The following is a 56,297-nucleotide window of genomic DNA, read 5'->3' as shown; positions in this document are numbered from 1 at the left end:
CGGCCCGTCCGCCTACGCCATCAGACCGGGACCACGCGGTGGTGGGTGGTGACCCGGCCGTCGTCCAGCACGTGGAAGACGAGCCCCGGCGGGAGTTCGTAGTCGGCGCACTCGGCCAGCGTCGTCGCGCCCTCCCAGGGCAGCCGCAGCGTGGACACCACGCCCGGCGCGGCCAGCAGCGGGCGTCCGGCGAAGGTGGTGGCCGCCGATGTGTGGGCGTGGCCGACCAGCACGGCGGCCACGTGCGGATGCCCGGCCAGCAGGTCCGCGAGGCGGTCCGGGGCCTGGAGCATGATCGTGTCGATCGGCGAGTGCAGCGTGGTGGGCGGGTGGTGGAAGGCCACGAACACCGGCAGGTCACGTTCCGCGCCGAGCACGCCGTCGAGCCAGGTCAGCGTCTCGTCGTCCAGGTGGCCCTCGGGCCGGCCCGGGACGGAGGAGTCGCACAACACGTAGACGGCCCCGCCGGTCCGGTGGACCCGGTTGACCGGCCCGGACGCGGCCGGCTCGCCGAGCAGCACCCGCCGGAACTCCTCCCGGACGTCGTGGTTGCCGGGGCACACGAGGACCGGGTGGCGCGAGGTCAGCAGCTTGCGCGCCTGCTCGTACTCCTCGGCCAGCCCGTGGTCGGCGATGTCGCCGGAGACGAGCACCGCGTCGAGGTCGTACGGGAGGGCGTCCAGGTAGCGCATGACGGCGTCGGCGCGCTCGACGGACCGGTCCGAGCCGCCGACGTGGATGTCGCTGAGATGGGCGATCACGAGCATGGGCAGAACTTCCTTTCGAGGTACGCCCTCGACGGTAGCCGCCCACCGGACCACCCGTAAGATCCGGTTTTGTGGCGAAACATTGGGCCAGTTCCGGAGTGGACCTGCATCTGGAGCTCGATCCCGCACTCGGGCGGCGGCGGGCCGTCGAGGACGCGCTGCGCGCCGCCGTACGCGACGGGCGGCTGCCGCCCGGCACCCGCCTGCCCTCGACCAGGGCGCTCGCGTCAGGGCTCGGCCTCGCGCGCGGCACGGTGAGCGCCGCCTACGACCAGCTCGCCGAGGAGGGCTACCTCACCACCCGCCCGGGTTCGGGCACCGAGGTCGCCGACGCCTTCCCACCGGCCCCCGCGCTGATCCGCTCTCCTTTCGTCGCCGGGCCGCCGCAGCCGGTGCACGATCTCCGTCCCGGGCAGCCGGACGTGTCGGCCTTCCCCGCGCGCGCCTGGCTGCGGGCCACCCGCCACGTGCTCGCCACGTCCTCCGCCGAGGTCTTCGGCCCCTGCGACCCCATGGGCCGGATCGAACTGCGCACCGCGCTGGCCGGCTACCTCGGCAGGACCCGCGGCGTGCGCACCACCCCCGACCGGATCGTCGTCACCACGGGCTTCGTCCAGTCGCTCAACCTGCTGGCGGACGTGCTCGGCGCGGGCCCGATCGCCATGGAGGACCCGGGCCACGACTTCTACCGCGAGGTCCTGCGCCGCGCCGGCCGCACGATCGTCCCCCTCCCGGTGGACGAGCAGGGCGCCCGTACCGGCGATCTCACGTCCGGGGTGGCCGCCGCCGTGCTGACCCCGGCGCACCAGTACCCGACCGGCGTCCCCCTGGCCCCGGCGCGCCGCCGCCTGCTGCGCGAGTGGGGCGGCCCGGTCATCGAGGACGACTACGACGGCGAGTTCCGCTACGACCGCCGTCCCGTGGGCGCCCTCCAGGGCACGGCCCCCGACCAGGTCGTCTACTGCGGCACCACCTCCGAGTCGCTCTCCCCGGCGCTGCGCCTGGGCTGGATGGCGCTCCCGCCCGCCCTGGTGGGCCCGGTCGCCGAGGCCAAGCTGTACGCGGACGCCCACACCGGGGTGCTGGGCCAGCTCGTACTGGCCCGGCTGATCGACGACCACGACTACGACCGGCACGTCCGCGCCGCGCGCCTGCGCTACCGCCGCCGCCGCGACCTGCTGCTGTCGCGGCTCGGCCCCGGGCCGGCCGCCCCGCTGCCCGGCGCGCGCCTGCCCGGCGTGGCCGCCGGCCTGCGGGCCCTGCTGCTGCTCCCGCCGGCCGGGCCGGCCGAGTCCGCCGTGCTGGCGGCCTGCGAACGGCGCGGCGTCGTCCTGCGCGGCCTGACCCCGCTGCGCCAGACGCCCGGCCCCGGCGGCCTGCTGATCGGGTACGCCGCCCCCTCCGAACGCGCCTACCCGGCCGCCCTGGAAGCCCTCGCCGATGCCCTGACCTGGGCGTCCGCCGACGGAAGCAGTGCCAACGCCGAAAACCCCGATATTTCCGGCGTTCCCGGGTAGTTGACCGGCTCTCACCGACCTCGACGGAGGAGTCCGATGAGCTGGAGCTACCGCAAGACGATCAAGCTGGGCCCGGTCCGGCTGAACCTGTCCCGCGGCGGCGTTGGGCACAGCTGGGGCAACCGGCTGTTCAGGGTGACGCGTACCGCCGACGGCCGCCGTACGCTGTCGGTCAATCTGCCCGGCGGCTTCCACTGGCGCAAGACACTCAGCGGGCGCTGACCCCCGCCGGAACGACGGGCCGGAGGCGCGCGGCCTCCGGCCCGTTCCCGTCTTCCCGGGACGCCGCCCGGATGATGATCTGTAGGCATGAACGCCCACATGAGCCCGGAGGAGTTCCGCCGCCACGGCAGGCAGGTCGTCGACTGGATCGCGGACTACATGGCGGGCATCGAGTCCCGTCCGGTGATGTCACGGGCCGAGCCCGGAGACGTCCGCCGCGCGTTGCCCGCGGAGCCGCCCGAGCACGGCGAACCGTTCGAGGCCGTCCTGGACGACCTGAACACCATCCTGCTGCCCGGCATCACCCACTGGCAGCACCCCGCCTTCTTCGCCTACTACCCCTCCAACGCCAGCGGCCCCGCCATCCTCGGCGACCTGCTCTCCAGCGGCCTCGGCGTGCAGGGCATGTTGTGGGTCACCAGTCCCGCCTGCACCGAGCTGGAGACCGTGGTGGTGGACTGGCTGGCGAGCCTGCTCGGCCTGCCCGCGCACTTCAGGACCGACGCGCGCGGCGGCGGCGTGATCCAGGACTCCGCGTCGAGCGCCTGCCTGGTCGCGCTGCTCGCCGCCCTGCACCGGGCGAGCGGCGGCCGGGTCACGCGTACGGGCGTCGCCGAGCGGTACACGATCTACGTCTCGTCACAGACGCACTCCTCGCTGGAGAAGGCCGCCCGCGTCGCCGGTCTCGGCTCCGACGGCGTACGGGTGGTGGACGTGCACCCCCGTACGCTGGCCATGGACCCGGGACGGCTGCGCGAGCTGATCGCGGCCGACAAGGCCGGCGGCGCGGTCCCCGCGATGGTCTGCGCCACCGTCGGCACCACCTCCTCGGCCGCCGTCGACCCGGTGCCGGAGATCGGCGAGGTGTGCCGCGAGCACGACGTGTGGCTGCACGTGGACGCCGCCTACGCCGGGGTCGCCGCGGTCTGCCCCGAGTTCCGCGGGCTCAACGACGGCGTGGCGGAGTACGCCGACACCTACTCCACCAACCCGCACAAATGGCTGCTGACCAACTTCGACTGCACCGTCCTGTGGACGGCCGACCGCGCCCCCTTGCTCGGCGCGCTGTCGATCCTGCCGGAGTACCTGCGCAACGCCGCGACCTCGGCCGGCTCGGTGGTCGACTACCGCGACTGGCAGATCCCGCTGGGCCGCCGGTTCAGAGCGCTGAAACTGTGGTCGGTGATCCGCTGGTACGGCGCCGAGGGCCTGCGCGCCCACATCCGCAAGGGCGTCTCCCTGGCCCAGCACCTGGCCGCCCGGATCGCCGCCGACCCCGCCTTCGAGCTGCACGAGCCGCACCCGCTCGGCCTGGTCTGCTTCCGCCCCCGCTGGCCCGGCCTGCCGCCCGCCGACGCCGACGCGGCCACGCTGCGCCTGATGGAGACCCTGAACGCAGGCGGCTCCCTCTACCTCACGCACACCAGGATCGGCGGCCGGATCGTGCTCCGCATGGCCTTCGGCGCCCCCGCCACCGAACGCCGTCACGTCGACCGGGCCTGGGCCGACATCCGGCAGGGACACGCCACGCTGGCCGGGGAGACCGCCCGCGACGACTAGACCGGCAGCCCCGCCTGGGCGGCCAGCGTGCCGAGGACCCTGGCGAGCACGGCCCGGTCCCGCGGGCCGAGCCCGGCGGTCAGCTCGGCGTCGAGCTGCACCGTCACCTCCAGGCACCGGCCCAGCAGCGCGCGCCCGTCGCCGGTGAGGTCGAGGAGCTGACGCCGCCGGTCGCCGGGGTCGCGCACCCGGGAGATCGCGCCGAGCCGTTCGAGGTGGTCGGCCAGCGTCACCACCAGGCTCGGCGCGACGCCCATCGTCTTGGCGACGTCGAGCTGCGAGGCCGCGCCGCGCGCCTCCAGCAGGATCATCAGCCCGACGTGCTTGGGCTTGAGGTCGAGCGGCACGAGGGCGGCCGTGAACCGCTCGGTCAGGATCGCCCCGAGCGTCCCGAGCCTGAAGGCCATCGTCCCCGCCACCGACACCGGCTTGACTTCGTCCACGTCCCCAATGGTACCGTCGATACATCATTCAGAGTATGAACGATTCGAGTGGAGAAGTATTATGTCCAAGCCGCTGATCGTCCTCAACTGCGTGGCCGCCGCCGGCGCCATGGTCTCCGGCGTGCTCGCCCTTGCCGACCCCGGGATCATCCTGCCTGCCGGCGCCGATGTCTCCGGCGGGGTCTCCCTGTACGCCCAGGCCTACGCCGCCCGCGCCCTCCCCCTGGGCGCCGCCCTGCTGTGGTCGATGACGGCGAAGGGCAGGCCCGCGCTGGTGCCGCTGCTCGTCGCGTCCGGGGCGGTGCAGGCCGCCGACGTCGCGATCGGGCTCGCGCAGGGCCTGCCCGGCATGGCGGTGGGCGGGGCGATCGGCGCCGCCGTCCATCTGCTGTCGGCCTGGGCGCTGACCCGCCGTTCCCGCAGCGCCCCGGCCGCGGTCTGACGGCCCGCTCAGGGGCGGCGGTTCAGGCCGTGCTCGTAGGCCCAGACGACCGCCTGGACCCGGTCGCGCAGCCCGAGTTTGGCCAGGATGCGGCCGACGTGGGTCTTGACGGTGCCCTCCGACAGGAACAGGGAGCCCGCGATCTCGGCGTTCGTCTCGCCCAGGGCGATGTGCCGCAACACCTCCCGCTCCCGGTCGGTCAGCGGGTCGGGCCCGGCGTCCGGCAGCTGCGGCGCGACGTGGTCGAGCAGGCGGCGGGTGGTCGAGGGGGCGATCACCGCGTCCCCCCGGTGGACGGTCCGCACCGCGGCCAGCAGCTCCTCGGCGGGTGCGTCCTTGAGCAGGAACCCCGACGCACCGGCCCGCAGCGCGGCGAAGGCGTACTCGTCCAGGTCGAAGGTGGTCAGGACGATCACCTTGGGCGCGCCGGGGGCCGCCAGCAGCCGCCGGGCCGCCTCGACGCCGTCCATGCGCGGCATGCGGACGTCCATGAGCACCACGTCCGCCGTCACCGCGCGCAGCCCGGCCAGCGCCTCCACCCCGTCGCCCGCCTCCCCGACCACGCGCATGTCGTCCTGGGCGTCGATCACCATCACCGTGCCGGTACGCACCAGCCGCTGGTCGTCGACGACGTACACGCCGATGGTCATGCCGGGTACGGAAGGCGGGCCTCGACGACGAACCCGCCTTCCTCCTCCGTCCGGACGTCCAGGGTCCCGCCCAGTGCGGTCACCCGCTCGCGCATGCCCGCCAGCCCGTTCCCCGGCCCGTCACCGCGCGTTCCAGCAGCGGCGGTGCCGCCCGCGTCGCCGGCGGTGATGCGCAGGGCGTCGTCCGTCCACTCCAGATGGAGGGTGCTGCGCGCGCCCGCACCCGCGTGCCTGAGTGTGTTCGTCAGCGCCTCCTGCACCACGCGGTACGCGACGAGGTCGGCCCCCGGCCCGAGGGGACGCGGCGTGCCGCGCACGATCTCCTCGACGGGCAGCCCGGCGTCCCTGGTCCGCGCCACCAGGTCCGGCAGGCCGGTCAGTCCGGGCGGCGGCCCGTCCCCTGGCGAGGCGCGCAGCACGCCGACGGCGGCCCGCATGTCCGTGAGAGCCGCGCGGCCCGTCTCCTCGATCGCGGCCAGGATCTCGGCCGCCCGCGCGGGCGCGAACCGGCCGCCCCTGGCCTGGGCGACGATGACGGCCAGCGCGTGGGCGACCACGTCGTGCATCTCCCTGGCGATCCGCGCCCGTTCCTCGGCGGTGGCCCGCGCCGCGGCCTCGCGGGCCCGCTCCCGCAGTAGGTCGAGGTGGGCCAGCTGGGTCCGCCGGTACAGGCCGAGCCCCCACGCCGCGACCACCACCGCGGCCAGCAGCCCGAGCAGCAGCCACGGGTCCGGCCCGAGCCCGGCCGCCGCGACGCTGGAGTCGGTCGCGAACCTGGCCGCCGCCGCCCCCGCCCCCGCCAGGCCGACCAGCAGCGGCGGGTTGCGCCGGGCGTGGGCCGCGCAGGAGTAGACCGCGAGCGGGAACAGCGCCGACGACGGCAGCACGAGGAACAACCCGGTCACCGCGACCTGGACGGCGAAGGCCGCGGCGACCACGAGGAAGGCCCACGTCCGCCGCCGGTAGGCCACGGCCGCGTGCGCCACCAGGCAGGCACCCGCCAGCAGGACCGCCCGCACGCCGGGCGCCGACAACACCGCCACCGTCAGGGAGAGCGGAAACAGTGTCACCCCGGCGACCAGGGCCAGGACCACGTCGGCGCGGCGGGGCGTCATCGCGCCGTCGTGCGCTGGTAGGAGAGGGTGGCCCCGGCGACCGCCAGCCCGAACAGCAGCCAGCTCCCGTACACGACCGCGACCGCCGCCACCGCGGCCGCATCGGACAGCGGCACGGGCCCCTGGGTGAGGCCGAGGAGCTGGGAGAGCGTGCCGAGAACGGACATGGCTCCCATAGTGGTCAACATGGCGGCGCCCGTCCAACCGCCGGCCAGCACCAGCCGCCGCGGCAGCGACCGTCCCCACCTCTGCACGAGGGCCAGCGAGCCCACCGCCCCGATGACCAGCATGATCGTCTCGCCGTACGGGAAGCCCTCGCCGTAGTCCGCGGGGCGCAGCAGGGTGCCGCCCGCCGACCAGTAGAGCTTGGCCAGGGGGTAGACGAACCCGATGGCGAACGCGGCGTACCCGAGCCAGGGCCCGCCGGGCACCCTGACGCGCGGCAGCAGCAGCGCGCCCAGCAGCGCGCAGCCCGCCAGGCTGAGCCCGCGCAGCGCCATCCCGGGCCAGTCGACCTGCGCGAACTCCCCGGCGGGGATCCCGGTGAGCGCGAAGAAGGCGCGGAAGACGTCGAGCACGAGCCCGCCCGCCGACCACAGCAGCAGCAGGACGGGCAGCAGCCCCGCCGGATGCGGCCGCACCACGAAGACCGCCCCCAGCACGGCGGCCAGGACGGTCACCCAGTGCGGCGCGAACCCCATGGTGTACGGCAACCCGGGCAGCGGCGCGAGCGCGAGCGCCACGACGAGCGCGAGGACGGACAGCGCCGAGATCTGCAGTCGTTGAAGTCGCATGCCCCCGACGATCCCGGCTCCGGCCGGCCGCCCGCGTCTCCCCCAGGTCCGGACAAGAGGTGACCTGAGAGGTATTGACACGGCCTGACGCAGGCACGAAAAAAGGTGGCGCCCTTGTGGACGCCACCTTCTCTTCTGTGGAGCTATGGGGATTCGAACCCCAGACCTCCTCCATGCCATGGAGGCGCGCTACCAACTGCGCCATAGCCCCTTGCGATCACCAAGTGTATCGGACTTCCGGACCCCTCGCGTCACGCCGGATCCCGCACCCCGGCGGGCCGGAGGAGCTCTCCGGCCCGCCCTGAACGGCGTGCCGTCAGGCGGCGCGGCGGGACGGGATGCCCGCCTCCCTGACCAGCGCGGCCACGTCGACCCCGGCCTCGTCGAGCAGCCGGCCGGCGCCGTTCGCGCCGTCGGCGAGCAGGCCCCACAGCAGCCGTTCGCCGGTGACCGGCCCCGGCTTCCACATCGCCACCTCGATCACCTTCCTGGCGTGCATGGCCAGCGGGATCCGGCCCAGCGGCCCGTCCAGGGTCACGCGCAGCGGGCGCAGCCGGGATCGGCGCAGCACCCACTGGTCAGGCGCGTCCGTCCCGGCTCTGGTACGGCGGTGCACCTCGTCGAGGTCGATGCCGAGGGTGGCCAGCAGCGCACGCGCGTCGCCCAGGTCGATGCGGGCGCGCAGGCCGGCGCCGGAGGCGGTGAACGACGACAGCGAGAACGGCCGCACCTCGGCCACGCCCAGCAGCAGGAGGTCGGCGTCGAGCGTGGTGCGGTGGGCGTCGAGCGCGAGGATCCCGGCCCGGACCACCGCCCGGCGGGCGCCTTCTGTGAACCTGTCGAACACCTGCTACCTCCCCGTTCTGCGGGCGTGCTTGCGATGGGCGGACTGCCGCCGGACCCCGAGCGCGCCGGCGATCTGCTCCCACGACCAGCCGGCCGCGCGGGCGTTGCTGACGTGGACGGCTTCCAGCTCCTCCAGCAGGGCCCTGAGCGCGGCCACCGCCGCGAGGCCCGTTCCGGGGTCGCGGTCGGATGCCGCCCCGGCCAGTTCGGTGACGTCCATGGTGTCAGCATGTGCTGACAGAGGGGAGCTTGTCAACACATGCTGACGCCTCAGAGCCGTTCGGCCAGGTCGGCGAGGACGGGCAGGGCCGCGGCGAGGCGTTCGCGTTCGTCGGGGGCGAGGGAGTCGACGGCCGCGGCCAGGCGTTCGGTGATCACCTGTTCGCGGCTGACCAGCGCGGCGCGGCCGGAGCCGGTGATGGCGGTGATCACCCGCCGCCGGTCGCCCGGGTCGGGCTCGCGGGCCACCATGCCGCGCTGGTGGAGGCCGCCCAGGACGGTGCCGATCGCCTGGGCGGTGATGCGTTCCAGGTGCGCGAGCTGAGCCGAGGTGTGCGGCCCGTCCCGGTCGAGGCGGGAGAGCACGGCGAGCTCGGTGAACGACACGTCGTCGCCCGAGGCGTTGGTGTAAAGCTGCCGGATGCGGCGGGCGAGCCGCCCGACCGAGATCCGCAGTTCCTTGGCGAGCACAAAACCAAGTCTAGCTTTATCAATCCAGCTTTGGTAGTTTCCCGGCACTATGTGCTACGACAACGACGCCGCACCACCGCGCCCGCAACCGCCGATCACCGGCACCCGCTCCGCCGACCTGCGCCTGACCTCCTCCGACGGCACGTCGTTCGCCGCCTACGAGTCCCGTCCCGACCAGGTGAGCGGGCCCGGCGTCGTGATCCTGCCCGACGTCCGCGGCCTGCACGGCTTCTACAAGCAGCTCACCGTACGGCTGGCCGAACAGGGTCATCCGGCGCTCGCCCTCGACTACTACGGCAGGACCGCCACCGACGCCGACCGGGGCGAGTCGTTCCAGGTCATGGCCCACATCCCCAAGCTGACCAGGGAGAACATCCAGACCGACATCCGGGCCGCCACCGAGCACCTGGGACGGCCGGCGGTGGCGCTCGGCTTCTGCATGGGCGGCAGGAACGCGTTCTTCGCCTCGGCGTCCAGGTTCGGGTTCGCCGGCGTGATCGGGTTCTACGGCGCGCCGGGGATCGCCGGCCCGTACGGCCCCGGCCCCACCCAGCACGCCGCCGAGCTGGGCGCGCCGATCCTCGGCCTGTTCGGCGGGGCCGACGAGGGCATCCCGGCCGAGCAGGTGGCGGAGTTCGGGGCCGCGCTGGCCGGGGCCGGGGTGGAGCACGAGATCGTCGTCTACCCGGGCGCCCCGCACGGCTTCTTCGACGAGGCCCACGGCGAGCACGAGGCGATCTGCGCGGACGCGTGGCGCCGGGTGCTCGCCTTCCTGGCCGCCAGAGCCTGAGGGGCCCCGGAGTCAGGGCCCGCTAGCCGCAGGTGGTGCGCATGGTGAGGGCGGCCTCCTCCAGGGTGAACGCGACCTCGACCGTGCCCAGCTCCGCCGTGTCGCGCACGTGCGTGCCGCCGCACGGGATCGACGCCTCCCCCTCGGGCAGCGAGCAGTGCCAGGTGCGCAACGCGGTCAGACCGGGCCCCGGCACGTCGAGCCGGACCGGCGCGCGGGCCGCCACCCACGTCCCGAGCTGCTCGTTCACCCGCTGGGCCAGCTCGGTCAGATCCAGGTCGTCGGCGGAGAAGCCCTTCTTGCGCAGCGACTTGCCGAGGCGGTATTCGTCCACGCTGCCGTGCGGCACGATGCGCGAGGAGGTGATCGCCGTCTGGTCGAAGTCGGGGTGGCCCAGCCGGTCCAGCCGCACCTCCTTGCGCCACCGGTCCGCCAGCGCCGCGTTGAGCGCCAGCGCGGCCAGGTGGCAGGCGGTGTGGCCGGCCGAGAGCGCCGCCCGGTATCCGGCGTCCACCTCCAGGGCCACCTCGGCGCCGACGGGCAGCGGGGTGTCGGTGACGTGGACGACCAGCCACTCCCAGCCCTCGGCGCCCCGCCGGACCGGGACGGACTCGCCGACGAAGATCTCACCGTCGTTCGACTGGGCCCCTGTCACGCAGTCGAGGACCGGCAGCTCGCCGATCGTCCCCCGGTCTGCGGGCTGGTCGGGCCAGGTGTGGTCGAGGGGGTGGAACGGCGTCTCGGCGGTGACGAGGCCGTGCCGGTCCCCCACCGGCACGGCCCCGACAATCGGGGAACGGCCGCTGACCTGGCCGTTGGGGAAGGTGACGACAGTGGATCTCACCTGGTCATTGTGGCAGGGCGGCGCTCGTCCTCCAGATAGCGGTCGCGGCCGGCGTACAGGCCGGTGGCGAGCTGGACGGCGATCACGCCGAAGATCAGCACGTACGTCAGCGCCCAGCCGCCGGTCATCTGGTAGATCACCCCGACCAGCAGCGGGCCGGCGCCGGCGATGAGATATCCGGCGCTCTGCCCGAAGGCCGACAGCGCGGCCGTGCTCTCCGGCGTACGGGTGCGCAGCCCCAGCATCACCAGCGCCAGCGGGAACGACCCCATGCCGACCGCCACGAACACCACCCAGACCATGGCGGTCGAGGAGGGCGCGAACCACAGCCCGAGGAAGCCGATCGTGTAGAACACGACCAGCCCCACGACGACCGGCCGCTGGTCACGGAAGCGCGCGGCGATCGTCGGCACCAGGATCGAGACCGGGATGTTCAGTGCGGTGAACACGCCGAGCATGATCCCGGCCTGCGAGGAGGTGTAGCCCCCGTCGGTGAGGATCGTGGCCAGCCACCCGAACATGATGTAGGCGATCATCGACTGGGTGCCGAAGTAGATCGCCACCATCCAGGCGAGCCTGCTCCTGAGCAGGGTCGAGATGCCCGCGTCCCGGCTGCCCGTGTCCCGCTCCGGCTCACTGCGCAGCAGCGCAAGCCACGGAATGGCGGCCACGGCGGCCAGGGCCGCCCACACGCCGAGCGCGATGTGCCAGTCCCCCGACGCGCGCTCGATCGGCACGGTCGCGGCGGCGGCCAGCATGGTGCCCGCCGCCAGGGCCGTGGTGTAGACGGTGGTCATGATCCCGGTACGCCCGGGGAAGTGACGCTTGATCAGCGTCGGGATGAGCACGTTGCCGACGGCGCCGCCGGACAGCGCGACCGCGCTGCTCAGCAGGAACACCGGGGCCGTCCCGACCAGCGACCTGACCAGCATGCCCGAGCCGAGGGTGACCAGCGCGAGCAGCAGCAACCGGTGCTCGCCGATCCGGCGGGCCAGCGTGGGGGTGATCGCGCCGACGCCGGCGAAGGCCAGCACGGGCAGCGTGGTGAGCAGGCCGGTGCCGACGCTGCTCATGCCGAGCGCTCCCGCGAGCTGGTCCAGCAGCGGCCCGACGCTGGTGACGGCCGTGCGCAGGTTCAACGCCGCCAGAACGATGCCCAGCACGAGAAGCCAGGCCAGGGGGGCGGTTCTGCCTGTTCTGCCACGGGCCTCTTGGGCTAGCACGCTCATGCTGGTCAGGTCCTCCACTCATCAAATCATGGGACGAATCACCACCTTAACAGGACCGAAATGTCCCTTTATTCCTGGACATGAGAAAGCCCCCGGGGCGGGGGCTGAGATTCTCAGGGGAGAGCCCGTCCTACAGGACCGGGCTCGGGCCCTCCGGGGGCTGGTTGCGCGGGGGAACCGGGCCGGGGGGCGGCAGGGTGCCGCTCGGCGGGTAGTCACCGCCGCCGACGGTCCCGGGCGGGACCGGCGCGCCGCTGTCGCCGTAGGTGGAGCCGTGCTCGTGCTGGTGCTGGTGGGCGCCGGGGACGTCGCCGCGCCAGCCGCCCGTCTCGCCGCCGCGCGACTCGATGAACGACTTGAACCGCTCCATGTCGTTCCTGATGCGCAGCCGGACGATCTGCAGCGCGTCGCCGACGGTCTCGACGACGCCCTCGGGGTCGTACTCCATCTGGAGGGTGACCTTGGTGGTGTCGGCGTCGATGCGGTGGAAGGTGACGACACCCGCGTGGTGCGGCGAGTCCGTGCCGCGCCAGGCGACGCGCTCGTCGGGGTGCTGCTCGGTGATCTCGGCCTGGAACTCGCGGCGGACCCCGGCGATCTCGACCACCCACTCGGTGAGCGTGTCGGAGATCTGCTTGACGGACTCCACGCCCTCCATGAACTCGGGGAAGCTCTCGAACTGGGTCCACTGGTTGTAGGCCACGCGGATCGGGACGTTGACGTCTACTGAGTGCTCGATCGTGCTCATGGGGTCTGTCCCTGCCCGCGCACGCCCGGCGTTAACGCCTGCGCAGCAGCCAGTAGAGACCCACGAAGGGCAGCACGAGGGGGATGAACAGGTAACCCTTGCCGTACGAGGACCACACCGTGGCGTCGGGGAAGGCCGCCGGGTCGACCACGCTCGCGGTGCCGATCAGCAGCACGCCGGCCAGCTCGATGGCGAGCGCGCCGAGCGCGAGACGGCGGGCGCCGCGCACGAGGGCGACGGTGAGCACGACGTAGACCAGCGCGGCGAAGGCCGACAGCGCGTAGGCCAGCGGCGCCTCGTCGAACCTGGTGGCGATCTGCACCGCCGCCCGCGCCCCGGCCGCCAGCGAGAACAGCCCGTAGACGGCGACCAGCGCGCGCCCGGGGCCGCTGCCGATAGGGGCGCTCACGCCACGCCCTGCCAGATCTGCAGCAGCCGCGCGTTCATCACCGCGATCGCGAACCCGGCCACGACCAGGATCGCCGTGCCCCACCGGCTGCGCTCGGCCAGCGCGAGGAACACCCCGGCGGGCGGGATGAGCACCTGACCGCCGATGTACCCGAACAGCGTGACCTTCTCCGGCGGCCCCGCGCCGCCGCTCACCGCCGCGATCACGAACCCGGCCTGCACCAGGATCGCGACTTCCAGCACGGCGAAGCCGACCAGCAGGACCATGCCCATGGGCCGATTGCGGACGGCGACGACCAGGCTCGCCAGCATGAGCAGCAGTGAGCCGGCGATGACGATCGTGGCGACGGTGGTGTTCATCGGGACACAGGTTAGCGCCCGTGCAGGTCGCCCTCGATTCCGTCCAGCACCCACGACAGGCCGCGCTCGAAATTGCCGTCGGCCGGCTGCGCGGGCGTCCTGGCCGTCGTCTCGCTGGTGCCGATCGCGCTCATAGGATCGGGGACGTGCAGAGAATCCTCGTCAGCGCCTGCCTGATGGGCCGCCGGGTCCGCTACGACGGCGGCGCGAAGACCAGCGCCGACGCCCTGCTCGCGGGCTGGCGGGCGGAGGGCCGGCTGGTGGTCTTCTGCCCCGAGGTGACGGGCGGGCTGCCCGTTCCGCGCCCGGCGGCCGAGATCGAGGGCGGCGCGGGCGGGGCGGCGGTGCTCTCCGGCGACGCGCGCGTGCTGGCGAGCGACGGCTCCGACGTGACGGCCGAGTTCGTGGCCGGGGCGCGGGCCGCGCTGGCGGCCGCCCGCGCGGCCGGGATCCGGCTGGCCGTGCTCAAGGAGGGCAGCCCCTCGTGCGGCGCGCTGGCGGTCTACGACGGCACGTTCGGCGGACGGCGGGTGCCCGGCCAGGGGGTGACCACCGCACTGCTCGAGGCGCACGGCGTCCGCGTGTTCACCGAGGACCAGCTGCCCGAGGCGGCCGATCACCTGCGCGATCTGGAGGCGTAGAAGGCCCCGGCCAGACCGGCGGCCAGCAGCACCGCCATCGTGTCGTGGAACCAGGTGCTCAGGGCCGTGGCCGACGACGGGTCCAGGGCCAGCGCCAAAATGCCGATCAGCACGCCGCCCAGGGCCCCCGCGTGGGTGTAGACCAGGCCGTCCCAGGCCCACCGGCGGCGGGCCAGCGCGCCGTGGCCGCCGGTGAACAGGCCCAGGGCGCACAACGTCTCCACCACCACCGCGGGCGGCACGACCGGCTGGGACAGCGGGCCGACCGTGATGCCCGAGTGCAGCAGCGCGGCCCCGGCGAAGATCAACGCGTAGGTCAGTGAGAGCGCGCCGAGGGCTTTGCGCAGTGCGTCCATGGGTTACACGCTCGCATCGCGGGCGTGCGGCGGAATCGTCCTCAGGGAGAAGGCCGCGGTACGCCGCCCGTCGTAGCCAGCATGCGGCGGACGATCCGGATCACCTCGTCGATGGTCACCTGGGCGTCCTCGTCGGACTCGCAGGCCGCCACCTCGCGCCCGGCCTCGCCCATCACCGTGGTCAGCAGCACCACCAGCACGTTGCCCTCCGGCGTGTCCGCCAGGCCGAGCAGCCGCTTGTTGCCGCCGATCCACTCCCAGCCGCGCTGCCTGCGCAGGGTGGTGAACTCGGCCGGGCCGTCGTTCTCCAGGAACAGCCTGGCCACGTCGCGCTGCTCCCACGAGCCCTCCAGATAGGCGCGGGCGCCGGCCAGGAACCGTTCCTCGCCGGCGCCCGCGGTGGCCTTGGCCGCGCGGGAGGTGCGTTCCTCCTGGCCGCGCATGAACTGCTCCCACAGGGCGAGGAACAGGCCCGGCTTGCCGCCGAAATGGTGGTACAGGCTGCCGACGCTGATGCCCGACGTCTCGACGATGTCGGCGACGGTGGCCTCGGCGTACCCCTTGGCCAGGAAGACCTCGCGGGCCGCGCGCAGCAGCGTGTCGCGGGTGCCGCTGGAACGTCCCCAGCCCCGGTTCTTCATCCGGTCATTATGTACGGTCCGCCAGGTTTGATCAGGAAATCGAACTGACCTGATCAACGGAAACTTTCTCGCATTCCCGGGAGTCGTACAGATGCAGGGGGCCCGATTCATTTCGAAACGGGGAAGGGATTCGGCGACAATGACTGTCGACCTGAACAACGCACAACCTCTGGCCTGGGATTCGGCCAAGCTCGACGCGGACACCAAGGAGATGCTGGACAATCTCCAGCCCAACATTCTCCGCGCGCACGTGCGCGAGCACCTGTCCGTGCTGTTCGTCAGGTTCAACGACGTCGCCGCGGGAAAGGCGTTCCTGCGGCACATCGCCGTCACCAAGATGAAGTCGGCGCGCCGGCACCTCGAGGAGGTGCGCGAGTTCGGCGCGAACGGCCGGCGCGGCACACCGTACGTCGGCATCGGCATCAGCAAGGCCGGCTACCGCGACCTCGGCCACTCGGTCGAGGACGTGCGCAAGTTCGGCGACAAGGCGTTCCGCGACGGCATGAAGCGGCGCGGCGCCGAGCTGGACGACCCGCCGGTGACGGAGTGGGAGCCCGCCTACCAGCGGGAGATCCACGCCGTCATCCTCATCGGCGACGCCCGCCAGGACCGGGTCGAGGAGCTGCGCGAGGAGATCCTGGGCGAGCTGCCCGCCAGCGCGCGGCTGCTCGGCGAGGAGACCGGCCAGGGCATGCGCAACCCCGCCGGCGACGGCATCGAGCACTTCGGGTACGTGGACGGCCGCAGCCAGCCGCTGTTCGTGCAGGACGAGGTGGACAAGGAGCCGAAGGAGCACTGGGACCCCGCCTTCCCGCTCTCCAACATCCTGGTCGCCGACCCCTTCGCGCCGCACCCGAAGCGGCATTTCGGCAGCTACCTGGTCTTCAGGAAGCTGGAGCAGAACGTACGGGCGTTCAAGGAGATCGAGCAGGACCTGGCCGACGCCCTCGGCCTGCTCGGCGCCGACCGCGACCGCGCGGGCGCCATGCTCGTCGGCCGCTTCAAGGACGGCACCCCCGTCACGCTCAAGCAGAAGCCGGGCGGGGGCCCGGTGGCCAACGACTTCACCTTCGACGACGACTCGGGCTCGAAGTGCCCCTTCAGCGGGCACATCAGGAAGACGAACCCGCGATCGTTCGGCCGCGAGGTCCTCATGGCCCGCCGGGGCCAGACCTACGGCGACCGCACCGACGACCCCTGGGACGACTCCCCGCCCGGCACCCGCCCGAGCGGTGAGGTCGGCCTGCTGTTCATGGCGTTCAACAGCAGCCTGCTCGCCCAGTTCGAGTTCACGCAGCAGAGCTGGGCGAACAACGAGGACTTCCAGAACCCGGCGACCGGGCACGACCCGCTCATCGGGCAGGGAGCCCGCGACGTCAAGGTGAGCTGGCCGAAGGTGTGGGGCCGGGACGAGGCGTCGGCCCCGCAGTCCCAGGTCGCCCAGACGATCACGATGAAGGGCGGCGAGTACTTCTTCGCGCCGTCCCTGGCCTATCTCCGCAACCTGTGACATCCGGGCCCGGCGGGAACACCCCCGCCGGGCCCGGCCGCCGCCGGGGCGGGTTCTAAGATCGGATCTCCGGGGGGAGATCTGACGATGTTGCGGGCGTTCTTCAAGACCGAGGCGGGCAGCACGAGCGTGCTGCTCGTGGCCACCGCCCTGGCCATGGTCTGGGCCAACTCGCCGTGGGCCGAGACCTACGAGTCGTTCTGGCACCTGCCCATGGGCATCTCGTTCGGCGACGCGGTGTTCTCCCTCGACCTGCGCCACTGGGTCAACGACGGCCTCATGAGCGTGTTCTTCTTCCTGATCGGCCTGGAGGTCTCCTACGAGGTGCGCCTCGGGCAGCTCAGGGACCGGCGGCTGATCGCCGTCCCGGCCGTGGCCGCCCTCGGCGGCATGCTCGTGCCCGCCGCCGTCTACCTCGCGCTCAACCTCGGCGGCCCCGGCGCGGGTGGGTGGGGCGTGCCGATCGCCACCGACACCGCGTTCGTGCTGGGCGTGCTGGCCGTGGTCGGCGCGCGCTGTCCCGACCCGCTGCGGGCGTTCCTGCTGACGCTGGCCATCGTGGACGACGTGCTGGCCATCATGATCATCGCGATCTTCTACACGGCCAGCCTCCAGCTCACCGCGCTCGTCGTGGCCGTCGTGCTGCTGGCGGCGATCGTGCTGCTGCGCTGGCTGAAGATCTGGCGGGCGCCGGCCTACATCGCGCTCGGGTTCGGGTTGTGGGTCGCGACGCTGGAGAGCGGCATCCATCCGACGCTCGTGGGCATCGCGCTGGGCGTCCTCGTGTTCGTCTACGCCCCCAGCGACCAGAAGCTGCTGCTGGCGGGCGAGGCCGTCCAGGAGTTCACCACCGAGCCGAGCGCGCGGGCGGCCAGGGAGGCCTCGCGGCGCGTGCAGCGTGCCGTCTCGGTCAACGAACGGCTCCAGCTCCGCCTGCATCCCTGGAGCAGCTACGTGATCGTGCCGGTGTTCGCGCTGGCCAACGCCGGGGTGCGGCTCGACGGCGAGACCCTGCGGGCGGCGCTGACCTCGCCGATCTCACTCGGCATCGCGCTGGGGCTGCTGCTCGGGAAGTTCGCCGGGATCTCGCTCGGCACGTGGCTGCCGCTGCGGTTCGGCTGGGGCATCCTGCCGGGGAACCTGGTGTGGGGGCAGTTGCTGGGCGGCGCGGCGGTGTCCGGCATCGGTTTCACGGTGGCGCTGTTCATCGTCGACCTGGCCTTCGACGACCCGGCGATCCAGAGCCAGGCCAAGATCGGCATCCTGGCCGGGTCGTTGTTGTCCGCCGCGCTGGGCTGGGTGGTCTTCCGGCTGGCCTGGGACCGGGGGGGCGTCTGCGCGCCGCCCGAGGCCGAGCCCGACGAGGAGCTGCCCGACGTGCTGTCCGTGCCGGTCGGCCCCGACGATCACGTACGGGGTCCGGCGACCGCGAAGGTGACCATCGTCGAGTACGGCGACTTCGAGTGCCCCTACTGCGGCCGTCTCCACCCGGTGCTGGAGGAGATCCTGCGCCGGAACCCCGACGTCCGGCTGGTCTTCCGGCACTTCCCGATCCGGACGCTGCATCCACGGGCCGCGTCCGCCGCCATCGTCTCCGAGGCCGCCGCCGACCACGGCCGGTTCTGGGAGATGCACGACATCCTCTACGACAACCAGCGTTTCCTCACCGACGCCGACCTCGAGCACTACGCCGCCGAACTCGACGTCGACCCCTGGGCGGACGTGGCCGGGCAGGCCTCCCGCATCGCGCTCGACGAGGCGTCGGGCAGGGAGAGCGGCGTACGCGGCACCCCCACCCTGTTCCTGAACGGCCGCCGGCACAAGGGCGGTCTCGACCTGCAGTCGATCAGCCGTGCGGTGGAAGAACTGCGCGGATCCCCGTAACGTCGCCCGAGTCCCCCTTCTGGCTGGAGTCGCCCCATGAGTTTCCTCAACATACTCACGAACCTGCTCCCCACCCTCGTGACCGCCCTGCTGCTGGTCGTGGGCATCGTCCTGATCGGGATGAACAGACGGCACGTGGGCCGCGCGGCCACCCTCGGCATGTCGGGCTGCGGGCTGCTGCTGATCGGCACCCTGATCAACCTCGTGCTGGCGATCCTGACCCAGACGCTGATCGAGTCGTACGGCTCCAGCATGCTGGCCGCCCTGCCGTTCGCGTACCTCATCTCCTCGCTCTTCCACCTGGCCGGCATCGGGCTGCTGATCTGGGCCGTCGTCGCGCGCCGCGCCGCCCCCCGGCAGGAGCGGCCGCAGGGCCCCGGCTGGCAGCAGCCCCCGCAGCCGTACCACCAGCCCTACCAGCAGCCCTACCAGCAGCCCGGCCCCCAGCCCGGCCCCCAGGGTGGCCCTCAGCCCGGCCCCCAGGGTGGTTGGCAGCCGCCGCAGCCGCCGCACGGGGGCGATCAGAGCGGTTACTGAGCCTTCCGACGTCTGGACCGCGTTTCACCGGCAAGTATGACAATGTCGATGAAACCCACCTCCAGAGCCGTGTCTGAGGGGATCATGAAGCGAGAGCCGCAGGAGCCGGACCCGAACCGGACCGTCCGACATCGCGTCCCGCATCCGGAACACCCCCCGCAGGGTCCGCCGGAGGCGCCGTACACGCAGAGTCTGCCCTACACCCCCGACATGCTCCCCGACGTCCCCTTGTACGAGACCACGCCGCCCCCGAAGTCCGCCTGGCGGTGGGTGGTCCTGGTGGGCGGGCTCCTGCTGCTGGTCGCGGTGCTGGCCGTGGCCACGGTCCTGTGGGTGCGCGGCCAGGCGTCCTGAGGCCCGGACGAAGCCCCTCGCTCAGGACGCCCGGGTGAAGTCCATCGTCCAGTTGGTCTCCCAGGTCTGGCCGTCGTCCGCCGAGAAGGCCTGCTCCCACCTGGCCCGCTGCTCGTCGACGACGGTCCAGACGAACCGGCAGCGCACCGGCCGGCCCTCGTGGGTCTCCTCGCCGTGGAACTCGCCCCGGTTCCCGGTGAATCCGCCCACCATGGGCCGGGTGTCCAGCGTGCCGCTCGCGCTGCTGCCCCAGTAGATCGACCACAGCCGCGTCCCGGGGTTGTAGACGCGTACGGTCAGCCCGTGCCGGCCCTTGGTGGGGAAGGCGATCTCGTCGAAGCTGGCCGCGCCGTCGAAGTGCCGGGTCGCGACCGAACGGCCGGGGAACTCGTCCCATTCGTCGCTGCCGGTCAGCGGCTTGAGGAGCCGGCGGTTCACGACGTCCCAGGTGCCGGCGAGGAAATCGAAGTCGTTCATGCGGGCGAACGTACGGCCGGGTCACTGACATGTAGTGTCAGTGTCCGTGCGCGCCTCCCGCCTGGTCTCGATCCTGCTGCTGTTGCAGACACGGGGCCGTATGACGGCCCACGACCTCGCCGAGCGCCTGGAGGTCTCCGTCCGCACCATCTACCGCGACATGGAGTCCCTGCACGCCGCCGGCATCCCGCTCTACGGCGACGCCGGGCCCAACGGCGGCTATCAGCTCCTGGCCGGCTACCGCACCCGGCTCACCGGGTTGACCACCGACGAGGCCGAGTCGTTGTTCCTGGCCGGGCTGCCGGGGCCGGCGGCCGAGCTGGGCCTCGGCGCGGTGGTGACCGCCGCCCAGCTCAAGCTGATGGCCGCGCTCCCCGTCGAGCTGCGCGACCGCGCGGGCCGCATCCAGGAGCGGTTCCATCTCGACGCGCCCTCCTGGTACCGGGACGCCGAGCCGGTCACGTACCTGCCCGCCGTGGCCGACGCCGTGTGGAACGAGCGGCCTGTTCAGGTCACCTACCGGCGGTGGAAGGCGCCGCAGGAGGTGGAACGGCGGCTGGAGCCGTACGGGCTGGTGGTCAAGGCGGGCCGCTGGTACCTGGTGGCGCGCTGCGGCGAGCACGTCCGCACCTACCGCGTCTCCCAGATCCTCGACCTGCACGCGCTCCCGGAGACGTTCACCAGGCCGGAGGGCTTCTCCCTGACGGCGTACTGGCAGGGTTACCTGGCCGAGTTCGAGGCCAGGCTGCGGCGCGGCGAGGCGGTGGTCCGGCTGTCGCCGCGCGGCCTGGAGCGCCTGCCCGACCTCATGACGCCCGGCGTCGCGGCGGCGGCTCGGGAGACCGCCGAGCCGCCGGACGCCGAGGGCTGGACGCGGGTCACCCTGCCGATCGAGTCGCACGACCACGCGCTCGGCGAGTTCCTGCGGCTCGGGACCGACGTCGAGGTGTTGTCGCCGCCCGCGCTGCGCGAGGCTCTGGGCGCGGCGGCGGCGGAGCTGGCCCGGCGCTACGCCTGACCCGAAAGTTTCACGGTTGTTCTCCGACCTGGCCCAGGTCAAAGCGCGGCAGGCAGTCAGGCCATTGCCGTCCCGAAAGTTTCTCTTCATACTCGCAATATTTCAGGCGAACGAGAGGAACCCGATGAACCTGAGAGCTCGACTGGCGGGCGCCGTGATCGCCGTCGCCGCGCTCGTCGTCGCGGGCCTGGTCACCGCTCCCCCGGCCGCCTCGGCCCAGCTCACCGAGGTGACCGGATTCGGCGCCAACCCGACAGGTCTGCGCATGCACCTGTACGTCCCGGACGGCGTCGGAACCCGTCCGCCGCTGCTGGTCGCCGTGCACTACTGCACCGGCTCCGGCCCCGCCTTCCACTCCGGCACGGAGTTCGCCTCGCTCGCCGACCGCCACAAGTTCATCGTGATCTACCCCTCGGCGACCAGGAGCGGCTCCTGCTTCGACGTCTCCTCCCCGCAGGCGCTGAGGCACGACGGCGGCAGCGACCCCGTCGGCATCGTATCCATGGTCCGGTACGTCCAGCAGCGGTACGCCACCGACCCCGCCCGCACGTACGTGACCGGCGCCTCCTCCGGCGGCATGATGACGAACGTGCTGCTGGGCGACTATCCCGACGTGTTCCAGGCGGGAGCGGCGTTCATGGGCGTGCCGTTCGGCTGCTTCGCCACCACCGACGGGTCGAGCTGGAACAGCGCGTGCGCGAACGGCCGGCTCACCAAGACCCCGCAGCAGTGGGGTGAACTGGTACGCGCCGCCTACCCCGGCTACACCGGCCCCCGCCCGCGCATGCAGGTGTGGCACGGCACCGAGGACGCCACCCTGCGCTACCCGAACTTCCAGGAGGAGATCAAGCAGTGGACGAACGTCCACGGCCTGCCCCAGACCCCCAGCCTCACCGACCAGCCCCAGCCCGGCTGGACCAGGACCAGGTACGGCAGCACGGGGTCGACCGCGCCGGTCGAGGCGGTGAGCGTCCAGGGCGTGGGGCACAGCCTGCCCACCAGCGGGATGGCCGCCGCCGCCCTCGCCTTCTTCGGCCTCACCGGCAGCGGCCCGAGCCCCACGCCGACCCCCACGCCGAACCCTCCGGGCGCCTGCCGCGTCTCCTACACCACCAACGCCTGGAACACCGGCCTCACGGCCGCCGTCACGATCACCAACACCGGCGCCACGGCCCTGCCCTCATGGGCGCTGAGCTTCACGCTGCCCGCGGGCCAGACCGCCACCTCCGCCTGGAACGCCACGATCTCCCCCACCACGGGCCAGGTCACCGCCCGGAACGTCGCCTACAACGCCACGATCGCGCCCGGCGCCTCGGCGTCGTTCGGCTTCCAGGCCACCCACACGGGCAACACCGCCCCGCCGGCCGCCTTCACCCTCGACAACACCCCCTGCACCTGACGCCGGGCACGCCTCTCCTGAGGCCGGGCCTCTTCGGGGCTCGGCCCTCCGAGTTGATCCGCCGCGAAAAGCATGATCTGATCCCGAGTCAGCGTCGCAGTGCACCCGGCCAGGAGACCGCCGCGGGCATGGAGGCGCCGTGACATCGGACAAGACCCATGGACGACTTCCCCGAGCCGGCCCGCCGTCTGGCGGCCTTCGGCAACCAACTGATCGACGTGCACCTCCGGCTCCGCGAAGAGCTGGCCAGGCTGCGCGACACCGCCGGCCGCGGCGGCTCCCTGCGCGACCTGCGCACCCACTGCCTGACCTTCTGCTCGGCGATCACCACCCACCACACCGGCGAGGACGCCACGGCCTTCCCGGTGCTCGCCGCCGAGTTCCCCGAACTGCGCCCCGTCCTCGACGAGCTGCGCCGGGACCACGAGCAGGTGGCCGTCATCCTGCGCGACCTGGAGACCCTGCTGGCCTCCGACGCACCCGGCGGCCCGCGTGACGTGCGCACCGAGCTGGACGGCCTGTCGGCCCTGCTGGAATCGCACTTCGTCTACGAGGAGAAGCGGATCGTCGCCGCCCTCAACGCCCTGCCCGCCACGACGTGGAGCTCTCCGGCGTTTCTGGACTAGCGAGCGTTCGAGCCGACCGCTCGAACCAGGGAAACAATCTGTGTGGAGCTATGGGGATTCGAACCCCAGACCTCCTCCATGCCATGGAGGCGCGCTACCAACTGCGCCATAGCCCCTGGTCACCGCTGCGGGATCACCCGTTGCGGCGCTCCGAGAGCATATAGCCATCCGCGCCCTTTCACCTAATCGCCCGGCCGCCGTCCGCCTTGCACCCGTGCCACCAGCACGGCGAGGCCGTCGAGCTGCCTGCGGAGCCCGAACTCGAAGACGGAGTCCAGGTCCAGATCCACCCCGGGATCCGTGACCACCTTCGCCAGAGTCGGATAGGCGCCGGAGGCGAACAACGCCGCCATCTCCCCTTCGTGCTCGCTCAACCAGTCGTCCTCGGTCACCCCGGTCTCGGTACGCGCCTGCAGCTCCGCCTCCAGGGCCACGGCGGTGCCCCGGACGAAGTTCACCAGGGAGACGACGGCGTGCAGCATGGCGCCGGCGTCGAGGCCGAGCCCGTCCAGGGCGCGCAGCAGCCGTTCGGTGGACGCCATGCCGTTGGGCACGAGCTGCGGCCGGGTCAGCGAGACCGCCTGCGCCAGCCACGGATGCCGCAGGTGCACCCGCCACAGCTGCCGGAGCTCCAGCTCCAGCCGGGCCCGCCAGCCCCGCGGCGGCTGCCCGGCGGGCGGCTCCTCGCCGTAGACCGCGTCGATCATGAGCCGGACGAGCTCGTCCTTGCCCGCCACATGCCGGTACAGGGACATGGCGGAGGCGTCGAGCTCGGCGGCCAGGCGGCGCATCGACACGGCGGCCAGCCCCTCCCGGTCGGCGACCCTGATCGCCTCGCGCACGACACGCCGCCCGGTGAGGTCCTGCGCCGCCCGCCGCACGGGCCCGGCGACGACGGTCCCGACGCCCGGCACGGCCCGCGTGAGCCCCTCCTCGCGCAACCTGCCGAGGGCCCTGGTCGCGGTGGCCATCGCCACGCCCCACTCCCGGATGATCTGCCGGGTCGAGGGCACCTTGTCCCCCGGCGCCAGCTCGCCGGCGGCGATGCGGTCGCGCAGCTCCTCCACGATCCGCAGATACACGGGCCGATCCACGTCCACCCCTCCGCAGCACTAGTGCACCAGGACCGGCGCACCCATCGGCACCTCAGCAGCGCACTAGTGCGCCGGGCGACCCTCTTGCCTGTTGGAAAACCCGAACCTACGGTACGGCGTACAACGTACATGGCGCACTACCAAGGGAGGCTTCCGTGCAGACCGTACTCATCTCCGGCGGCGGCGTCGCCGGGCCCACGCTCGCCCACTGGCTGGCCCGCCACGGGTTCCGGCCGACCGTCGTCGAACGCGCCCCCGCCCTGCGCACCGGCGGCCAGGCCGTCGACTTCCGCGGCGCCCCGCAGCTGGAGGTCCTGGAGCGCATGGGCGTGCTGGACCCGATCAGGGCGGCCCGGACCGGCATGGGCGACATCGCCATCGTCGACAGCGGCGGCAGACGGCTGGCCAGGCTGCCGTCGGAGGTGTTCAGCGGCGACGTGGAGATCCTGCGCGGCGACCTGACCCGCATCCTGAACGAAGCCGCCCCCGCCGAGCGCCTCCTCGGCGACTCGATCACCTCCCTGACCGAGCGCCCCGACGGCGTGCACGTGACCTTCGAAAAGGCCGCACCCCGCACGTTCGACCTGGTCGTCGGCGCGGACGGCATCCGCAGCAAGGTACGCGAGCTGGCCTTCCCCGCCGCTCCCCTGCGCCATCTCGGCTTCTACGGCGCCGTCTTCTCCGTCCCCGGCACGTACGGGCTGGACCACGACGGCCTGATGCACAACGTGCCGGGCCGCTGCGCCACCATCGTCAGGACGAACGGCCGGACCAGGGCGGCGCTCGACTTCGCCACGCCCCCGCTCGACGTCGGCCACCGCGACCAGGCGGCGCAGCGGGCCCTGGTGGCGCGGGCGTTCCGGGGAGTGGGCTGGCAGGTCCCGTCCCTGCTGGCGGCCATGGACAGGGCCGAGGACTTCTACTTCTGGCAGGCCGCCCAGGTCGTCCTGCCCCGGTGGTCGTCCGGCCGGGTGGCGCTGGTCGGCGACGCCGGGTACGCCCCCGGCCCCGGCGGCATGGGCACGGGGCTCGGGATGATCGGCGCGTACGTGCTGGCCGCCGAGCTGGCCACGGCCCCCGACGACCACAGCGCCGCCTTCGCCGCCTACGAGCGGCGGATGCGGCCGTACGTCGAGGTGTGCCAGAAGCAGGCCGAGGGGGCCGACAAATACCTCGTGCCGGGCACGCGGGCGCGGATCCGGCTGCGGAACCAGATGATGCGCATGCTGCCGTACCTGCCGGGCAAGGGCATGGTCAAGCGGATGACGGACAAGGCCGCGAGCGCCGTCACGCTGCCGGACCACCCCGGGCAGGGCGCTCGCCGCCCCGCGCAGCCGGCCTGAGCAGGTCGGCTACGCCTCCGCGTCAGGGCGGTCGTCGCTGCTGATGGGCTCGGGAAGGGTGCCCGCGTTGTGTTCGAGCAGCCGCCAGCCCTGACGGCCCTCCTGCAGGACCGACCAGGAGCAGTTGCCCAGCCCGCCCAGCGCCGGCCACAGCTCCTCGGGCAGGCCGAGCAGCTCGCAGATGCCGAGGCGCAGCGCCGCGCCGTGCGAGGCGACGACCAGGAGGCCGTCGTCGTCGAGCCGGGCCGCCCACTTGCGCATGGAGGTGGCCACCCGTGTCGCGACCTCCGAGACGGGCTCGCCGTCGGGGGCCTCCCAGGCGATGTACTCCTCGGGCCAGCGCGCGGCGATCTCGTCGCGCGTCAGCCCCTCCCACTGGCCGCCGCCGCGTTCGCGGAAGTCCTTGTCGACGGTCACGTCGAGCCCCACGAGCCTGCCGAGCGCCAGGGCCGTGTCATGGGCGCGCTGGAGGTCGGAGGAGACGATGAGGGTGGGCCGCAGCGAGGCCAGCAGCGAGGCGGCCCTGGCCGCCTGCGCGACGCCGGTCTCGTCGAGCGGGATGTCGGAGTGCCCCTGGAAGCGGTGCTCGACGTTCCACAGGGTCTGTCCGTGGCGGAGGCAGACGATCCGCCTGCTCAACTGCGGGCCCGCTGCATGTTGGCGAGCATGACGCTCTCCGGCAGGCCGATGGCCGGGCAGTCCTTCCACAGACGCTCGAGCGCGTAGAACGTACGGTCTTCCTCATGCTGGACGTGCACGACGATGTCGATGTAGTCGAGCAGCACCCAGCGGCCCTCGCGCTCGCCCTCGCGGCGCACGGGCTTGGCGTCGGCCTCGGTGCGCAGCCGGTCTTCGATCTCGTCGACGATGGCGCGGACCTGGCGGTCGTTCGTGGCGGAGCAGAGCAGGAAGGCGTCGGTGATGACGAGCTGCTCGCTCACGTCATAGGCGAGGATGTCATCGGCCAGCTTGTCGGCCGCGGCCTCGGCGGCGATCTGGACGAGCTGAACGGATCTGTCGGATGCGGTCACGATGCGGGTCTGTCCTCCTGTGTCGGCAGCATGCCCATATACCGAGGGTACCCTTCCAGGCCGAAACCCCTCACCCACGGCGCGGAGAGCTTCAGCCTTCCCCGTGATACAGCCCTCGTTTGTTGATGTACTGCACGATTCCGTCCGGCACCAGATACCAGATCGGCTCCCCCTTGGCCACCCGCTGACGGCACTCCGACGACGAGATGGCCAGCGCGGGGATCTCCAGCAGGGTCACCCGGCCCTCGGGCAGCCCGGGATCGTGCAGTGTGTGCCCCGGACGGGTGCAGCCCACGAAGTGCGCCAGCTCGAACAGCTCATCGGCGTCCTGCCAGCCCAGGATCGCGCCGAGCGCGTCGGCGCCGGTGATGAAGAACAGGTCCACCTGCGGGCCGTAGACCTGGGAGATGTCCCGCAGCGTGTCGATGGTGAAGGTGGGGCCGGGGCGGTCCACGTCCACCCTGCTCACGGAGAAACGGGGGTTGGAGGCCGTGGCGATGACCGTCATCAGATAGCGGTCCTCGGGCGCCGACACCTCGCGTCCGGACTTCTGGTACGGCCGCCCGGTCGGCACGAACACGACCTCGTCGAGGTCGAAGTGATGGGCGACCTCGCTTGCTGCGACCAGGTGGCCGTGGTGGATGGGATCGAAGGTCCCGCCCATCACACCCACCCGCCGCTTCCCCTGGACCCCAGGCGCGTTCATCATGAGTCGGACCCTACGCGGACGCGGTACCCGAACATGACGGCACCCCCCTTGGTGATGTTCGCGCATCACATCCGTTGCGGACGTAGCATGCCGGGCATGACGACCACCCCGGACCGCAACCGCGTCCAACTGCCCGGCATCTCGTCCCGAGCCTACGAACACCCCGCAGACCGGTCCGCCCTGGTCGCTCTGCGCAAGTTGAGTGGGTTCGACACGGTTCTCAAGCAGATGTCCGGTCTTGTCAGTGAGCGCCGCCTTCGCCTGATGTACCTGGCGTCGTCCGTGCGCGTCAGCGAGACCCAGTTCCGCTCCCTGTACGACATGGGGCGCGACGCCGCCTACATCCTCGACCTGCACCGCATCCCGGAGATCTACGTCCAGCAGGACCCGCAGGTCCAGGCCAAGGCCATCGGCTTCGACGACCCGTTCATCGTCGTCACCACCGGCCTGCTCAACCTCATGGACGAGGAGGAGCAGCGCTTCGTCATCGGCCACGAGACCTCGCACATCCTGTCGGGTCACGCGGTCTACCGGACGATGCTCGACATCCTCACCCGCCTGGCCACGCGCGTCGCCTGGATCCCGCTCGGCTACATCGGGTTGCGCGCGATCGTCGCGGGCCTGGAGGAGTGGTATCGCAAGTCGGAGCTCTCCTCCGACCGCGGCGGCCTGCTGACCGCCCAGAACCCCGAGTCGGCCAAGCGCGCCCTGATGAAGCTCGCCGGCGGCGACTACACCCACGAGATGAACATCGAGGCGTTCCTGGCGCAGTACCAGGAGTACGACACCGCGGGCGACCTGCGCGACGGCTTCCTCAAGGTGCTCAACCTGCTCGGCACCACCCACCCGTTCGCCGTGGTGCGCGTGGCCGAGCTCGACAGGTGGCAGCGCAGCGGCGAGTACGACCGCATCATCGGCGGCGACTACCCGCGCCGGGAGGACGACGCCAACGCCCGCGTCACCGACGAGATCAAGGCGGCGGCCGAGTCCTACCGCGCCTCCTGGTCCCAGTCGCAGGACCCGTTCATCGGCGTGCTGCGCGACGTTGCCGAAGGGGCGGTGAACGCGGGCGAGCGCATCTTCAACCGCTTCTCGCGCCGCGACGGCGGCCAGGGCTGACCGGCTGGCCGTCCTCGCCGCCTACAGCAGGAGGGCGATCGCGCGCACGGCGGCCGCGCACAGGGCGACGAACCCGCCCAGCACGGCCAGTGCGCGCAGCCCTTCCCTGCGCAACTCCGGCAGCTTGCCGCCGATCCGCTCGATCTCGCGCCCGGTGATACCGCCGCACAACATGCCGAACACCACCGCCGCGACCGTCACGGGCGCCGGCTGCTGCCACCAGTCGGAGTCGATCTGACCGCCACCGGTCACCCAGAGCGCACCGCCCGACGCCACCGCGACGGGCACTCCCGGCCACACCACGGCGGTCGCCGCCGCCCCGGTCAGCGCGAACGGGAACAGCAACACGCGCAGCGCGATCCGCATGCGACGCGCGCTGCGCTTCCTGACCAGCCAATGACTCATCCAGAGCGTCCTGGTCAGCACCACGAACGCCGTCGTGATGGCGATCGAGGCGATCGGCCAGATCACCGACGTCACCACGCACGGCACCGCCAGCACCGCGAGCAGCAGCAGAGCCGTGTTGCCCGCGGGCAGCGTGGTCGGCGCCTCGCCCCTGAGCCTGCCCCGCCGGCCGTCCTGTGACCTGCTCCGCACGGCCGCCGTCGCCCGCGCGCGCGGGCCCGTCTTGGGGTCGGCGCCGATCCTGGTCCGGGGCGTGGCGGCCTTGCCGTCGGTGTTCGTCCTGCTCCGCGGCGGCGGAACCGCGCCGTCGGCCCTGACCCGCGTCCCGTCGGCGCCGGTGCGGGCCCGCGTGCCCTCCGTGCCGGTGCGGGTCCGCGTCCCCTCCGTGCCGGTCCTGGCGCGGGTGCCCTCCGCTCCCGGCCTGGGGCGGGGGCCGGAGGCCGGTCCTTCTGCGCCCGTCCTGGTGCGCGATCCGGGGGCCGCGCCGTCCGTGCCCGGCCTGGGGCGTGCGCCCGAGGCCGCGCCGTCGGCCCGGCTCCGCGCGGCGGGCGGCTCGGTCCGGTTCCGCGCCGTCGGCGGTTCCGTCCGGTTCCTGGGTACGGGCGGCTTTCCGTCCACGCCGGTACGCGTGCGCGGCACGGGCGTCTTCCCGTCCGTGCCCGTACGGCCGCGCGGCACGGGCGTCTTGCCCTCCGTGCCGGCCCGGCCGCGGGGCGCGGGGACCTCGGCCGCCGCGCCGTTCGCCCGGTTCCGCGCGCTCTCGCCCCTGGACGCCTCCTCGGCGGCCGCGGGCGCGTCGCCGTCGGGCCCGTTCGTGGCCTTGGCCAGCCGGGAGAGCCGGTCGGCCAGCAACGCCGCGGTGGGCCGCTTGCCGGGCTCCCGGTTGAGCGCGGCCCGCACCAGCGGCAGCAGCGCCACCGGCACGCCCTTGAGGTCGGCCTGCCCGTTCAGCACCGCGTACATCTGCGCCTCGGCCGTGCCGCGCCCGAACGTGGGCCGCCCGGTCGCCGCGAACGCCACCGTCGCGGCCCAGGCGTGCACGTCGGCGGGCGAGTCGACCTGCTCGTCGGCGAAGATCTCCGGCGCGGTGTAACCGGGCGTGCCGAGGAACGTGCCCGTCATGGTGAGCCTGGTCGCGTCGAGCACCTGCGCGATGCCGAAGTCGATGAGGACCGGCCCCTCGGTGCCCATGATGATGTTGCCCGGCTTCAGGTCGCGGTGCACGACCCCGGCCGCGTGGATGATGGCCAGCGCCGCGGCGATGCTCTGCGCCATGTGCACGAGCTGGCCCAGGTCGAGCGGCCCGCTCTGGCGTACGCGCTCCAGCAGCGTGACGCCCTCGATGTGCTCCATGACCAGGTAGGGCCGGGCGCAGCTCAGGTCGGCGTCGAGCACCTTGGCCACGTAGGGGCTCTCGACCCTGCGCAGCGCGCGCACCTCGCGCTCCAGCCTGACCCGGGACATCTCGTCCTCGGCCAGGTCGTGGAGGACCTTGAGTGCGACCTGCTCGCCACGGCGGGTGGTGGCGAGGTAGACCTCGCCCATGCCGCCTCGGCCGAGCCGCTCGACCAGGCTGTACGGCCCGACCTTGCCGAGCTTGCTCACCGTCCCTCCCCGCCCGGCGCGCCCATAAGGGACACAACCCTAGCGCTGGGACGACACTTGACGCCCGCGGCGCGCCGGAGCCGTTGAACCTTTATCGGTGTGAACGGTCGGAGAGCATGCTGTCGAGCTCGGCCGTGGGTTCCTCGGCCAGGGCCTTGCGCCCCTTCCTGCGCCAGTTGACGTGCCCGCGGCTCTCCAGCCAGAGCAGCAGACGGTCGGCGCCGAACAGCACCGCGGCAGAGAAGACAAGGGCGACGACAATTTCCATGACACCCAGTCAACCCAGGCCGCGGGCCGTCGGTCAGCCCGACACGCCGACTAACCGCAAGCCGGTCCGGGCACCACGGTGCCTTCTGACGTGCGCAGATGCCCTTCTCCTGTGTAGATCCACTTGGTGGAGGTCAGCTCCGGCAGGCCCATCGGGCCACGCGCGTGCAGCTTCTGCGTGGAGATGCCGATCTCCGCACCGAACCCGAACTCGCCCCCGTCGGTGAACCTGGTCGAGGCGTTCACCGCCACGGCCGCGGAGTCCACGAGCGAGACGAAGCGGCGGGCGGCCGGCTGCGACCGGGTGACGATCGCGTCGGTGTGCCCGGAGCCGTAGCGCCGGATGTGGGCCACGGCCTCCTCCAGCGAGCCGACGACGGCGGCGGCGATGTCGAGCGACAGGTATTCGGTGGCGAAGTCGTCGTCGGTGACCGGCACGACCTCGCCGTAGCCGGCGATGCGCTCGTCACCGTGGACGGTCACCCCGGCCTCGGCCAGCGCCCGCAGCGCCCTCGGCACGAACGCGTCGGCGACCCCCTCGTGGACGAGGAACGTCTCGGCCGCGTTGCACACCGACGGCCGCTGCGCCTTGGAGTTGACCAGGATCTGCACGGCCAGGTCGAGATCGGCCTCCGCGTCGACGTAGACGTGGCAGTTGCCGACGCCGGTCTCGATCACCGGGACCGTGGACTCCTCGACCACCGAGTTGATCAGCGCCGCACCGCCGCGCGGGATCAGCACGTCGACCAGCCCGCGGGCGCGCATCAGCTCCTTGACCGACTCCCGCGTCGTACCCGGCACGAGCTGCACCGCCCCGGCGGGCACCTGCGTGCCCGCGAGCGCGCCCTGCATGATCCGCACCAGCGCCGTGTTGGACGAGTAGGCGCTAGACGAGCCTCTGAGCAGCACCGCGTTGCCGCTCTTGAGGCAGAGCGCGGCGGCGTCGACCGTGACGTTGGGACGCCCCTCGTAGATGATGCCGATCACGCCCAGCGGCACCCTGAGCTGCCGCAGCTCCAGCCCGTTGGGCAGCGTGCTGCCCCGGACGACCTCACCGACCGGGTCGGGCAGGTCTGCCACCTGCCGCACGGCCTCGGCGATGGCCTCGATCCTGGCCTCGTCGAGCCGCAGCCGGTCGATCATCGCCTCGGACGTGCCCTGGGCCCGCGCCCGCTCGACGTCCTCGGCGTTGGCCTCGACGATCTCCGCCGCGTGCGCGACCAGGGCGTCGGCGATCACCCGCAACGCCCGGTCCTTGGGCGCCCGCGGCAGCGGGGCCAGCTCGGCGGCGGCCTCTCGTGCCGCGCGGGCGACCTTCAGGAACTCCTCGGACATCGCGTGCTCCTCACTGGTGACGGGCTTCCAGTATGACGATGTCGTCGCGGTGGATCAGCTCGCGTTCATATTCCGGACCGAGCGCGCTGGCCAGCTCCTTCGTGGAGCGGCCGAGCAGCCCCGGGATCTCCACGGCGTCGAAGTTGACCAGGCCGCGCGCCACCACGCCGCCCTGCGGCCCGCACAGGTCGACCGGGTCGCCCGCGGCGAACTCGCCCTCCACGGACGTCACACCGGCGGGCAGCAGCGACTTGCGCCGGCCCACGATCGCCTCGACCGCCCCCTCGTCGAGGTGCAGCCGGCCGCGCCCGGTGGTGGCGTGGGCGAGCCACAGCAGCCGCGTGCCGGGGTGCCGGCCGCCGGGGTGGAAGTAGGTGCCGATGTCGGCCCCGGTGAGCGCCTGGGCGGCGTGGGCGGCGGCGGTGAGCACGACCGGCACGCCCGCGCCCGTGGCGATCCTGGCCGCCTGGACCTTGGTCACCATGCCGCCGGTGCCGACCGCCGCGCCGTTCCTGCCCAGCTCGACGCCGACCAGGTCCTCGGGACCGCGCACCTCGGCCAGCCGGCGCGAGCCGGGCCGGCTCGGCGGGCCGTCGTAGAGGGCGTCGACGTCGGACAGCAGCACCAGCGCGTCGGCGTGGATGAGGTGGGAGACCAGCGCGGCGAGCCGGTCGTTGTCGCCGAACCTGATCTCGTCGGTGGCGACCGTGTCGTTCTCGTTGACGATCGGCACGATGCCCAGCTCCAGCAGCCGGGCCAGGGTGCGCTGGGCGTTGGCGTGGTGGGCGCGGCGCATCATGTCGTCGGCGGTCAGCAGCACCTGGCCGACGCGCAGGCCGTAGCGGGCGAATGAGGAGGTGTAGCGCGCGACCAGCACCCCCTGGCCGACGGAGGCCGCCGCCTGCTGGGTGGCCAGGTCGCGTGGTCGCGCCGACAACCCCAGCGGGCCGAGACCCGCCGCGATCGCTCCCGACGACACCAGCACGATCTGCGCCCCGGCACGCCGCCGCGCCGCCAGGACGTCTACCAAGGCGTCGACCCGGTCGACGTCGATCATGCCCTGGGGGGTGGTGAGCGAGGAGGAGCCGACCTTGACGACGACCCTCGACGCTGAGCTGATCTGTTCCCGCACGCCTGACAGCCTATCCGCGCCCCACCCCCCGCCTTCCCCCTTCACCCCCCGCAGAACCGCGCCCGCCCGCGCCCCTTCACACAACATCGCCACCCCTAACGGATCAGCGACGCTCCCCCCGTACGCCCCCAGCCCCTACACCCCAGGAAAACCACCGCGGCCCTCCACGCAACCGCCGCCTTCCCCCTCACAGAACGCCAACAACCGCACCACCAGCCCGCCTACCGCCCCTTCACCCCCAAGGAACCTAAGCAGCCCCGAACCGAACAGCCACCGCCTCCGGCCCCTCTATCCCCGTAGAGCAGCGACGGACCCCGTACGCCCCCGCCTCCGAACCCTTCACCCCGAGACCCCTCAGCGGCCCCACCGCACAGCCACCACCGCCAGCCCTTCGCCTCCTGAAGAACCACAGCGATCCCGCCGCGCGCCCGCCGCCCCCAGCCCCCAGCCCCACCCTCGCAGAACGGCAGCAATCCACCCCACGGCCACCACCACCGGCCCTTTACCTCCCGTGGAACCACAACGGTCCCGCCATGAGAAACCACCGGCGGGCGCGTTCGCAACGCACCCACCGGCTGCGGTCACCCCAAACAGCGGTCACCAGACGGCGGGCACGCCATGCGGCGGGCACGCCATGCGGTGGTCACCAGACGGTGGTCACGCCAAGAGGACCGTCGACCCCGGCAGCGGTCAGTCGAGGCGGTTGTCCGAGCCGCGTGGCCCCTGCCGCACCGACTCGGCGCTGAGCGTCGGCTGCCAGTCGAAGACGTACCCGCCCTCCATCGGCCCGATGACCACCTCGGCCCCCGCCTTGGCACCCGCCTTGACCAGCTCCGTCTCCACGCCGAGCCGTTCGAGCCGGTCGGCCAGGTATCCGACGGCCTCGTCGTTGCTGAAGTCGGTCTGCCGGATCCACCGCTCCGGCTTCTCGCCAGTGACCTGGAACAGGTTCTCGTTGACCCGGCGCACCTTGAACCCGGCGTCGCCGAGCTGCTTGGGCCTGATCACCAGTCGGGTCGGCTCCTCGACCGGCCTGTTGGCCCCGGCCGCCGCCACCCACTCGCCCATCGCGTACGTGAGCTCCCGCAACCCGTCGTGCGTGGCCGCCGAGATGACGAAGACCTGCAGCCCCCGCTCCTCGAACTCGGCCCTGACCAGGTCGGCCAGCTCCCGCGCGTCAGGCACGTCGGCCTTGTTCAGCACGATCATCCGCGGCCGGTCCTCGAGCTTCCCGTACGCCTGCAGCTCGGCCTCGATCACCTCGTAGTCGGTGAGGGGGTCGCGCCCCGGCTCCATGGTCGCGCAGTCGATGACGTGCACGAGCATGTCACAGCGCTCGACATGACGGAGGAACTCGTGCCCGAGCCCCTTGCCCTGCGAGGCCCCCGGGATCAACCCGGGCACGTCGGCGACCGTGAACACGTTCTCGCCGGCCGTCACGACCCCCAGGTTGGGGATGAGGGTGGTGAACGGATAGTCCGCGATCTTCGGCTTGGCCGCGCTCAGCGCCGCGATCAACGACGACTTGCCTGCGCTGGGGAACCCGACCAGCGCCACGTCCGCGACGCTCTTGAGCTCCAGCATGACGTCGAGCCCGTCACCGGGCTCCCCCAGCAGCGCGAACCCGGGCGCCTTCCGCCGGGCCGTGGCCAGCGCGGCGTTCCCCAGCCCGCCGTGGCCGCCCTGCGCGATGACGTACCGGGTGCCGGCCCCCACCAGGTCGACCAGCACCTCACCCGTGTTGGCGTCCTTCACCACGGTCCCGTTCGGGACGGCGAGGAGCACGTCGTCGCCGTTGGCGCCGTCACGGTTGGAGCCCTGCCCCTGCTTGCCGTTGTCGGCCTTGCGATGGGGACGGCGGTGATATTCCAGCAAGGTCGCGGTGTTGGGATCGACCTCAAGGATCACGTCGCCGCCACGACCGCCGTTCCCCCCGTCGGGGCCGCCGAGCGGCTTGAACTTCTCCCGGTGGATGGAGGCGCACCCGTTCCCTCCGTCACCGGCCTTGACGTGCAGGACCACCTGGTCCACGAAGTCCGGCATCCAGCTCTCCTCCATCAGCCCACCAGGGCATACAAGATCATTCACAACATGGCGCCCCCGCAGGGCCCCCAGAAAACGCCTAAGGGGTGGATCGACAGGCGATCCACCCCTTGAAGCAACACCGAAGCGAAGCTGATTACTCCGCGACGGGAACGATGCTGACGGCGCGACGACCGCGCTTGACGCCGAACTGCACGTGGCCCGCGGCCAGCGCGAACAGCGTGTCATCGCCACCGCGGCCGACGTTGTCGCCGGGGTGGAAGTGGGTGCCGCGCTGGCGAACGATGATCTCGCCCGCGTTCACCAGCTGGCCGCCGAAGCGCTTGACGCCCAGGCGCTGAGCATTGGAGTCACGGCCGTTCCGGGTGGACGACGCGCCCTTCTTGTGTGCCATCTCTCAAACTCCCGATCAGGCCTGGTCGATACCGGTGATCTTCACCTGGGTGTACCGCTGACGGTGACCCTGGCGCTTCTTGTAACCGGTCTTGTTCTTGTACTTGAGAATGCGGATCTTCGGGCCCTTGGTCTCACCGAGGATCTCGGCGCTGACCGTGAACTTGCCCGCCTCGGTGGTCACATCGCCGTCGTTGACGACGAGCACCGTCGGCAGCGTAACCGAAGAGCCGACCTCGCCGGCGACCTTGTCCACCTCGAGGACGTCACCGACGGAGACCTTCTGCTGCCTGCCGCCGCAACGAACGATCGCGTACACCGCGGAACCCTTCTACTGACTCGCTGTTGCCCTTAGCCGCCTCGCATCGAGGCGGCCGCCGAATGCTGCGCCTATCATTCGGCCTGTCTCAAACCGACGAACCGAGTAAGCGCGCCAACAGGGCACGTCACCTGACGCACCGATTCACCAGGGTACCGCTTAACGGTGCCCTAGGCGAACCGGACGGATCGTCGGAAGCCTGCCGAGGCTACTCGGCGGACTTGGCTCGGCGGGAGCGTCGCCGCCCTCTGCCGGAAGTCTGGCTGGCCTGGTCGTCCTCAGCCGGGACGTCATCAAGCGCACCGGTCACGGTATCACGGCTGGCGGAGTCCTTGGCCGCGGAAACCTTGTCCGAGACCGCCTTCTCGACCGCCATCTTGCCCTGCGTGCCGCGCGGCTCCGGCTTGGCCTCGACCGGCTCGGTCGAGACGATCAGCCCGCGCCCGTTGCAGCACTCGCAGGCCGTCGAGAACGCCTCCAGCAGCCCCTGACCGACCCGCTTACGCGTCATCTGCACCAGGCCCAGGGAGGTCACCTCGGCGACCTGGTGCTTGGTCCTGTCGCGCGCCAGGCACTCCAGCAGCCGCCGCAGCACCAGGTCGCGGTTGGACTCCAGCACCATGTCGATGAAGTCGATCACGATGATGCCGCCGATGTCCCGCAGCCGCAGCTGGCGCACGATCTCCTCGGCCGCCTCCAGGTTGTTCCTGGTGACGGTCTCCTCGAGGTTGCCGCCCTGGCCGGTGAACTTGCCGGTGTTGACGTCGACGACGGTCATCGCCTCGGTACGGTCGATCACCAGCGAGCCGCCGCTCGGCAGCCACACCTTGCGCTCCAGCGCCTTGCCCAGCTGCTCGTCGATCCGGTACGACTCGAACACGTCGCCCTGCCCGGTGTCCCAGCGCGACAGGCGCTCGGCCAGGTGCGGCGCGACGTACTTGACGTAGTCGTCGACGGTGTCCCAGGCGTCGTCGCCCTGCACGACCAGCGAGGTGAAGTCCTCGTTGAACACGTCGCGCACGACCCGGATCGTAAGGTCGGGCTCGGCCGACAGCAGCTCGGGCGGGCTGGCCGACTTGGCCTTCTTCTGGATGTTCTCCCACTGGGCCGACAGCCGGGCCACGTCGCGGGCCAGCTCGTCCTCGGAGGCGCCCTCGGCCGCGGTGCGGACGATCACACCGGCGTTCTCCGGCATGACCTTCTTCAGGATGCTCTTGAGCCGGGTGCGCTCCTTGTCGGGCAGCTTGCGGCTGATGCCGGTCATCGACCCGTCCGGCACGTACACCAGGTAACGGCCGGGCAGGCTGATCTGCGAGGTGAGCCGGGCGCCCTTGTGGCCGATCGGGTCCTTGGTGACCTGCACCAGCACCGACTGGCCGGACTTCAGCGCCGCCTCGATGCGCTTGGGCTGGCCTTCCAGCCCGGCGGTGTCGAAGTTCACCTCACCGGCGTACAGGACGGCGTTGCGCCCCTTGCCGATGTCCACGAACGCGGCCTCCATCGACGGCAGCACGTTCTGGACCTTGCCCAGGTAGACGTTGCCGACGTAGGACTGGCTGGCCTCGCGGTTGACGTAGTGCTCGACGAGCACGCCGTCCTCCAGGACCGCGATCTGCGTACGGTCGCCCTGGCGGCGCACCACCATCATGCGGTCGACGGACTCGCGGCGGGCCAGGAACTCCGACTCCGTGATGATCGGCGGACGCCTGCGGCCGAGCTCGCGCCCCTCGCGGCGGCGCTGCTTCTTGGCCTCCAGGCGGGTCGAGCCGCGCACGCTCTGCACGCCGTCGGTGGCGGTCTCCAGGGAGGCGGCACGGCCGGAGCGCGGCGCGCGGATGCGCACCACCGTGTTCGGCGGGTCGTCGCTGGAGGGCTCCAGCGTCTCCTCGGTGCCGCGGCGACGGCGACGGCGACGACGGCGCGAGCCGGCGGCCTCTTCCTCCTGGGCCTCCTCGCCCTGGTCCTCGCCTTCCTCCTCGTCGCCTTCCTCGCCGTCCTCGGCCTCGTCACGCTCGCGCGACTTGCCGCGGCCCCTGCCGCCGCGCCGGCGGCGGCGACGACGGCCGCCGCCCTCCTCCTCCTGCTCGTCGGAGGTGTCGACGTCGCCCTCGTCCTCGACGACGGTCTCGTCGACCAGCTCCTCGATCTCCTCGGGCTCGGGCTCCGGCTCGGGCCGCCGGATCACGGCGGGCTTGCCCTGGCTGGGGTCGGGGGCCTGGAACAGCGGCGCGAAGATGGCCGCCGGACGCTGGAACGCCGTGCCCGGCTCGTCGTGCCGGCGCGCGCTCAGCCCGAACGGGTCGGCGAGCAGGCTCGGGCGGTCGACGTCCTCGTCGAGGTCCTCGCCGGCGGGCTCGTCGTCGAGCGGCTCGTCCTCGGGCAGGATCTCCAGGATGTCCTCGTCGGCCGCCTCGGCGGCCTCGGGCACGGTGACGGCCACCTCCACGTCGGAGGGCGTCGCGACGACCTCGACGTCGGCGCCGGCCGGCGCCTCGACGACGACCTCTTCGGCCTTCTTCCGGGTACGCCGCCGCTTCGGTGCCTCGGCCTCCTCCTCCGGGAGCGCTTCCGCGATCTCCGGCTCGGCCTTCTTCGTCGTACGGCGGCGCGTCGTGGTCGCGGTGGACCGCGTGCGCGTGGCCCTCTTGGGCTTCTCCTCGGGAACGTCGGCGGCTTCCACCACGGCGTCGGCCACAGCGGCCTCGACCATACTGGCCACCTCGCCGGCACCGGCCGGGCCACCCGCGTACGCGGGGCTCTCGGCCTCCGGCGCGCCCGGAGTCTGCACCACGGGCGCCACGACCGGCTCGGCCGCACCGGCCATCCGCTCGGCGGCCGCACGCTGCTCGACGACCGGCGCCACGACGGGCTCCACGACGGGCTCTGCCGACGTGCCGGCCTGCGAGGCGGCAGGGCTCTCGGCCTGCTGCGGCGCCGGTCCCTCGGGCACGACAGCCCCAGGCGCACCGGCCCCGGCCGCGGCACCTTCGTACGCGCCGACCGCCGCACCTTCAGGCGCGCCGGCCACAGCGGAGACGCCCTGCGGCGCACCGGCTCCAGCCACGGCGCTCTCGGGCGCGCCGGGCTGTGCCTGAACGCCCTCCGGGCCGCTCTCGGCGACTCCGGCCGGACCTGCCGGCGTTTCGGCCGCGGGCGCCGCCGCGCGGGCCCGGGTTCTCCGGCCGCGCCCGGCGTCGGGCGCGGGCTCTCCGGCAGCGCGCTGCACGGCATTGGTCTGCACCGGTTGCACGTCGGCAACCGACGGCGCGGCCTGGGCGGCCGCGACGGTGATCGGGGCGGTGGCGGCCGGCTCCTCCGGCAGCTCCGGCGGAGGACCCGCCGGGCGGCTCGCGGAGCGGCGGCGCCTGGTCACCTTGGGCTGTTCAGTTGTCTCCCCGTCAGGGCCAGTGGCCCCGGCGTTGGGCTCGTTGTCGAGCATGCGGGCGCTCTCCCGTCAGCTCCCGGGCGCGTCGCCGCGCCGCGCAGGAGCCCTCGTGTCTCGTTGTCCGCCCCCGCCTCCGGAAAGGAGGCGCGGGCGCCAAGTCCTGTCAGCGGTGGCACCCCGCTCGCGCAGGGCACCTCCTTAGCCGACGACGTGCTCACCCGCCGGTCCCGCCTCGCCGCCGCGCGTGGTGTCGCGGTCAAGGCCGAGCGGGTCGGCAAGCGCACCGGTGCCGGCGTCGAGCGGCCCCTGCGCCAGCCTGGTCACCTCGGGGGGAACCGGCGGCGCGAAGTCGGCCACAAGGCGCAGCCCTGTGAGCACATCATCGGGTCGAACGGCAGGCGTCATGTGCCGAACAACCATGCGCAGTATGACACACGTCTGTCCTGGCACCTGAGCTGCGGTTCTGTCTGTTCCCTCGGACACCACGAGCCCCAGGACGGCCTCCCGCGCGTCGAAGCGCCGGGGGCCCTTCTTGGTGAGGCGCTCGACCTCCACCGTGCCCGCCGCGAGGAACTTCTGCACCGCCGTCTCGGCGAGCTCGCGATCGGCCCCGGGCAGGCGTACCTCCCAGTCGGAGACCTCCAGGCGGTCGGCCAGCCCCCCGGGCCCGCCTGTACGACGTCGAGCACGTCGAGACCGGGCGGCAGTGACGCGTCCAGGCTGGACTTGACCTGCTCGGGGTCGCACAGCGTGGTGACACCGATCTCGAGGTATTCGGCCTCGCTGGCGACGCCGGTCGGCGCTGCGCCCGCGTAGGAGATCTTCGGATGGGGCGAGAAGCCCGCGCTGAAGGCCACCGGAATGCCGGCACGGCGGACCGCCCTCTCGACGGCCCGCGAGATGTCGCGGTGACTGGTGAAGCGCAGACGTCCGCGCTTGGCGTAACGCACACGTAGGCGTTGCACCGTAGGCGCGGGCGGAGGCCCGTCGGGAACAGGTTTCAGAGCTTTGCGTCCTTCCCTTGTAAGAGTTCCTTCTCCCAGGATAAGCCGCCGCAAGGCGTGTACGTGTACGCCGTGACACGGCTCGCCCACTGAGCGCGCCAGACCACTGTGAAGCGCGCTAGACCACTGTGAGAGGAAGGAGCTTGCGCCCTGTCGGGCCTATCTGGATTTCGGTGCCCATGGTCGGGCAGACCCCGCAGTCGTAGCACGGGGTCCAGCGGCAGTCTTCGACCTCGCCGCCGGACACGGCCTCCTGCCAGTCCTGCCAGAGCCATTCGCGGTCGAGCCCGGCGTCGAGGTGGTCCCACGGAAGGACCTCGTTCTCGGCCCGCTCACGTGTGGTGTACCAGTCGACGTCGACGCCCGCCTTCTCGGCGGCCTGCATCCATCTGTCGTAGGAGAAGTGCTCGCTCCACCCGTCGAACCTGCCGCCGGCCTCCCAGACGGCCCTGATCACCGCGCCGACCCTGCGGTCGCCACGCGAGAGCAGGCCCTCCACGATGGACGGTTTGCCGTCGTGGTAGCGGAAGCCGATGGCCCGGCCGTACTGCTTGTCGCCGCGCAGCGAGTCGCGCAGCGCCTTGAGCCGCCGGTCGACGGTCTCGTGGTCGGCCTGCCCGGCCCACTGGAACGGGGTGTGCGGCTTGGGCACGAACCCGCCGATGGAGACGGTGCAGCGGATGTCGCGGCTGCCGGTCGCCTCACGGCCCGCCTGGATGACCTTCTTGGCCAGGTCGGCGATGCCGAGCACGTCTTCGTCCTGCTCGGTGGGCAGGCCGCACATGAAGTAGAGCTTCACCTGCCGCCAGCCCTGCGAGTAGGCGGTGGTGACCGTGCGGATGAGGTCTTCCTCGGTGACCATCTTGTTGATCACCTTGCGCATGCGCTCGGAGCCGCCCTCGGGGGCGAACGTGAGACCCGAGCGCCTGCCGTTCCTGGAGAACTCGTTGGCCAGGTCGATGTTGAACGCGTCGACCCTGGTCGAGGGCAGGGACAGCGAGGTGTTGGTGCCGTCGTAGCGGTCGGCCAGGCCCTTGGCGACCTCACCGATCTCGGAGTGGTCGGCCGAGGACAACGACAGCAGGCCGACCTCGTTGAAGCCGGACTCCTTGATGCCGTTCTCGACCATGGCGCCGATCGTGGTGATCGAACGCTCCCGCACCGGACGGGTGATCATGCCCGCCTGGCAGAAGCGGCAGCCGCGCGTGCAGCCGCGGAAGATCTCCACGCTGAACCGCTCGTGCACCGTCTCGGCCAGCGGCACCAGCGGCTTCTTCGGATAGGGCCACTCGTCGAGGTCCATCACGGTGTGCTTGTGCACCCGCCACGGCACGTCGGACCTGTTGGGCGCGACACGCTTGATGCGCCCGTCGGGGTGGTAGTCGACGTCGTAGAACTTCGGCACGTAGACGCCGCCGGACTCGGCGAGCCGCATCAGCAGCTCGTCGCGCCCGCCGGGACGCCCTTCGGCCTTCCACTCACGGATGACCTCGGAGATGGCGATCGAGATCTGCTCGCCGTCGCCGAGCACGGCCGCGTCGAGGAAGTCGGCGATCGGCTCGGGGTTGAAGGCCGCGTGACCGCCGGCGAGCACGATCGGGTCGTCCTCACCCCGGTCGACCGCGTTGAGCGGGATCCCGGCGAGATCGAGCGCGGTCAGCATGTTGGTGTAGCCCAGCTCCGTCGAGAACGACAGGCCGAGCACGTCGAAGGCGCGCACCGGCCGGTGGGCGTCGACGGTGAACTGCGGCACGCCCTCGGCCCGCATGAGGGCCTCCAGGTCGGGCCAGACCGCGTAGGTGCGCTCGGCCAGGGTGCGGGGCAGCTCGTTGAGGATCTCGTAGAGGATCGCCACGCCCTGGTTGGGCAGCCCGACCTCATAGGCGTCCGGGTACATCAGCGCCCACCGCACGTCGGCGGAGTCCCAGTCCTTGACGGTCGAGTTGAGCTCACCCCCGACGTACTGGATGGGCTTCTGCACCTTGGGCAGCAGCGCTTCCAGGCGGTGGAATATCGACTCGACAGGCATACCGTCCAGGGTAGCGGCGCGCGGACGGTGACAAATCCGGCCCACCGGCGGACGGCCCCCGCAACGCGCTCAGTCGAACGACTGCCGCCGCACTCTGATGGCCAGGAGCAGCCCTACCGCCATGAGGTTCGCGAACGTGGCGGTGCCGCCGTAGGACACGAAAGGCAGCGGCAGACCGGTGATCGGCATGATCCCGATCGTCATCCCGACATTGATGAACGTCTGGAACGCGAACCAGCACACGATCATGCCCGCGACCAGCGTGCCGAACCGGTCGTCGCAGTGCCTGGCGACCTTCAGCCCGCGCAGCAGCACCACGCCGAGCAGCAGCACCACGGTGACCGACCCGATGAACCCGAACTCCTCCCCCGCCACCGTGAAGATGAAGTCGGTGTGCTGCTCGGGCACGAACCGGCCGGTCGTCTGCCCGCCGCCGAAGAGCCCCTTGCCCAGCAGTTGCCCGGAGCCGATCGCGATCAGCGACTGCGTGCTGTTGTAGCCCACCCCGCGCGGATCCACCTTCGGATCGACGAACGCGGTGAACCGCGCCACCTGGTACGGCTCCAGCAGGTTGAACCAGAACACGCAGAACACCCCGGCCGCCGCCACGAGCACCAGCCCCACGATCCACCGCTTGCGCACGCCCCCGATCACCAGCCCCGCGGCCGTGATCACGGCGAGCACGAGCGCCGTGCCGAGGTCGGGCTGCAGCATCACCAGCCCCATCGTGATGCCCGCCGCGATCAGGGCCAGCGTGATGTCCAGGCCGCGCGGCCGGTCGCTGCCCTCGGCGGGCTGGGCCAGCAGCATCGCGATGATCAGCAGCAGCCCGACCTTGGCGAACTCCGACGGCTGCACCGCGAACCCGCCGCCGAGCAGGATCCACGAGTGCGACCCGTTGATCGTCGCGCCCAGCGGTGTGATCACCAGCGCCAGCCCCACCAGCGACACCAGGAACACCAGCGGCGCGTACGCCCGCATCGCCCGGTGGTCGACCATCGCCACCACGGCGCACAGGGTCACGCCGATGACCTCGTTGAGCAGGTGCTTCTTGACCAGCCCGGTGGCGCCGGGCGCCCACGTGCGGGTCGAGGACCACACCAGCAGGGTGCCGATCAGGCACAGCCCGGCCACCGCGACCAGCATCAGCCCGTCCATGCGCCGAACCACCGAGTGCTCGCCGATGGCCCGCTGGATGAGCGAGGGCCGCCGCGCGGCCGCGGCACGGTTCATTGGTGGATCACCGTCCCGTCGGGCGCGAACTTCGGCAGCTTGGTCGGAAGTCTTCCGCCGGGCACGGCGGCCGGCTGCCCCTTGAAGCCGTAGATGCCCTCGTAGATCTCACGTGCGGCCGGCGCCGCGGTCGAGGCGCCCATGCCGCCCTGCGACACCATGACGACCACCACGAACTGCGGATGGTTGGTGGGCGCGAACGACGCGAACCACGAGGTGTCCTTCTTGCCCCACACCTCCGCGGTACCGGTCTTGCCGCCGATGCGCACCTTGTCCATCGGGAAGCCGGTGAACGCCCCCGCCGCGGTGCCATCGGAGGGCACCTGGCTCAGCGCGTTCTTGATGTAGGCGCGTTCCTTGTCGCTGATCGGCAGCTTGCCGACCACCGGCACGTCGATGGTCTTGACCACCTTGCCGTCAGGCCTCACCTGCGCCCACCCGATGCGCGGGCTGCGGACCTTGCCGTCGCTCACCAGCGCCATGTACGCCCGCGCGAGCTGCATCGGCGTCACCAGGACGTCGCCCTGCCCGATCGCGAAGTTGGCCGAGTCACCGGGCCGCAGCAAGAAGCCCTCGGTGCAGTTCTCCAGGGCCAGGCGTTTGAGGAAGTCGGCCCGCGCCCGGTCCTTCTCCTCCGGATATCCCTTGCGCGACCGCTCGCAGCTCGTGGCGCTGGTCCGGTTCCACAGGTCCTTCTTCCAGGCCCGGTCGGGGATGCGCCCGGAGGACTCGCCCGGCAGGTCGACCCCGGTCGGGCGGCCGAAGCCGAAGGCCCTGGCCGTGTTGGCGAACACCTCCTTCGTGCGCTTCTTCGGGTTGCGCCCGCCGTCCTTCAGGTACTGCTCGTACGCCGCCCGGTAGAAGATGGTGTCGCACGACTTGACCAGCGCCGTGTGCAGGTTCATCTGCCCGAGGCCGATGCCCCGGAAGTTGCTGAAGGACCGGTCGCCCACCATGTACGCCCCGGGGCAGTCGTACGTGCCGTTGATCGGATACCCGGCCCGCAACATCGACGACACAGACGACACCTTGAACGTCGAACCGGGCGCGAACTGTCCGTTGATCGCCCGCGACACCAGCGGCTTACCCGACTTGTCCGACAACAGCCACTGGTACCCCTTGGCCGAGATGCCACCGGCCCAGATCTCCGGGTCGTACCCCGGCGCGCTGGCCACCGACACCACCCGCCCGGAACGCGCGTCGAGCACCACCGCGGCGCCGCCGTCGGCCCCGGGCGCGTTCTTCATCGCGTGGGCGAGCGCCTTCTCCGTCACCGCCTGCACCCGCGCGTCGATGCTGGTCACCAGGTGGTCGCCGGCGACCGGCGGCACCTGCTCCTCGACCCCGAGTGCCTTGCCCATCCGGTCGACCTGCACCCTGCGCAGCCCCGACTTGCCGCGCAGCGCGTCGTCGTAGACGTACTCGATGCCGTCGCGCCCCGCCAGGTCGACACCGGAGAAGCTGGCCTTGAGCCCCTCGCGCTTCTCCAGCTCCGCCTCGGTCACCGGCTGCAGGTAACCCAGCATCTGCGCCCCGGCCCGCCCGCCCGGGTACTGCCGGACGGAGTGGATCTCCGCGGTCACCCCCGGGAACTCCTCCTGCCGCTCCAGGATCTGCAACGCCTCGCGCGTGTCCACCTTCTCGTCCAGCGGAACCGGCTGGTACGGCGACCCCGTCCAGCACGGCCTGCCCACCCCCGGCCCGCAGGGCGTGATGCGCTGCCGCAGGTCCTTGACCGGCCGGTCGAGCACCGAGGAGAGCCTGCGCAGCACGCTCATCCCCCCGCCCGGCATCCGGTTCAGCTTCGTCCGGTCCACGGACACGACCAGCGCCGTGCGGTTGCGCACCAGCGGACGCCCCGACGAGTCGAGAATCTGCCCCCGCACCGCGGGCACGATCACCGTGCGCGTCCTGGTCTCCATCGCCCTGGTCACGAACTCCTGGCCGCGCACGACCTGTACCTGCCACAGCCGTACGGCCAGCACGACGAGCAGCAGCACCACCAGGACGTGCAACACCAGCAACCTGGTACGCATGCGGATCATGTCGAGAACCTCGGCTGTCTCCCCCGGGTGGCCAGCCAGATCACCACCGGCGCCACGATGAGCGTGTAGAGGACGGTGACGGGCACCTGCTGGGTCAGCGTCGCCAGCGACACCCGCGGATCGGACAGCAGCCCGGCCACACCCACGGCCACCAGCGGCGCGATCAGCACGCACAGCACGACGGTCGTCGCCGGCCCGCCCGCGCCCCGCCCCGCCACATAACCGACCAGGGCCAGCACGAACGCGTACTGGCCCATCAGATGCGCCGTCGGCGGCACCAGGTCCACCAGCAGCCCCGAGAAGAACCCGGCCATCGCCCCCGCCACCGGCCCGCGGTCGAGCGCCACGCCCACCACCGCCAGCAGCACCAGGTCAGGCGCGCCGCCCGCCGGCAACGGCAGCCGGTTGACCAGCATGACCTGTGCCAGCAACGCCAGCACCACGACCATCGCCCCGATCACCGCGCCTCCGTCCCCGCCGAAAGCAGCACGCTTCTCATCCCCCGATCACCACACCAGCAGCGGCCTCGCCGGAGGCCGTGCCGTCGCCGATCACCGCGCCCCCTCCTTGACCGGCAGCACCGCGTCACGCGGATCCCGCTTGGGCCCTTCGACCACCACACCGACCACGTCGAGCGCCGTCAGGTCGGCGAACGGCCTGGCGTAGGCGATCCGGGTCAGCTCCCCCGGCGTCGACTCCACGCGTTCGATCACCCCGATCGGCACCCCCGGCACGTACGGCCGCCCGTTCTTGGAGCCGAAGCTGACGATGCGCCCGCCCCGCTCCATCGGCGCCGTCGAGTCGAGCAGCCGGAACTGCACGAGCCGCCCGTTCTCGCCCACCCCGTGCACCACGCCGATCTCCTGGCCGCCCTCCAGCCGCCCCCCGGCGGCCGAGGCGGGGTCGCTGAGCAGCAACACCGTGGAGGTGGCGGACGAGGCGTGGATGACCCGGCCGACCAGCCCGTCACCGTTGAGCACCGTCATGTCGGGACGCACCCCGTCACCGGTGCCCACGTCGATCTGCACGCTGTCCTCGAACCCCGGCTGCCCGCGCCTGGCCACCACGTTGGCCGTGACCACCTTGTAGCCGCCGGTGCCGGAGAGGCCGAGCAGCTTCTTCAGCTCCGCCGAGCGGGTGGCGTCGAGCGTGCTGGTGGAGAGCCCGGCCCGTAGCCTGGCGTTCTCCTCCTGCAGCTGCTCGATGTGCCGCTGTGCGCTGGGCGCGCTGGCCAGGGCGTGCAGGAAGCCGCCGACGGGCCGCACCACGCCCCCACCGAACCGCTCGGCCGCGCCGAACACCCAGGACCCCGCCGAGCGCAGCGGACGCAGCGGTGAGCTGTCGCCCGCACGATGGTCGATGGTCAGGACGACCAGCGCCGCCATCAGCAGCACTCCCAGGATCAGCCGGGCCCGGCGCGAATCTCTCATCAGTGCCGCGACTCCGGAACCAGCACCTGCTGCAGGGCCTCGAACTCCTCAGCGCACTTGCCCGAGCCGATGGCCACCGAGTCGAGGGCGTTCTCCACCAGGTGGACGGGCATGCCGGTCTCGGCCTTGACCCGCTCGTCGAGGCCCTTGAGCAGGGCACCGCCGCCGGTCAGGGCGATGCCGCGGTCCATGATGTCGCCCGACAGCTCGGGCGGGCACTTGTCGAGGGTGGTCTTCACCGCGTCGACGATCGCGTTGACCGGCTCCTCGGTGGCCTTGCGGATCTCCTCGCTCGACACGATGATCGTCTTGGGCAGCCCGCTGACCAGGTCGCGTCCCCGCACCTCGGCGTGGGACTCCTCGCCGTTGGGGCAGGCCGACCCGATCGCCATCTTGATCTCCTCGGCGGTGCGCTCGCCGAGCATCAGCGAGTACTCCTTCTTGGCGAACGTGATCACCGCCTGGTCGAGCTCGTCGCCGCCGATCCTGATCGACTGGCTGGTGACCACGCCGCCCATCGAGATGATGGCCACCTCGGTGGTGCCGCCACCGATGTCGACCACCATGTTCCCGGTGGGCTCGTGCACCGGCAGCCCGGCCCCGATGGCGGCGGCCATCGGCTCCTCGACGATGTAGACCTTCCTTGCGCCGGCCTGGTATCCGGCTTCCTTCACCGCGCGCTGTTCGACGCTGGTGATGCCGCTCGGCACGGCGATGATGATGCGCGGCTTGGCGAAATGGCGTCGTCTGTGCACTCGTTGGATGAAGTAGCGCAACATCCGTTCGGTGACGTCGAAGTCGGCGATCACGCCGTCCTTCAGCGGGCGGATGGCGACGATGTTGCCGGGCGTACGACCGATCATTCGCTTTGCCTCGATGCCCACCGCCACGATCTTGCCTGTGGTGGTGTTGATCGCTACGACTGACGGCTCATTGAGCACGATGCCCCGGCCACGCACGTACACCAACGTGTTGGCGGTGCCCAGATCGACCGCCATGTCACGGCCGAGAAACGCGAGCTTGCTGCCCATGGGGAACGGAGCCCTCCGTATCGTCGTTCGCGAATGACTACGGATCGAATTCGAATCGTAACGTGACGTACCCACCAGTGAGCGCAATGAGCCCTCGCGCTCCACAAAAATCTCCAGCCCCTACCTCAACCTGGATTTTGCCCGAATTGCACCCACACGACCGGATCAACTGCGCCGACGCCTGCCAGACTCGGTGAACGCTACAACTCACCGCCGACAAAAAGACGCGCCCGCACGGCGTGAAGCCGGCGGGCGCGCGGGTGAAGCTGACTGCTAGAAGCGGTCGGGGAAGAAGATCTTGATCTCCCTGGCCGCGGACTCGGGCGAGTCGGAGCCGTGGACGACGTTCTCGCCGATCTCCAGGGCGTGGTCGCCGCGGATGGTGCCGGGGGCGGACTTGACCGGGTCGGTGGCGCCGGCCAGCGCGCGGAAGGCCTCGATGGCGCGCGGGCCCTCAAGGACGAGGGCCACGAGCGGCGCCGAGGTGATGAAGTCGACCAGCTCGCCGAAGAACGGCTTCTCGGCGTGCTCGGCGTAGTGCGCCTTGGCGGTGTCGGCGTCGAGGGTGCGCAGGTCCATCGCCACGACCTTGAGGCCCTTGCGCTCCACGCGGGCGATCACGTCACCGATGAGGCCACGCTTCACCCCGTCGGGCTTGATCAGGACAAGAGTGCGCTCGGACACGTGTGGTTCTCCTTTGAACAGATTCGGGTCGCGGCTACGGGCGCCTGGCCTGACCACGAGGGCGCTCCGCGGGACACGGGCCCTCGCGTCGCCATAGCCGTCGCTCAGCTTACCGTCCGCGCCCACACCCTCGGCGCCACAGGCATGACGCGCGCAGGCGAGGACTTCAGGACCGCTCGCCGTCCTCCGGCGATGGCGCCTGTGGCGGCACCGCGGGCGCGGGCTCGGCAGGCTCGTCCTCCTCCGGCGCGGGAGAACCCTCGGGAACGACCGAGCCCCACGTCGTGACCGGCTCCTGCGCCGCGCCTCCGCGCTCGCGACCGGCCCCGACAGCGACCGCGACCTCCGCCGCCTCGCCGCCCGACGACGGCTCCTCCTCCCGGGACGGCCGCCGCCCCATCGCCGCCGCCAGCACGATCACGCCCACCAGGAGGAACCCGCCGATCAACGCCCACCAGTGCAACGCGCCCACGAAGCTGTCGACCAGCTCCTGGCGCGACCCGACCCCCTCCAGCATCCACATCTGCACGCCGGTGCCCAGCAGGTAGCCCGCCAGCACGCCCGCGACGCCCAGCGACAGCCCGAACGCCGCCGCCCCGATCCCGACCTCGCCGAGCGTGGCCGTGACCGCCACGGTGGCCCCCACCGCCAGCAGCGTGAACGGCACCGCCAGCACCAGCCCGTCGGCCGACGGGACGACCAGCCGCACCGAGCACAGGCCGACCACCATCGCCAGCAGCCCGAGCGGCGCCGCGAGCCGCCCCACGCCCTTGGCGAACAGCCGCACGCCCACCCCGGCGACGACCGCGAGCACCGCCGCCACCCCGAACGGCGTCCACAGCCCGCGCAGCCCCGGCCCGCCCAGACCGCCCATCTCCACCAGCGTGACCTGGGCCGTGCTCGGCAGCAGCACCACCCCGACGGCCACCATCGTGTACGCGTGCGTGCGGCCCTCCGTCCGTCCGATCGAGCCGAGCGCCAGCAGCCCGGCGATCGCCACCCCCGCCAGCAGGAGCACCGGGACGACGCCCCACCCCGCGCTCGCCGTGCTGACCGCCACGACCGCGATGCCCGCCGCGGGCACGGCCGCGAGCAGCAGCCGGCTGCGCTCCCTGGCGTCCGGCGCGGGCGCGGGCCGCCGCCCGGCGAACCTCCAGACCACCAGGTACGCCGCCGCCAGCGCCAGCGCGACCCCGGTGGCCATCGGGTAGGGCTGCAGCGTGACCTTCCAGCTCGTCACGTCGACCAACGGCCAGAGCGCGAACGCCTGAGCCTCCAGCAGGCTGACGCACAACACCCCGGCCCACAGGCCGCGCAGCGCGGGCGTACGGTCCCAGACCGCCACCAGCGTGGCCGGCACGATCAGGCCGCCGCCGACGCCGCGCAGCACGCGTACGACCCCGACGACCAGCTCGGAGGCCGCGTATCCGCCCGCCGCGTCGGCCACCGCCACCAGCGCGAGCCCCGCGACCAGCACGTGGGCCACCTTCATCCGCCGCAACGCGACGGCCGCGAGCGGCACCGTCAGCATCAGGGCGGGCAGCGCCAGCCCGTGCGTACGACTCAGTCCGATCTGGTCGAAGTCGCCCGGCAGCAGATCGGCGACCACGGACAGCGTGTTGGGTATCGCGACGATCGCCAGCGGCAACGCCACGAGGACGAGCAGCCCGAGCACCACGTCGAGCAGCCAGGAACGTCTGAGGCCAGCCGGATGCGGCGACCGTTGAATCGGGGGGACGGCCATGTAGGCCGACTTTAGCGGGAAGTCACGCCCTCGACACGGCGAGCTACGATAATCGCGGTGATCCACAGCGCCGCGAAGATCGCGCCGAGGAAGAACATGGTCGGCACGAGGAAGCCCGTGGCGATGGCCAGCACCTGGATGACGCTGCCCATGACGTACCCGAAGGGCCGCTTGAGCAGGCCCGCGGCGACCACGCACAACACCGCGAGCCCGATGCCCACCGTGACGGCGAGCGCGGGGGCCACGCCGCCCACGGTGATCGCCACCGGCGTGATGAGCCCGGCCACGATGGCCTCCATGCCGAGCACGCTCGCGCCGAGCCTGCGCATGCCCGGTGTGACCTCGAAATTCATCTCACACCATCCGCCTTGAGCAGATGCCGGGCATCTCCGGCCGTGACCACTGAACCGGTGATGAACACCCCGGTCCCGCTGAACTCGCCCTCAGCGTCGGCGATGCCGATGCCCCTGTCGATGGCCTCGTCGAGCCGTTCGACGACGTGCACGCGGTCCTCGCCGAACAGCGGCACGGCCAGCGCGGCGAGCTCCTGCGCCGACAACGACCTGGGCGAGGAGTTACGCGTCACCACGATCTCGTCGAGCATCGGCTCCAGCAGTTCCAGCAGGGTCTCGACGTCCTTGTCGCGCATGACCGCGACCACGCCGATCACCTTGGCGAAGTCGAAGGCCTCGTGCAGCGCCTCCAGGCTCGCCTCCAGCCCGCCGGGGTTGTGCGCCGCGTCGATCACCACCGTGGGTGTGTGCCGTACGACCTCCATCCGGCCGGGCGAGGCCGCCTGGGCGAACGCCTGGCGCACCAGGTCGGCGTCGAGCGGATCGTCGCCACCGGTCAGCGCCTCGACGGCGGCCAGCGCGCACACCGCGTTGCTCGCCTGGTAACTGCCGTGGAGCGGCAGGTAGATCTCGTCGTAGACGCCCTTGAGCCCGCGCAGCGTGAGCAACTGCCCGCCCATCGCCAGCTCCCGGCCGAGCACGCCGAACTCCAGCCCCTCGCGCGCCACCACCGCGCCGACCTCGGCCGCGCGGCGCATCAGCACCTCGGCCGCGGCCAGCTCCTGCTGAGCGAGCACGGTCGTGGCGCCCGGCTTGATGATCCCGGCCTTCTCCCCGGCGATGCTCGGGATGTCAGGACCCAGACGATCCATGTGATCGAGGGAGATGGGCATGATGACCGACACCAGGCCGTCTGCGACGTTAGTCGCGTCCCACGACCCGCCCATGCCGGCCTCGATGACCGCGACGTCGACCGGCGTGTCGGCGAACGCCGCGAACGCCATGGCCGTCAGCAGCTCGAAGAACTGGATGCGCCGGTGCCCCTGCGCGTCGGCCAGCTCGACGTAGGGCGCGATCTCCTCGTAGACCTCGGCGAAACGCTCCTCGCTCAGCGGCTCGCCGTCGACCGTGATGCGCTCGCGCACGGTGACCAGGTGCGGGCTGGTGAACCGGCCCACCCTCAGGTTGCGCTCCCGGAGCAGCGCCTCTGTCAGCCGCGCCGTGGTCGTCTTGCCGTTGGTGCCGGCGATGTGTATGACCGGGTACGCCCGCTGAGGCGAGCCGAGCAAATCCATGAGCGCAGCGATCCTGTCGAGCGTCGGCTCGAAATCCCACTCGACGCCCCGCTCCAGGATGGCACGTTCAACCGCACGATAATCCACCCCTCAACCCTACTGACCACGCGTAGCGGTCTGGACGCGGGGCAAACATATCGTGAATCGTATAGAAAATTAGAGGGTACTCACCTCCGCCGCAGGGTGCCACCTTGGAGAACAGCCTGCTCTACCCCCCAGCAGGCGCTTTCAAGGAGGCCATCGTGGAAGGCGAGAACACTCGCGAGGAAAGGCAGCGCGGAATCACCAGGAAAGCGCTGTTCAAGGCGGCTCTCATAGCGACACCGGTCCCGTTCCTGATCGGCGAGGTGCCGGCCCTGGCCCGCACCATGGCTGGGACCGGCCAGCAGCTTGAGCCCACCCCGTTCTGCGACGACGGTGACGATCTCACGATCTCGCAGACCGAGGGCCCCTACTTCAAGCCCAACTCCCCCCAGCGCTCGACCCTCCCCGGCTCGGGAACCCCGCTGACGGTGAGCGGATACGTGTTCGGACTGTCCTGTCAGCCGCTGGCGAACGTCCTGCTCGACTTCTGGCAGGCCGACACCAACGGCAACTACGACAACGTCACGTACAACTTCCGTGGGCACCAGTACACGAACGCCCAGGGGGCCTTCAAGCTCACCACCATCGTGCCCGGCCTCTACCCCGGCCGTACCCGGCACATCCACGTCAAGGCGCAGGCTCCGGGCCGCGGGATCCTCACCACGCAGCTCTACTTCCCGGGTGAGCCGCGCAACAACACCGACACCATCTACGACCCGAGACTGCTCATGAACGTCCGCCCCGTCGGCTCGGGAAAGGAAGCGACGTTCGACTTCGTGCTCAATGTCCAGGGCGTGCCACCCACACAGACGCCTACTCCCACGCCCACGACAAGCCCGTCTCCGGGCGGCGGAACCTGGAAGGTTGGGGTGACCTACCAGGCGGGTGACCAGGTGACCTACGGCGGGTTGACGTACCGGTGCCTGCAGGGGCACACGTCACTGACCGGCTGGGAGCCACCCAACGTCCCGGCCTTGTGGCAGCGCGTCTGACCCACTGGTCCCCGAACGCACAAAAGGGCCACCCCGGCTGCTGGGGGTGGCCCTCGTTCGTGTTGCCATGCCTTTGAACGCGAAGAGGCCCCACACGAACCGTGTGGGGCCTCTTCGAAAGATTGTCCGGCGGTGACCTACTCTCCCACACCCTCCCGAGTGCAGTACCATCGGCGCAGAGAAGCTTAACTTCCGGGTTCGGAATGTAACCGGGTGTTTCCTTCCCGCCATAACCGCCGTAACCCTATGAAACAAACAAACAGAACTGTTTGCTGTCTCAGAATTGCCTAGTGGACGCGAGCAAAAGCTTTGAGGTCAAGTCCTCGGCCTATTAGTACCGGTCAGCTCCACACATTACTGTGCTTCCACCTCCGGCCTATCAACCCGGTCGTCTACCGGGAGCCTTACCCACAAACGTGGTGGGAGACCTCATCTCAAGGCGAGCTTCCCGCTTAGATGCTTTCAGCGGTTATCCCTTCCGAACGTAGCCAACCAGCCGTGCACCTGGCGGTACAACTGGCACACCAGAGGTTCGTCCGTCCCGGTCCTCTCGTACTAGGGACAGCTCCTTTCAAGTCTCCTGCGCGCGCAGCGGATAGGGACCGAACTGTCTCGCGACGTTCTAAACCCAGCTCGCGTACCGCTTTAATGGGCGAACAGCCCAACCCTTGGGACCTACTCCAGCCCCAGGATGCGACGAGCCGACATCGAGGTGCCAAACCATCCCGTCGATATGGACTCTTGGGGAAGATCAGCCTGTTATCCCCGGGGTACCTTTTAGCCGTTGAGCGACACCGCTTCCACACGCCGATGCCGGATCACTAGTCCCAGCTTTCGCTCCTGCTCGACCCGTCAGTCTCACAGTCAAGCTCCCTTGTGCACTTACACTCAACACCTGATTGCCAACCAGGCTGAGGGAACCTTTGGGCGCCTCCGTTACCTTTTAGGAGGCAACCGCCCCAGTTAAACTACCCACCAGACACTGTCCTCGATCCGGATCACGGACCAGAGTTAGACGTTCAAAACGACCAGAGTGGTATTTCACCAATGACTCCACCCGAACTAGCGTCCGAGCTTCCCAGTCTCCCACCTATCCTACACAAGACGCTCCAAACGCCAATGTCAAGCTGTAGTGAAGGTCCCGGGGTCTTTCCGTCCTGCTGCGCGTAACGAGCATCTTTACTCGTAGTGCAATTTCGCCGGGTCTGCGGTTGAGACAGCGGGGAAGTCGTTACGCCATTCGTGCAGGTCGGAACTTACCCGACAAGGAATTTCGCTACCTTAGGATGGTTATAGTTACCACCGCCGTTTACCGGCGCTTAAGTTCTCACCTTCGCTGTGTCACCACAACTAAGCGATCCCCTTAACGTTCCGGCACCGGGCAGGCGTCAGTCCGTATACATCGTCTTACGACTTCGCACGGACCTGTGTTTTTAGTAAACAGTCGCTTCCCCCTGGCCACTGCGACCCCCACCAGCTCCGAGTGCAAGACTCATCACCAGCAGAGGTCCCCCTTCTCCCGAAGTTACGGGGGCAATTTGCCGAGTTCCTTAACCACAGTTCACCCGATCGCCTTAGTATTCTCTACCTGACCACCTGAGTCGGTTTAGGGTACGGGCCGCCACAACACTCGCTAGAGGCTTTTCTCGGCAGCATAGGATCATCCACTTCACCACAATCGGCTCGGCATCACATCTCAGGCTATATGGAACGCGGATTTGCCTACGTTCCGCCCTACATGCTTACCCCAGGACAACCATCGCCTGGGCTGGACTACCTTCCTGCGTCACCCCATCGCTTACCTACTACCCGATCGGATCGAGCGTTCACTCTGACCCCAAGCCCGAAGGCTTTAGGCGAGTTAAGGACTCTTAGCATCACGAGGTTCGATATGGGCGCGTTAAAGCGGGTACGGGAATATCAACCCGTTGTCCATCGACTACGCCTGTCGGCCTCGCCTTAGGTCCCGACTTACCCTGGGCGGATTAGCCTGCCCCAGGAACCCTTGGTCATCCGGCGCGAGGGTTTCTCACCCTCGATTCGCTACTCATGCCTGCATTCTCACTCGCACAGCCTCCACAACTAGATCACTCTGCTGCTTCGCCGGCTGCACGACGCTCCCCTACCCATCAACAGACACAATGTTCTGTCAATGCCACGACTTCGGCGGTGTGCTTGAGCCCCGCTACATTGTCGGCGCAGAATCACTTGACCAGTGAGCTATTACGCACTCTTTCAAGGGTGGCTGCTTCTAAGCCAACCTCCTGGTTGTCTCTGCGACTCCACATCCTTTCCCACTTAGCACACGCTTAGGGGCCTTAGTCGGTGATCTGGGCTGTTTCCCTCTCGACTACGAACCTTATCGCCCGCAGTCTCACTGCCACGCTCTCACTTACCGGCATTCGGAGTTTGGCTGACGTCAGTAACCTTGTCGGGCCCATCGGCCATCCAGTAGCTCTACCTCCGGCAAGAAACACGCGACGCTGCACCTAAATGCATTTCGGGGAGAACCAGCTATCACGGAGTTTGATTGGCCTTTCACCCCTACACACAGGTCATCCCCCAGGTTTTCAACCCTGGTGGGTTCGGTCCTCCACCCAGTCTTACCTGAGCTTCAACCTGCCCATGCGTAGATCACTCCGCTTCGGGTCTACAGCATGCGACTCAAACGCCCTATTCAGACTCGCTTTCGCTACGGCTCCCCCACACGGGTTAACCTCGCCACACACCATAACTCGCAGGCTCATTCTTCAAAAGGCACGCAGTCACATCACACAGAAGACAAGCTCCTGTAAGCTCCTACGGCTTGTAGGCACACGGTTTCAGGTACTATTTCACGACCCCTCACCGGGGCACTTTTCACCTTTCCCTCACGGTACTCGTGCACTATCGGTCATCAGGGAGTATTTAGGCTTACCAGGTGGTCCTGGCAGATTCACACAGGATTTCTCGGGCCCCGTGCTACTTGGGATCCCCTCAAACAGTCGACAAGGTTTCGCCTACCCGGCTCTCACGGTCTACGGCGCCCCTTCCCAGAGGCTTCGACTACCCCACCGATTTATCACTGTTCGAAGAAACGGCAGCTTCTTCAAGAAGGTCCCACGACCCCGGACATGCAACGCCTGCCGGCTATCACACACGCCCGGTTTAGCCTCATCCGCTTTCGCTCACCACTACTCACGGAATCACTGTTGTTTTCTCTTCCTACGGGTACTGAGATGTTTCACTTCCCCGCGTTACCACCAACCGCCCTATACATTCAGGCGGAGGCAACACCACATGACTGGTGCTGGGTTTCCCCATTCGGACATCCCCGGATCAACGTCTGGTTGGCGACTCCCCGAGGCTTAACGCAGCCTCCCACGTCCTTCATCGGCTCCTGATG

The 56,297-nt window shown here is 70.9% G+C and carries 55 protein-coding genes, 2 tRNA genes, 2 rRNA genes and 1 pseudogene (1 of these 60 cut by a window edge); 16 read left to right on the top strand and 44 right to left on the bottom strand.

From position 1 onward, the window contains the following. Positions 1-20: 20 nt before the first annotated feature. Positions 21-767, bottom strand: a complete 747-nt coding sequence (locus tag ACNF49_RS17065) for a metallophosphoesterase (RefSeq protein WP_482944302.1) — start codon at positions 765-767, stop codon at positions 21-23. Positions 768-838: 71 nt separating this feature from the next. Here ACNF49_RS17065 and pdxR point away from each other — a divergent pair, with 71 nt between their 5' ends. The 3 genes from pdxR to ACNF49_RS17050 all read left to right on the top strand — a co-directional run bounded on the left by pdxR (position 839) and on the right by ACNF49_RS17050 (position 4,066). Beyond that, positions 839-2,284 (top strand): MocR-like pyridoxine biosynthesis transcription factor PdxR, encoded by a 1,446-nt coding sequence (pdxR, locus tag ACNF49_RS17060; protein ID WP_498702558.1) that lies wholly within the window; start codon positions 839-841, stop codon positions 2,282-2,284. 36 nt (positions 2,285-2,320) lie between these two features. Continuing rightward, positions 2,321-2,506 (top strand): DUF4236 domain-containing protein, encoded by a 186-nt coding sequence (locus ACNF49_RS17055; protein WP_352326433.1) that lies wholly within the window; start codon positions 2,321-2,323, stop codon positions 2,504-2,506. A gap of 87 nt (positions 2,507-2,593) precedes the next feature. After that, positions 2,594-4,066, top strand: coding sequence for a pyridoxal-dependent decarboxylase (locus ACNF49_RS17050; RefSeq protein ID WP_482944300.1), 1,473 nt, complete (start codon positions 2,594-2,596; stop codon positions 4,064-4,066). On the opposite strand, the gene ACNF49_RS17045 is transcribed toward ACNF49_RS17050, so the two are convergent. Beyond that, on the bottom strand, positions 4,063-4,509 hold the full coding sequence (locus tag ACNF49_RS17045; RefSeq protein WP_357984763.1) for a MarR family winged helix-turn-helix transcriptional regulator: 447 nt from the start codon (positions 4,507-4,509) through the stop codon (positions 4,063-4,065). The genes ACNF49_RS17050 and ACNF49_RS17045 overlap by 4 nt on opposite strands. A gap of 61 nt (positions 4,510-4,570) precedes the next feature. Here ACNF49_RS17045 and ACNF49_RS17040 point away from each other — a divergent pair, with 61 nt between their 5' ends. Then, on the top strand, positions 4,571-4,951 hold the full coding sequence (locus ACNF49_RS17040) for a hypothetical protein (RefSeq protein ID WP_482944299.1): 381 nt from the start codon (positions 4,571-4,573) through the stop codon (positions 4,949-4,951). A gap of 8 nt (positions 4,952-4,959) precedes the next feature. On the opposite strand, the gene ACNF49_RS17035 is transcribed toward ACNF49_RS17040, so the two are convergent. The 7 genes from ACNF49_RS17035 to ACNF49_RS17005 all read right to left on the bottom strand — a co-directional run bounded on the left by ACNF49_RS17035 (position 4,960) and on the right by ACNF49_RS17005 (position 9,046). Next, complete coding sequence (locus ACNF49_RS17035; RefSeq protein ID WP_482944298.1) at positions 4,960-5,601, bottom strand: response regulator; 642 nt, start codon at positions 5,599-5,601, stop codon at positions 4,960-4,962. Continuing rightward, positions 5,598-6,716 carry a sensor histidine kinase gene (locus ACNF49_RS17030; protein ID WP_482944297.1) on the bottom strand — a complete coding sequence of 373 codons (1,119 nt, stop codon included), beginning with the start codon at positions 6,714-6,716 and terminating at the stop codon, positions 5,598-5,600. Before ACNF49_RS17030 ends, ACNF49_RS17035 begins: the two co-directional genes overlap by 4 nt. Continuing rightward, positions 6,713-7,510, bottom strand: a complete 798-nt coding sequence (locus tag ACNF49_RS17025; RefSeq protein ID WP_482944296.1) for a hypothetical protein — start codon at positions 7,508-7,510, stop codon at positions 6,713-6,715. Before ACNF49_RS17025 ends, ACNF49_RS17030 begins: the two co-directional genes overlap by 4 nt. Positions 7,511-7,648: 138 nt before the next feature. Then, positions 7,649-7,721 (bottom strand) — tRNA-Ala (locus tag ACNF49_RS17020). 105 nt (positions 7,722-7,826) lie between these two features. Then, entirely contained in the window at positions 7,827-8,357 is a 531-nt protein-coding gene (locus ACNF49_RS17015; RefSeq protein ID WP_482944295.1) for a hypothetical protein, read from the bottom strand. Positions 8,358-8,360: 3 nt separating this feature from the next. After that, a complete protein-coding gene (locus ACNF49_RS17010) occupies positions 8,361-8,576 on the bottom strand; it encodes a hypothetical protein (protein ID WP_357984745.1) in 216 nt (71 codons plus the stop codon). 50 nt (positions 8,577-8,626) lie between these two features. After that, positions 8,627-9,046 carry a MarR family winged helix-turn-helix transcriptional regulator gene (locus ACNF49_RS17005; protein WP_482944294.1) on the bottom strand — a complete coding sequence of 140 codons (420 nt, stop codon included), beginning with the start codon at positions 9,044-9,046 and terminating at the stop codon, positions 8,627-8,629. Between the two features lie 49 nt (positions 9,047-9,095). Between ACNF49_RS17005 and ACNF49_RS17000 the strand changes: the two genes are divergently transcribed. Next, the gene (locus ACNF49_RS17000; RefSeq protein WP_482944293.1) at positions 9,096-9,836 is read left to right on the top strand and encodes a dienelactone hydrolase family protein; all 741 of its coding nucleotides are present in this window, start codon (positions 9,096-9,098) and stop codon (positions 9,834-9,836) included. A 22-nt stretch (positions 9,837-9,858) separates the two neighbouring features. Here ACNF49_RS17000 and ACNF49_RS16995 read toward each other — a convergent pair whose 3' ends face one another. The 6 genes from ACNF49_RS16995 to ACNF49_RS16970 form a co-directional block, all read right to left on the bottom strand. Next, positions 9,859-10,680 (bottom strand): alanyl-tRNA editing protein, encoded by an 822-nt coding sequence (locus ACNF49_RS16995; protein WP_482944292.1) that lies wholly within the window; start codon positions 10,678-10,680, stop codon positions 9,859-9,861. After that, positions 10,677-11,843 carry a CynX/NimT family MFS transporter gene (locus ACNF49_RS16990; protein ID WP_482944291.1) on the bottom strand — a complete coding sequence of 389 codons (1,167 nt, stop codon included), beginning with the start codon at positions 11,841-11,843 and terminating at the stop codon, positions 10,677-10,679. The genes ACNF49_RS16995 and ACNF49_RS16990 overlap by 4 nt, the downstream gene beginning before the upstream one ends. 196 nt (positions 11,844-12,039) lie before the next feature. Beyond that, positions 12,040-12,657 carry an SRPBCC family protein gene (locus ACNF49_RS16985; RefSeq protein WP_357984730.1) on the bottom strand — a complete coding sequence of 206 codons (618 nt, stop codon included), beginning with the start codon at positions 12,655-12,657 and terminating at the stop codon, positions 12,040-12,042. A 31-nt stretch (positions 12,658-12,688) separates the two neighbouring features. Beyond that, the gene (locus tag ACNF49_RS16980) at positions 12,689-13,066 is read right to left on the bottom strand and encodes a hypothetical protein (protein ID WP_357984727.1); all 378 of its coding nucleotides are present in this window, start codon (positions 13,064-13,066) and stop codon (positions 12,689-12,691) included. Then, positions 13,063-13,425, bottom strand: coding sequence for a hypothetical protein (locus tag ACNF49_RS16975; protein ID WP_357984724.1), 363 nt, complete (start codon positions 13,423-13,425; stop codon positions 13,063-13,065). Before ACNF49_RS16975 ends, ACNF49_RS16980 begins: the two co-directional genes overlap by 4 nt. A gap of 11 nt (positions 13,426-13,436) precedes the next feature. Further along, complete coding sequence (locus ACNF49_RS16970) at positions 13,437-13,559, bottom strand: hypothetical protein (protein WP_357984721.1); 123 nt, start codon at positions 13,557-13,559, stop codon at positions 13,437-13,439. Positions 13,560-13,571: 12 nt separating this feature from the next. Between ACNF49_RS16970 and ACNF49_RS16965 the strand changes: the two genes are divergently transcribed. Beyond that, positions 13,572-14,066, top strand: a complete 495-nt coding sequence (locus ACNF49_RS16965; protein WP_357984717.1) for a 2-thiouracil desulfurase family protein — start codon at positions 13,572-13,574, stop codon at positions 14,064-14,066. On the opposite strand, the gene ACNF49_RS16960 is transcribed toward ACNF49_RS16965, so the two are convergent. After that, positions 14,042-14,422: a hypothetical protein gene (locus ACNF49_RS16960; protein WP_482944290.1), complete on the bottom strand. Its 381-nt coding sequence runs from the start codon at positions 14,420-14,422 to the stop codon at positions 14,042-14,044. The genes ACNF49_RS16965 and ACNF49_RS16960 overlap by 25 nt on opposite strands. A gap of 41 nt (positions 14,423-14,463) precedes the next feature. Next, positions 14,464-15,063, bottom strand: a complete 600-nt coding sequence (locus tag ACNF49_RS16955) for a TetR/AcrR family transcriptional regulator (RefSeq protein ID WP_357999684.1) — start codon at positions 15,061-15,063, stop codon at positions 14,464-14,466. Positions 15,064-15,202: 139 nt separating this feature from the next. Between ACNF49_RS16955 and ACNF49_RS16950 the strand changes: the two genes are divergently transcribed. From ACNF49_RS16950 to ACNF49_RS16935, 4 genes are all read left to right on the top strand, one after another. Further along, complete coding sequence (locus tag ACNF49_RS16950) at positions 15,203-16,573, top strand: Dyp-type peroxidase (RefSeq protein ID WP_482944289.1); 1,371 nt, start codon at positions 15,203-15,205, stop codon at positions 16,571-16,573. Positions 16,574-16,660: 87 nt separating this feature from the next. Beyond that, positions 16,661-18,457, top strand: a complete 1,797-nt coding sequence (gene nhaA / locus ACNF49_RS16945) for a Na+/H+ antiporter NhaA (protein ID WP_482944288.1) — start codon at positions 16,661-16,663, stop codon at positions 18,455-18,457. A gap of 36 nt (positions 18,458-18,493) precedes the next feature. After that, positions 18,494-18,994: a hypothetical protein gene (locus ACNF49_RS16940; protein WP_482944287.1), complete on the top strand. Its 501-nt coding sequence runs from the start codon at positions 18,494-18,496 to the stop codon at positions 18,992-18,994. A 210-nt stretch (positions 18,995-19,204) separates the two neighbouring features. Beyond that, complete coding sequence (locus tag ACNF49_RS16935) at positions 19,205-19,348, top strand: hypothetical protein (protein ID WP_357984700.1); 144 nt, start codon at positions 19,205-19,207, stop codon at positions 19,346-19,348. A 21-nt stretch (positions 19,349-19,369) separates the two neighbouring features. Here the strand turns inward: ACNF49_RS16935 and ACNF49_RS16930 are convergent, their stop codons facing one another. Next, on the bottom strand, positions 19,370-19,825 hold the full coding sequence (locus ACNF49_RS16930; RefSeq protein ID WP_357984697.1) for a hypothetical protein: 456 nt from the start codon (positions 19,823-19,825) through the stop codon (positions 19,370-19,372). Between the two features lie 46 nt (positions 19,826-19,871). Here ACNF49_RS16930 and ACNF49_RS16925 point away from each other — a divergent pair, with 46 nt between their 5' ends. From ACNF49_RS16925 to ACNF49_RS16915, 3 genes are all read left to right on the top strand, one after another. Beyond that, positions 19,872-20,843: a helix-turn-helix transcriptional regulator gene (locus tag ACNF49_RS16925; protein WP_482944286.1), complete on the top strand. Its 972-nt coding sequence runs from the start codon at positions 19,872-19,874 to the stop codon at positions 20,841-20,843. A 124-nt stretch (positions 20,844-20,967) separates the two neighbouring features. Next, a complete protein-coding gene (locus ACNF49_RS16920) occupies positions 20,968-22,242 on the top strand; it encodes an extracellular catalytic domain type 1 short-chain-length polyhydroxyalkanoate depolymerase (RefSeq protein WP_482944285.1) in 1,275 nt (424 codons plus the stop codon). Between the two features lie 158 nt (positions 22,243-22,400). Further along, complete coding sequence (locus tag ACNF49_RS16915; RefSeq protein ID WP_482944284.1) at positions 22,401-22,868, top strand: hemerythrin domain-containing protein; 468 nt, start codon at positions 22,401-22,403, stop codon at positions 22,866-22,868. Between the two features lie 43 nt (positions 22,869-22,911). On the opposite strand, the gene ACNF49_RS16910 is transcribed toward ACNF49_RS16915, so the two are convergent. Next, positions 22,912-22,984, bottom strand: a tRNA-Ala gene (locus ACNF49_RS16910). Positions 22,985-23,050: 66 nt separating this feature from the next. After that, positions 23,051-23,962 carry a TetR/AcrR family transcriptional regulator C-terminal domain-containing protein gene (locus tag ACNF49_RS16905; protein ID WP_357984685.1) on the bottom strand — a complete coding sequence of 304 codons (912 nt, stop codon included), beginning with the start codon at positions 23,960-23,962 and terminating at the stop codon, positions 23,051-23,053. 155 nt (positions 23,963-24,117) lie between these two features. On the opposite strand from ACNF49_RS16905, the gene ACNF49_RS16900 reads away from it, so the two are divergent. Beyond that, a complete protein-coding gene (locus ACNF49_RS16900; RefSeq protein ID WP_482944283.1) occupies positions 24,118-25,305 on the top strand; it encodes an FAD-dependent monooxygenase in 1,188 nt (395 codons plus the stop codon). A 9-nt stretch (positions 25,306-25,314) separates the two neighbouring features. Here ACNF49_RS16900 and ACNF49_RS16895 read toward each other — a convergent pair whose 3' ends face one another. From ACNF49_RS16895 to nadD, 3 genes are all read right to left on the bottom strand, one after another. Next, positions 25,315-25,944 carry a histidine phosphatase family protein gene (locus tag ACNF49_RS16895; RefSeq protein ID WP_357984679.1) on the bottom strand — a complete coding sequence of 210 codons (630 nt, stop codon included), beginning with the start codon at positions 25,942-25,944 and terminating at the stop codon, positions 25,315-25,317. Beyond that, a complete protein-coding gene (gene rsfS, locus ACNF49_RS16890) occupies positions 25,941-26,336 on the bottom strand; it encodes a ribosome silencing factor (RefSeq protein WP_125639389.1) in 396 nt (131 codons plus the stop codon). Before rsfS ends, ACNF49_RS16895 begins: the two co-directional genes overlap by 4 nt. A 91-nt stretch (positions 26,337-26,427) precedes the next feature. Further along, complete coding sequence (nadD, locus tag ACNF49_RS16885) at positions 26,428-27,045, bottom strand: nicotinate-nucleotide adenylyltransferase (RefSeq protein ID WP_357984672.1); 618 nt, start codon at positions 27,043-27,045, stop codon at positions 26,428-26,430. A gap of 87 nt (positions 27,046-27,132) precedes the next feature. Here nadD and ACNF49_RS16880 point away from each other — a divergent pair, with 87 nt between their 5' ends. After that, on the top strand, positions 27,133-28,164 hold the full coding sequence (locus ACNF49_RS16880; RefSeq protein ID WP_482944282.1) for a M48 family metallopeptidase: 1,032 nt from the start codon (positions 27,133-27,135) through the stop codon (positions 28,162-28,164). Positions 28,165-28,185: 21 nt separating this feature from the next. On the opposite strand, the gene ACNF49_RS16875 is transcribed toward ACNF49_RS16880, so the two are convergent. From ACNF49_RS16875 to ACNF49_RS16785, 19 genes and pseudogenes are all read right to left on the bottom strand, one after another. Next, entirely contained in the window at positions 28,186-30,174 is a 1,989-nt protein-coding gene (locus ACNF49_RS16875; RefSeq protein ID WP_357984666.1) for a serine/threonine-protein kinase, read from the bottom strand. A 91-nt stretch (positions 30,175-30,265) separates the two neighbouring features. Further along, positions 30,266-30,442, bottom strand: a complete 177-nt coding sequence (locus ACNF49_RS16870) for a hypothetical protein (protein ID WP_357984663.1) — start codon at positions 30,440-30,442, stop codon at positions 30,266-30,268. A 50-nt stretch (positions 30,443-30,492) separates the two neighbouring features. Continuing rightward, positions 30,493-31,776 (bottom strand): glutamate-5-semialdehyde dehydrogenase, encoded by a 1,284-nt coding sequence (locus ACNF49_RS16865; RefSeq protein WP_357984660.1) that lies wholly within the window; start codon positions 31,774-31,776, stop codon positions 30,493-30,495. 10 nt (positions 31,777-31,786) lie between these two features. Continuing rightward, entirely contained in the window at positions 31,787-32,908 is a 1,122-nt protein-coding gene (gene proB, locus ACNF49_RS16860; protein ID WP_482944281.1) for a glutamate 5-kinase, read from the bottom strand. Positions 32,909-33,598: 690 nt separating this feature from the next. Further along, positions 33,599-34,951, bottom strand: a complete 1,353-nt coding sequence (gene obgE, locus ACNF49_RS16855; protein ID WP_482944280.1) for a GTPase ObgE — start codon at positions 34,949-34,951, stop codon at positions 33,599-33,601. 136 nt (positions 34,952-35,087) lie between these two features. After that, positions 35,088-35,345, bottom strand: coding sequence for a 50S ribosomal protein L27 (rpmA, locus tag ACNF49_RS16850; RefSeq protein ID WP_012893687.1), 258 nt, complete (start codon positions 35,343-35,345; stop codon positions 35,088-35,090). 15 nt (positions 35,346-35,360) lie between these two features. Continuing rightward, on the bottom strand, positions 35,361-35,663 hold the full coding sequence (gene rplU, locus ACNF49_RS16845; protein WP_055506260.1) for a 50S ribosomal protein L21: 303 nt from the start codon (positions 35,661-35,663) through the stop codon (positions 35,361-35,363). A gap of 208 nt (positions 35,664-35,871) precedes the next feature. Beyond that, positions 35,872-39,102, bottom strand: a complete 3,231-nt coding sequence (locus ACNF49_RS16840) for an Rne/Rng family ribonuclease (protein ID WP_482944279.1) — start codon at positions 39,100-39,102, stop codon at positions 35,872-35,874. Positions 39,103-39,246: 144 nt separating this feature from the next. Continuing rightward, positions 39,247-40,013, bottom strand: a pseudogene (locus tag ACNF49_RS16835) (TIGR03936 family radical SAM-associated protein). A gap of 157 nt (positions 40,014-40,170) precedes the next feature. Next, positions 40,171-42,081 (bottom strand): TIGR03960 family B12-binding radical SAM protein, encoded by a 1,911-nt coding sequence (locus ACNF49_RS16830; RefSeq protein WP_357984648.1) that lies wholly within the window; start codon positions 42,079-42,081, stop codon positions 40,171-40,173. Between the two features lie 69 nt (positions 42,082-42,150). Next, positions 42,151-43,314 (bottom strand): rod shape-determining protein RodA, encoded by a 1,164-nt coding sequence (gene rodA, locus ACNF49_RS16825; RefSeq protein ID WP_357984645.1) that lies wholly within the window; start codon positions 43,312-43,314, stop codon positions 42,151-42,153. Beyond that, on the bottom strand, positions 43,311-45,359 hold the full coding sequence (gene mrdA / locus ACNF49_RS16820; protein ID WP_482944278.1) for a penicillin-binding protein 2: 2,049 nt from the start codon (positions 45,357-45,359) through the stop codon (positions 43,311-43,313). The genes rodA and mrdA overlap by 4 nt, the downstream gene beginning before the upstream one ends. Continuing rightward, complete coding sequence (gene mreD, locus ACNF49_RS16815) at positions 45,356-45,820, bottom strand: rod shape-determining protein MreD (RefSeq protein ID WP_357984639.1); 465 nt, start codon at positions 45,818-45,820, stop codon at positions 45,356-45,358. The genes mrdA and mreD overlap by 4 nt, the downstream gene beginning before the upstream one ends. A 90-nt stretch (positions 45,821-45,910) precedes the next feature. After that, the gene (gene mreC, locus ACNF49_RS16810; RefSeq protein ID WP_357984636.1) at positions 45,911-46,789 is read right to left on the bottom strand and encodes a rod shape-determining protein MreC; all 879 of its coding nucleotides are present in this window, start codon (positions 46,787-46,789) and stop codon (positions 45,911-45,913) included. Further along, a complete protein-coding gene (locus ACNF49_RS16805) occupies positions 46,789-47,820 on the bottom strand; it encodes a rod shape-determining protein (protein ID WP_357984885.1) in 1,032 nt (343 codons plus the stop codon). Before ACNF49_RS16805 ends, mreC begins: the two co-directional genes overlap by 1 nt. A 273-nt stretch (positions 47,821-48,093) precedes the next feature. Further along, positions 48,094-48,504 (bottom strand): nucleoside-diphosphate kinase, encoded by a 411-nt coding sequence (gene ndk / locus ACNF49_RS16800; protein ID WP_352358020.1) that lies wholly within the window; start codon positions 48,502-48,504, stop codon positions 48,094-48,096. A gap of 166 nt (positions 48,505-48,670) precedes the next feature. After that, a complete protein-coding gene (locus tag ACNF49_RS16795; protein ID WP_482944277.1) occupies positions 48,671-50,248 on the bottom strand; it encodes a hypothetical protein in 1,578 nt (525 codons plus the stop codon). 11 nt (positions 50,249-50,259) lie between these two features. Then, positions 50,260-50,601: a DUF4233 domain-containing protein gene (locus ACNF49_RS16790; RefSeq protein WP_357984630.1), complete on the bottom strand. Its 342-nt coding sequence runs from the start codon at positions 50,599-50,601 to the stop codon at positions 50,260-50,262. Further along, positions 50,598-51,923, bottom strand: coding sequence for a bifunctional folylpolyglutamate synthase/dihydrofolate synthase (locus ACNF49_RS16785; RefSeq protein ID WP_482944276.1), 1,326 nt, complete (start codon positions 51,921-51,923; stop codon positions 50,598-50,600). The genes ACNF49_RS16790 and ACNF49_RS16785 overlap by 4 nt, the downstream gene beginning before the upstream one ends. A 155-nt stretch (positions 51,924-52,078) precedes the next feature. Here ACNF49_RS16785 and ACNF49_RS16780 point away from each other — a divergent pair, with 155 nt between their 5' ends. Next, the gene (locus tag ACNF49_RS16780) at positions 52,079-52,912 is read left to right on the top strand and encodes a dioxygenase family protein (protein ID WP_482944275.1); all 834 of its coding nucleotides are present in this window, start codon (positions 52,079-52,081) and stop codon (positions 52,910-52,912) included. A 124-nt stretch (positions 52,913-53,036) separates the two neighbouring features. On the opposite strand, the gene rrf is transcribed toward ACNF49_RS16780, so the two are convergent. Beyond that, a 5S ribosomal RNA gene (gene rrf, locus ACNF49_RS16775) occupies positions 53,037-53,153 on the bottom strand. A gap of 70 nt (positions 53,154-53,223) precedes the next feature. Then, positions 53,224-56,297, bottom strand: a 23S ribosomal RNA gene (locus tag ACNF49_RS16770); it runs 36 nt beyond the window's last position.

The organism is Actinomadura sp. ATCC 39365 (assembly GCF_054392275.1).
The sequence above is the reverse complement of the archived record's forward strand: the minus strand, read 5'-3'. Positions and strand labels throughout refer to the sequence as shown.

Coding starts and splice junctions, on each gene's coding strand:
- ACNF49_RS17050 (WP_482944300.1), top strand. CDS start 2,594: ATGAACGCCCACATGAGCCCGGAGGAGTTCCGCCGCCACGGCAGGCAG.
- ACNF49_RS16950 (WP_482944289.1), top strand. CDS start 15,203: ATGACTGTCGACCTGAACAACGCACAACCTCTGGCCTGGGATTCGGCC.
- ACNF49_RS16935 (WP_357984700.1), top strand. CDS start 19,205: ATGCTCCCCGACGTCCCCTTGTACGAGACCACGCCGCCCCCGAAGTCC.
- mrdA (WP_482944278.1), bottom strand. CDS start 45,359: ATGATCCGCATGCGTACCAGGTTGCTGGTGTTGCACGTCCTGGTGGTG.
- ACNF49_RS17065 (WP_482944302.1), bottom strand. CDS start 767: ATGCTCGTGATCGCCCATCTCAGCGACATCCACGTCGGCGGCTCGGAC.
- ACNF49_RS17025 (WP_482944296.1), bottom strand. CDS start 7,510: ATGCGACTTCAACGACTGCAGATCTCGGCGCTGTCCGTCCTCGCGCTC.
- ACNF49_RS16985 (WP_357984730.1), bottom strand. CDS start 12,657: ATGAGCACGATCGAGCACTCAGTAGACGTCAACGTCCCGATCCGCGTG.
- ACNF49_RS16830 (WP_357984648.1), bottom strand. CDS start 42,081: ATGCCTGTCGAGTCGATATTCCACCGCCTGGAAGCGCTGCTGCCCAAG.
- ACNF49_RS16790 (WP_357984630.1), bottom strand. CDS start 50,601: ATGAATTTCGAGGTCACACCGGGCATGCGCAGGCTCGGCGCGAGCGTG.
- ACNF49_RS17040 (WP_482944299.1), top strand. CDS start 4,571: ATGTCCAAGCCGCTGATCGTCCTCAACTGCGTGGCCGCCGCCGGCGCC.
- ACNF49_RS16870 (WP_357984663.1), bottom strand. CDS start 30,442: ATGGAAATTGTCGTCGCCCTTGTCTTCTCTGCCGCGGTGCTGTTCGGC.
- nhaA (WP_482944288.1), top strand. CDS start 16,661: ATGTTGCGGGCGTTCTTCAAGACCGAGGCGGGCAGCACGAGCGTGCTG.
- nadD (WP_357984672.1), bottom strand. CDS start 27,045: ATGATGAACGCGCCTGGGGTCCAGGGGAAGCGGCGGGTGGGTGTGATG.
- ACNF49_RS16930 (WP_357984697.1), bottom strand. CDS start 19,825: ATGAACGACTTCGATTTCCTCGCCGGCACCTGGGACGTCGTGAACCGC.
- ACNF49_RS16940 (WP_482944287.1), top strand. CDS start 18,494: ATGAGTTTCCTCAACATACTCACGAACCTGCTCCCCACCCTCGTGACC.
- ACNF49_RS16975 (WP_357984724.1), bottom strand. CDS start 13,425: ATGAACACCACCGTCGCCACGATCGTCATCGCCGGCTCACTGCTGCTC.
- obgE (WP_482944280.1), bottom strand. CDS start 34,951: ATGCCGGACTTCGTGGACCAGGTGGTCCTGCACGTCAAGGCCGGTGAC.
- ACNF49_RS16955 (WP_357999684.1), bottom strand. CDS start 15,063: ATGAAGAACCGGGGCTGGGGACGTTCCAGCGGCACCCGCGACACGCTG.
- ACNF49_RS17055 (WP_352326433.1), top strand. CDS start 2,321: ATGAGCTGGAGCTACCGCAAGACGATCAAGCTGGGCCCGGTCCGGCTG.
- ACNF49_RS17000 (WP_482944293.1), top strand. CDS start 9,096: ATGTGCTACGACAACGACGCCGCACCACCGCGCCCGCAACCGCCGATC.
- ACNF49_RS17035 (WP_482944298.1), bottom strand. CDS start 5,601: ATGACCATCGGCGTGTACGTCGTCGACGACCAGCGGCTGGTGCGTACC.
- ACNF49_RS16840 (WP_482944279.1), bottom strand. CDS start 39,102: ATGCTCGACAACGAGCCCAACGCCGGGGCCACTGGCCCTGACGGGGAG.
- ACNF49_RS16865 (WP_357984660.1), bottom strand. CDS start 31,776: ATGTCCGAGGAGTTCCTGAAGGTCGCCCGCGCGGCACGAGAGGCCGCC.
- ACNF49_RS16920 (WP_482944285.1), top strand. CDS start 20,968: ATGAACCTGAGAGCTCGACTGGCGGGCGCCGTGATCGCCGTCGCCGCG.
- rodA (WP_357984645.1), bottom strand. CDS start 43,314: ATGAACCGTGCCGCGGCCGCGCGGCGGCCCTCGCTCATCCAGCGGGCC.
- ACNF49_RS17030 (WP_482944297.1), bottom strand. CDS start 6,716: ATGACGCCCCGCCGCGCCGACGTGGTCCTGGCCCTGGTCGCCGGGGTG.
- ACNF49_RS16915 (WP_482944284.1), top strand. CDS start 22,401: ATGGACGACTTCCCCGAGCCGGCCCGCCGTCTGGCGGCCTTCGGCAAC.
- ACNF49_RS16795 (WP_482944277.1), bottom strand. CDS start 50,248: ATGGCCGTCCCCCCGATTCAACGGTCGCCGCATCCGGCTGGCCTCAGA.
- ACNF49_RS16880 (WP_482944282.1), top strand. CDS start 27,133: ATGCCGGGCATGACGACCACCCCGGACCGCAACCGCGTCCAACTGCCC.
- ACNF49_RS16970 (WP_357984721.1), bottom strand. CDS start 13,559: ATGAGCGCGATCGGCACCAGCGAGACGACGGCCAGGACGCCCGCGCAG.
- ACNF49_RS17010 (WP_357984745.1), bottom strand. CDS start 8,576: ATGGACGTCACCGAACTGGCCGGGGCGGCATCCGACCGCGACCCCGGA.
- ACNF49_RS16805 (WP_357984885.1), bottom strand. CDS start 47,820: ATGGGCAGCAAGCTCGCGTTTCTCGGCCGTGACATGGCGGTCGATCTG.
- rpmA (WP_012893687.1), bottom strand. CDS start 35,345: ATGGCACACAAGAAGGGCGCGTCGTCCACCCGGAACGGCCGTGACTCC.
- ACNF49_RS16960 (WP_482944290.1), bottom strand. CDS start 14,422: ATGGACGCACTGCGCAAAGCCCTCGGCGCGCTCTCACTGACCTACGCG.
- mreC (WP_357984636.1), bottom strand. CDS start 46,789: ATGAGAGATTCGCGCCGGGCCCGGCTGATCCTGGGAGTGCTGCTGATG.